Source organism: Nonomuraea fuscirosea (assembly GCF_003001935.1).
In the GTDB taxonomy this organism is placed as follows: domain Bacteria; phylum Actinomycetota; class Actinomycetes; order Streptosporangiales; family Streptosporangiaceae; genus Nonomuraea; species Nonomuraea fuscirosea.
The window spans coordinates 111,811-166,384 of sequence record NZ_PVNG01000015.1 but is presented as its reverse complement, the minus strand read 5'-3'; the positions used below and the strand labels follow the sequence as shown (position 1 = coordinate 166,384).

At 70.7% G+C, this 54,574-nt stretch carries 58 protein-coding genes (2 of these 58 running past the window's edge); 24 read left to right on the top strand and 34 right to left on the bottom strand.

The features are described from left to right. The 4 genes from resB to B0I32_RS32130 form a co-directional block, all read right to left on the bottom strand. Window positions 1-592, bottom strand: partial view of a cytochrome c biogenesis protein ResB gene (gene resB / locus B0I32_RS32145; RefSeq protein ID WP_106246173.1) — the 5' end (the start) only. Its footprint begins 983 nt before the window's first position; the window shows 592 of its 1,575 coding nt (coding positions 1-592); the start codon lies at window positions 590-592; the stop codon falls past the left edge of the window. Further along, window positions 592-1,314, bottom strand: coding sequence for a cytochrome c biogenesis CcdA family protein (locus B0I32_RS32140; RefSeq protein ID WP_106246171.1), 723 nt, complete (start codon window positions 1,312-1,314; stop codon window positions 592-594). The genes resB and B0I32_RS32140 overlap by 1 nt, the downstream gene beginning before the upstream one ends. Further along, entirely contained in the window at window positions 1,307-1,882 is a 576-nt protein-coding gene (locus B0I32_RS32135) for a TlpA family protein disulfide reductase (RefSeq protein WP_245956159.1), read from the bottom strand. The genes B0I32_RS32140 and B0I32_RS32135 overlap by 8 nt, the downstream gene beginning before the upstream one ends. A gap of 122 nt (window positions 1,883-2,004) precedes the next feature. Next, the gene (locus B0I32_RS32130; RefSeq protein ID WP_106246167.1) at window positions 2,005-2,643 is read right to left on the bottom strand and encodes a histidine phosphatase family protein; all 639 of its coding nucleotides are present in this window, start codon (window positions 2,641-2,643) and stop codon (window positions 2,005-2,007) included. A 91-nt stretch (window positions 2,644-2,734) separates the two neighbouring features. Here B0I32_RS32130 and B0I32_RS32125 point away from each other — a divergent pair, with 91 nt between their 5' ends. Beyond that, on the top strand, window positions 2,735-3,586 hold the full coding sequence (locus B0I32_RS32125; protein ID WP_181307994.1) for a DMT family transporter: 852 nt from the start codon (window positions 2,735-2,737) through the stop codon (window positions 3,584-3,586). Window positions 3,587-3,642: 56 nt separating this feature from the next. Here B0I32_RS32125 and B0I32_RS32120 read toward each other — a convergent pair whose 3' ends face one another. Continuing rightward, a complete protein-coding gene (locus B0I32_RS32120; protein ID WP_106246164.1) occupies window positions 3,643-4,563 on the bottom strand; it encodes a LysR family transcriptional regulator in 921 nt (306 codons plus the stop codon). A gap of 184 nt (window positions 4,564-4,747) precedes the next feature. On the opposite strand from B0I32_RS32120, the gene B0I32_RS32115 reads away from it, so the two are divergent. Next, window positions 4,748-5,623 carry an EamA family transporter gene (locus B0I32_RS32115; protein ID WP_106246163.1) on the top strand — a complete coding sequence of 292 codons (876 nt, stop codon included), beginning with the start codon at window positions 4,748-4,750 and terminating at the stop codon, window positions 5,621-5,623. Window positions 5,624-5,627: 4 nt separating this feature from the next. On the opposite strand, the gene hemL is transcribed toward B0I32_RS32115, so the two are convergent. The 7 genes from hemL to B0I32_RS32080 all read right to left on the bottom strand — a co-directional run bounded on the left by hemL (window position 5,628) and on the right by B0I32_RS32080 (window position 13,092). Then, on the bottom strand, window positions 5,628-6,917 hold the full coding sequence (hemL, locus tag B0I32_RS32110; RefSeq protein WP_106246161.1) for a glutamate-1-semialdehyde 2,1-aminomutase: 1,290 nt from the start codon (window positions 6,915-6,917) through the stop codon (window positions 5,628-5,630). A 22-nt stretch (window positions 6,918-6,939) separates the two neighbouring features. Continuing rightward, window positions 6,940-7,569, bottom strand: coding sequence for a bifunctional DNA primase/polymerase (locus B0I32_RS32105; RefSeq protein WP_106246160.1), 630 nt, complete (start codon window positions 7,567-7,569; stop codon window positions 6,940-6,942). Window positions 7,570-7,699: 130 nt separating this feature from the next. Next, the gene (gene hemB / locus B0I32_RS32100; protein ID WP_106246158.1) at window positions 7,700-8,683 is read right to left on the bottom strand and encodes a porphobilinogen synthase; all 984 of its coding nucleotides are present in this window, start codon (window positions 8,681-8,683) and stop codon (window positions 7,700-7,702) included. Window positions 8,684-8,703: 20 nt separating this feature from the next. Then, window positions 8,704-10,254, bottom strand: a complete 1,551-nt coding sequence (locus B0I32_RS32095; protein WP_106246157.1) for a bifunctional uroporphyrinogen-III C-methyltransferase/uroporphyrinogen-III synthase — start codon at window positions 10,252-10,254, stop codon at window positions 8,704-8,706. Beyond that, on the bottom strand, window positions 10,245-11,165 hold the full coding sequence (hemC, locus tag B0I32_RS32090) for a hydroxymethylbilane synthase (RefSeq protein WP_106246155.1): 921 nt from the start codon (window positions 11,163-11,165) through the stop codon (window positions 10,245-10,247). The genes B0I32_RS32095 and hemC overlap by 10 nt, the downstream gene beginning before the upstream one ends. Further along, the gene (locus B0I32_RS32085; protein WP_106246153.1) at window positions 11,162-12,418 is read right to left on the bottom strand and encodes a glutamyl-tRNA reductase; all 1,257 of its coding nucleotides are present in this window, start codon (window positions 12,416-12,418) and stop codon (window positions 11,162-11,164) included. Before B0I32_RS32085 ends, hemC begins: the two co-directional genes overlap by 4 nt. After that, window positions 12,415-13,092 (bottom strand): redox-sensing transcriptional repressor Rex, encoded by a 678-nt coding sequence (locus B0I32_RS32080; RefSeq protein ID WP_106246152.1) that lies wholly within the window; start codon window positions 13,090-13,092, stop codon window positions 12,415-12,417. Before B0I32_RS32080 ends, B0I32_RS32085 begins: the two co-directional genes overlap by 4 nt. A 116-nt stretch (window positions 13,093-13,208) precedes the next feature. Here B0I32_RS32080 and B0I32_RS32075 point away from each other — a divergent pair, with 116 nt between their 5' ends. Then, on the top strand, window positions 13,209-13,445 hold the full coding sequence (locus B0I32_RS32075; RefSeq protein WP_106246150.1) for a glutaredoxin family protein: 237 nt from the start codon (window positions 13,209-13,211) through the stop codon (window positions 13,443-13,445). A gap of 60 nt (window positions 13,446-13,505) precedes the next feature. Here the strand turns inward: B0I32_RS32075 and B0I32_RS32070 are convergent, their stop codons facing one another. Next, window positions 13,506-15,050 (bottom strand): putative quinol monooxygenase, encoded by a 1,545-nt coding sequence (locus B0I32_RS32070; protein ID WP_106246148.1) that lies wholly within the window; start codon window positions 15,048-15,050, stop codon window positions 13,506-13,508. Window positions 15,051-15,229: 179 nt separating this feature from the next. Here B0I32_RS32070 and B0I32_RS32065 point away from each other — a divergent pair, with 179 nt between their 5' ends. Genes B0I32_RS32065 through B0I32_RS32055 form a run of 3 tightly spaced genes read left to right on the top strand, consistent with a single transcriptional unit; the run spans window position 15,230 to window position 17,463 of the window. Next, window positions 15,230-15,868 carry a sigma-70 family RNA polymerase sigma factor gene (locus tag B0I32_RS32065; protein ID WP_106246146.1) on the top strand — a complete coding sequence of 213 codons (639 nt, stop codon included), beginning with the start codon at window positions 15,230-15,232 and terminating at the stop codon, window positions 15,866-15,868. A 59-nt stretch (window positions 15,869-15,927) separates the two neighbouring features. After that, complete coding sequence (locus B0I32_RS32060) at window positions 15,928-16,560, top strand: DUF5667 domain-containing protein (protein ID WP_146178380.1); 633 nt, start codon at window positions 15,928-15,930, stop codon at window positions 16,558-16,560. An 18-nt stretch (window positions 16,561-16,578) separates the two neighbouring features. Next, window positions 16,579-17,463, top strand: a complete 885-nt coding sequence (locus B0I32_RS32055; RefSeq protein WP_106246143.1) for an HAD family hydrolase — start codon at window positions 16,579-16,581, stop codon at window positions 17,461-17,463. A 40-nt stretch (window positions 17,464-17,503) separates the two neighbouring features. Here the strand turns inward: B0I32_RS32055 and B0I32_RS32050 are convergent, their stop codons facing one another. The 9 genes from B0I32_RS32050 to B0I32_RS32010 all read right to left on the bottom strand — a co-directional run bounded on the left by B0I32_RS32050 (window position 17,504) and on the right by B0I32_RS32010 (window position 24,680). Continuing rightward, a complete protein-coding gene (locus B0I32_RS32050; protein WP_106246141.1) occupies window positions 17,504-18,505 on the bottom strand; it encodes an LCP family protein in 1,002 nt (333 codons plus the stop codon). A gap of 2 nt (window positions 18,506-18,507) precedes the next feature. Beyond that, the gene (locus tag B0I32_RS32045) at window positions 18,508-19,086 is read right to left on the bottom strand and encodes an RNA polymerase sigma factor (RefSeq protein ID WP_106246139.1); all 579 of its coding nucleotides are present in this window, start codon (window positions 19,084-19,086) and stop codon (window positions 18,508-18,510) included. Between the two features lie 58 nt (window positions 19,087-19,144). Then, window positions 19,145-19,930, bottom strand: a complete 786-nt coding sequence (locus B0I32_RS32040; protein ID WP_106246138.1) for an SDR family NAD(P)-dependent oxidoreductase — start codon at window positions 19,928-19,930, stop codon at window positions 19,145-19,147. Window positions 19,931-20,017: 87 nt separating this feature from the next. Next, on the bottom strand, window positions 20,018-20,917 hold the full coding sequence (locus B0I32_RS32035) for a lysophospholipid acyltransferase family protein (RefSeq protein WP_393274426.1): 900 nt from the start codon (window positions 20,915-20,917) through the stop codon (window positions 20,018-20,020). After that, a complete protein-coding gene (locus B0I32_RS32030; RefSeq protein WP_106246136.1) occupies window positions 20,914-21,909 on the bottom strand; it encodes an NAD-dependent epimerase/dehydratase family protein in 996 nt (331 codons plus the stop codon). Before B0I32_RS32030 ends, B0I32_RS32035 begins: the two co-directional genes overlap by 4 nt. A gap of 22 nt (window positions 21,910-21,931) precedes the next feature. Beyond that, complete coding sequence (locus B0I32_RS32025) at window positions 21,932-22,030, bottom strand: 30S ribosomal protein bS22 (protein WP_018654693.1); 99 nt, start codon at window positions 22,028-22,030, stop codon at window positions 21,932-21,934. Between the two features lie 174 nt (window positions 22,031-22,204). After that, entirely contained in the window at window positions 22,205-22,408 is a 204-nt protein-coding gene (locus tag B0I32_RS32020; protein ID WP_043629748.1) for a helix-turn-helix domain-containing protein, read from the bottom strand. A gap of 306 nt (window positions 22,409-22,714) precedes the next feature. Continuing rightward, window positions 22,715-23,503, bottom strand: a complete 789-nt coding sequence (locus B0I32_RS32015; RefSeq protein ID WP_106246135.1) for a phosphatase — start codon at window positions 23,501-23,503, stop codon at window positions 22,715-22,717. Window positions 23,504-23,516: 13 nt separating this feature from the next. Then, on the bottom strand, window positions 23,517-24,680 hold the full coding sequence (locus tag B0I32_RS32010; protein ID WP_181307990.1) for an acetoin utilization protein AcuC: 1,164 nt from the start codon (window positions 24,678-24,680) through the stop codon (window positions 23,517-23,519). A 150-nt stretch (window positions 24,681-24,830) separates the two neighbouring features. On the opposite strand from B0I32_RS32010, the gene B0I32_RS32005 reads away from it, so the two are divergent. The 4 genes from B0I32_RS32005 (at window position 24,831) to B0I32_RS31990 (ending at window position 28,346) form a co-directional block, all read left to right on the top strand. Next, complete coding sequence (locus B0I32_RS32005; RefSeq protein ID WP_106246131.1) at window positions 24,831-25,970, top strand: sensor histidine kinase; 1,140 nt, start codon at window positions 24,831-24,833, stop codon at window positions 25,968-25,970. Then, entirely contained in the window at window positions 25,967-26,635 is a 669-nt protein-coding gene (locus tag B0I32_RS32000) for a response regulator (protein WP_106246130.1), read from the top strand. The genes B0I32_RS32005 and B0I32_RS32000 overlap by 4 nt, the downstream gene beginning before the upstream one ends. Window positions 26,636-26,715: 80 nt before the next feature. After that, window positions 26,716-27,606 (top strand): ABC transporter ATP-binding protein, encoded by an 891-nt coding sequence (locus B0I32_RS31995; RefSeq protein ID WP_106246128.1) that lies wholly within the window; start codon window positions 26,716-26,718, stop codon window positions 27,604-27,606. Continuing rightward, window positions 27,603-28,346 carry an ABC transporter permease gene (locus B0I32_RS31990; RefSeq protein ID WP_106246127.1) on the top strand — a complete coding sequence of 248 codons (744 nt, stop codon included), beginning with the start codon at window positions 27,603-27,605 and terminating at the stop codon, window positions 28,344-28,346. The genes B0I32_RS31995 and B0I32_RS31990 overlap by 4 nt, the downstream gene beginning before the upstream one ends. Before the next feature lie 84 nt (window positions 28,347-28,430). Here the strand turns inward: B0I32_RS31990 and B0I32_RS31985 are convergent, their stop codons facing one another. The 5 genes from B0I32_RS31985 to B0I32_RS31965 form a co-directional block, all read right to left on the bottom strand. Further along, window positions 28,431-29,615 (bottom strand): ABC transporter permease, encoded by a 1,185-nt coding sequence (locus tag B0I32_RS31985; protein ID WP_106246434.1) that lies wholly within the window; start codon window positions 29,613-29,615, stop codon window positions 28,431-28,433. Window positions 29,616-29,661: 46 nt separating this feature from the next. Next, window positions 29,662-30,378, bottom strand: a complete 717-nt coding sequence (locus B0I32_RS31980; protein WP_106246126.1) for an ABC transporter ATP-binding protein — start codon at window positions 30,376-30,378, stop codon at window positions 29,662-29,664. Then, window positions 30,375-31,721 carry an efflux RND transporter periplasmic adaptor subunit gene (locus B0I32_RS31975; RefSeq protein ID WP_106246124.1) on the bottom strand — a complete coding sequence of 449 codons (1,347 nt, stop codon included), beginning with the start codon at window positions 31,719-31,721 and terminating at the stop codon, window positions 30,375-30,377. The genes B0I32_RS31980 and B0I32_RS31975 overlap by 4 nt, the downstream gene beginning before the upstream one ends. A 114-nt stretch (window positions 31,722-31,835) precedes the next feature. Continuing rightward, a complete protein-coding gene (gene proC / locus B0I32_RS31970; protein WP_106246122.1) occupies window positions 31,836-32,630 on the bottom strand; it encodes a pyrroline-5-carboxylate reductase in 795 nt (264 codons plus the stop codon). 44 nt (window positions 32,631-32,674) lie between these two features. Next, entirely contained in the window at window positions 32,675-33,556 is an 882-nt protein-coding gene (locus tag B0I32_RS31965) for a proline dehydrogenase family protein (protein WP_106246120.1), read from the bottom strand. Between the two features lie 126 nt (window positions 33,557-33,682). On the opposite strand from B0I32_RS31965, the gene B0I32_RS31960 reads away from it, so the two are divergent. The 7 genes from B0I32_RS31960 (at window position 33,683) to B0I32_RS31930 (ending at window position 42,060) form a co-directional block, all read left to right on the top strand. Next, window positions 33,683-34,129, top strand: a complete 447-nt coding sequence (locus B0I32_RS31960; RefSeq protein ID WP_245956156.1) for a hypothetical protein — start codon at window positions 33,683-33,685, stop codon at window positions 34,127-34,129. A gap of 406 nt (window positions 34,130-34,535) precedes the next feature. Then, a complete protein-coding gene (gene dnaK / locus B0I32_RS31955; RefSeq protein WP_106246118.1) occupies window positions 34,536-36,410 on the top strand; it encodes a molecular chaperone DnaK in 1,875 nt (624 codons plus the stop codon). Next, the gene (gene grpE, locus B0I32_RS31950; RefSeq protein ID WP_106246116.1) at window positions 36,410-37,000 is read left to right on the top strand and encodes a nucleotide exchange factor GrpE; all 591 of its coding nucleotides are present in this window, start codon (window positions 36,410-36,412) and stop codon (window positions 36,998-37,000) included. Before dnaK ends, grpE begins: the two co-directional genes overlap by 1 nt. A 22-nt stretch (window positions 37,001-37,022) precedes the next feature. Then, window positions 37,023-38,201, top strand: coding sequence for a molecular chaperone DnaJ (dnaJ, locus tag B0I32_RS31945; protein ID WP_106246115.1), 1,179 nt, complete (start codon window positions 37,023-37,025; stop codon window positions 38,199-38,201). 4 nt (window positions 38,202-38,205) lie between these two features. Next, window positions 38,206-38,556: a heat shock protein transcriptional repressor HspR gene (locus B0I32_RS31940; RefSeq protein ID WP_106246113.1), complete on the top strand. Its 351-nt coding sequence runs from the start codon at window positions 38,206-38,208 to the stop codon at window positions 38,554-38,556. A 6-nt stretch (window positions 38,557-38,562) separates the two neighbouring features. Beyond that, complete coding sequence (gene clpB / locus B0I32_RS31935) at window positions 38,563-41,136, top strand: ATP-dependent chaperone ClpB (RefSeq protein ID WP_106246112.1); 2,574 nt, start codon at window positions 38,563-38,565, stop codon at window positions 41,134-41,136. A gap of 234 nt (window positions 41,137-41,370) precedes the next feature. Beyond that, window positions 41,371-42,060 (top strand): hypothetical protein, encoded by a 690-nt coding sequence (locus tag B0I32_RS31930; protein ID WP_106246110.1) that lies wholly within the window; start codon window positions 41,371-41,373, stop codon window positions 42,058-42,060. A gap of 291 nt (window positions 42,061-42,351) precedes the next feature. Here B0I32_RS31930 and B0I32_RS31925 read toward each other — a convergent pair whose 3' ends face one another. Then, window positions 42,352-42,882 (bottom strand): tetratricopeptide repeat protein, encoded by a 531-nt coding sequence (locus B0I32_RS31925; protein WP_245956155.1) that lies wholly within the window; start codon window positions 42,880-42,882, stop codon window positions 42,352-42,354. A 172-nt stretch (window positions 42,883-43,054) separates the two neighbouring features. Between B0I32_RS31925 and B0I32_RS31920 the strand changes: the two genes are divergently transcribed. Beyond that, window positions 43,055-43,366, top strand: coding sequence for a hypothetical protein (locus B0I32_RS31920; RefSeq protein ID WP_146178378.1), 312 nt, complete (start codon window positions 43,055-43,057; stop codon window positions 43,364-43,366). A gap of 20 nt (window positions 43,367-43,386) precedes the next feature. On the opposite strand, the gene B0I32_RS31915 is transcribed toward B0I32_RS31920, so the two are convergent. The 4 genes from B0I32_RS31915 to B0I32_RS31900 all read right to left on the bottom strand — a co-directional run bounded on the left by B0I32_RS31915 (window position 43,387) and on the right by B0I32_RS31900 (window position 47,858). After that, complete coding sequence (locus B0I32_RS31915) at window positions 43,387-44,040, bottom strand: TetR/AcrR family transcriptional regulator (RefSeq protein ID WP_181307988.1); 654 nt, start codon at window positions 44,038-44,040, stop codon at window positions 43,387-43,389. Window positions 44,041-44,059: 19 nt separating this feature from the next. After that, on the bottom strand, window positions 44,060-45,802 hold the full coding sequence (locus tag B0I32_RS31910) for an SDR family oxidoreductase (protein WP_106246103.1): 1,743 nt from the start codon (window positions 45,800-45,802) through the stop codon (window positions 44,060-44,062). Window positions 45,803-45,888: 86 nt separating this feature from the next. Continuing rightward, a complete protein-coding gene (locus tag B0I32_RS31905) occupies window positions 45,889-46,971 on the bottom strand; it encodes a CapA family protein (protein ID WP_181307987.1) in 1,083 nt (360 codons plus the stop codon). 59 nt (window positions 46,972-47,030) lie between these two features. Beyond that, window positions 47,031-47,858, bottom strand: a complete 828-nt coding sequence (locus B0I32_RS31900; protein WP_106246100.1) for a helix-turn-helix transcriptional regulator — start codon at window positions 47,856-47,858, stop codon at window positions 47,031-47,033. Between the two features lie 103 nt (window positions 47,859-47,961). On the opposite strand from B0I32_RS31900, the gene B0I32_RS31895 reads away from it, so the two are divergent. The 4 genes from B0I32_RS31895 to B0I32_RS31880 all read left to right on the top strand — a co-directional run bounded on the left by B0I32_RS31895 (window position 47,962) and on the right by B0I32_RS31880 (window position 51,845). After that, the gene (locus tag B0I32_RS31895; protein WP_106246098.1) at window positions 47,962-49,371 is read left to right on the top strand and encodes an MFS transporter; all 1,410 of its coding nucleotides are present in this window, start codon (window positions 47,962-47,964) and stop codon (window positions 49,369-49,371) included. Between the two features lie 148 nt (window positions 49,372-49,519). Further along, window positions 49,520-50,965 (top strand): catalase, encoded by a 1,446-nt coding sequence (locus tag B0I32_RS31890; RefSeq protein ID WP_106246096.1) that lies wholly within the window; start codon window positions 49,520-49,522, stop codon window positions 50,963-50,965. Between the two features lie 88 nt (window positions 50,966-51,053). Beyond that, window positions 51,054-51,497 carry a VOC family protein gene (locus B0I32_RS31885; RefSeq protein ID WP_106246094.1) on the top strand — a complete coding sequence of 148 codons (444 nt, stop codon included), beginning with the start codon at window positions 51,054-51,056 and terminating at the stop codon, window positions 51,495-51,497. A 9-nt stretch (window positions 51,498-51,506) separates the two neighbouring features. Next, window positions 51,507-51,845, top strand: a complete 339-nt coding sequence (locus B0I32_RS31880; RefSeq protein WP_106246093.1) for a hypothetical protein — start codon at window positions 51,507-51,509, stop codon at window positions 51,843-51,845. Between the two features lie 323 nt (window positions 51,846-52,168). Here B0I32_RS31880 and B0I32_RS31875 read toward each other — a convergent pair whose 3' ends face one another. Next, complete coding sequence (locus B0I32_RS31875; protein WP_106246091.1) at window positions 52,169-52,393, bottom strand: DUF397 domain-containing protein; 225 nt, start codon at window positions 52,391-52,393, stop codon at window positions 52,169-52,171. A gap of 52 nt (window positions 52,394-52,445) precedes the next feature. Then, a complete protein-coding gene (locus B0I32_RS31870; RefSeq protein ID WP_106246090.1) occupies window positions 52,446-53,309 on the bottom strand; it encodes a helix-turn-helix domain-containing protein in 864 nt (287 codons plus the stop codon). Between the two features lie 650 nt (window positions 53,310-53,959). Between B0I32_RS31870 and B0I32_RS56690 the strand changes: the two genes are divergently transcribed. Then, complete coding sequence (locus B0I32_RS56690) at window positions 53,960-54,175, top strand: hypothetical protein (protein WP_146178377.1); 216 nt, start codon at window positions 53,960-53,962, stop codon at window positions 54,173-54,175. After that, window positions 54,176-54,574, top strand: partial view of a hypothetical protein gene (locus B0I32_RS31865; RefSeq protein WP_106246088.1) — the 5' portion only. 252 nt of this gene lie beyond the right edge of the window; only the first 399 of its 651 coding nucleotides appear in the window; the start codon lies at window positions 54,176-54,178; its stop codon lies off the right edge, out of view.

The following is a 54,574-nucleotide window of genomic DNA, read 5'->3' as shown; positions in this document are numbered from 1 at the left end:
AGCCGCCCGCGATGGCGAGCAGGATGCCGAGCAGGGCGACGTGGAAGAACAGGTTGCCGGTCTCGCGCAGGTAGCCCTTCTCGGCCGACACCCAGCCGTCGCCCGTCACGACGCGGAAGCGCAGCCTGCGCAGCCGCCGCGCGGCCTGCTCGACCGCCGGCCCGTCGTCCAGGCCGGTCTCGAACGCGGCGGTGTGGGGCAGCCTGGACAGGTTCTTCGGCGCGGCGGGCGGCTTGCGGCGCAGCTCGCGCACGTAGGTCGCGGTACGCGGGATGACGCAGCCGATCAGCGAGGTGAACAGCAGCAGGTAGATGGCGGCGAACCAGACCGAGGTGAAGACCTCGAAGAGCTGGAACCGGTCGTACCAGGCGGCCAGCGCCGGGCTCTGCTCGTAGAGCCGGGCGACCTTGTCGGGCTCGACACCGCGCTGCGGCACCAGCGAGCCGGGCACCGAGCCGAGCGCGAGCAGGAACAGCAGGATGAGGGCCGTCTTCATCGAGGTGAGCGTGCGCCACACCCAGCGCGCCCAGGCCACGGGCCCGAACGAGGCCCGCTCGGGTGCCCGCTTGCGCTCCAGCTCTTCGACGCTCATCAGATCACCGGCTCGAACGCGCCGATCAGGCCCTGCATGGCCGCGATCATCTCTCCCCAGAGCCCGGTCACGAGCAGCACGCCGACGGCCACCATCATGCCGCCGCCGATCCTGGTGATCAGGCGCGAGTGCTTGCGGATGGCACGGAACGTGCGCAGGGCCCGGCTGTAGGCCAGCGCCGCGCCGATGAACGGCAGGCCGAGGCCCAGGGCGTACGCGACGGCCAGGAGCGCGCCGCGTCCTGCGCTGCCCTCGTTGAGCCCGAGCGTCAGCACGACGGCCAGCGTCGGCCCGATGCACGGCGTCCAGCCGAGCCCGAACACCACCCCGAGCAGCGGCGCGCCGGCCAGTCCCGCGGCGGGCAGGCGGTGGATGCGCACGTCGCGCATCAGGCCGGGCAGCACGCCGAGGAAGGCGAGCCCGAGCCCGATGGTCAGCACGCCGAGCACGCGCGTGATGATCTCCGCGTTGCCCAGCATCATGGACCCGAGCCCGCCGAACAGCGCCCCGCTGAGCACGAACACCAGCCCGAACCCGGCCACGAACAGCGCCGTCCCCAGCACCAGCCGCCCCCGCCTGGGGTCGGCGCTCATGCCGGTCACGTACGACAGGTAGCCGGGGACCAGCGGCAGCACGCACGGCGACAGGAACGAGACCACGCCGGCCAGCACCGCGATGGGCACGGCCAGCAGCAGCGAGCCCGAGGCGACGACATCACTCATCGCGCACCTTGGTCACCGCGTTCATCAGGTCGGTGTACTTGACCGCGCCCAGCGCCCTGGCCGCGATCCTGCCCTGCTTGTCGATGATCAGCGTGGACGGGATGGCCGCGGGCGGCACCGTGCCCTGGAAGGCCAGCGCGACCTTGCCCGGCTGGTCGAAGAGGTGGGGGTAGCCGGTCTGCTCGGTGCGCTCGAACGCCTTCGCGTCGGCCTGGCGGTCCTTGAAGTCGACGCCGAGGAACTCGACGCCGCCGGCCTTGGTCTTGGCCGCGACCTCCTTGAGCACCGGCGCCTCGGCCCGGCACGGGCCGCACCAGGACGCCCAGAAGTTGAGCACCACGACCTTGCCCTTGTGCGCGGCCAGCGAGGCGGTGCCGCCGTCGAGGGTCGGCCCCTCGATCGCGGGCGCGGTCTTGCGCTCGCTCGCCTCGAACACCTGCATCTTCCCGTCGCCCGCGACGAACCGGGTGTCACCGGCCGCGGGCTGACCGCCCTGGGCGCCCGCGCAGCCGGCGGCCAGAAGGGCCAGGGGGGCCAGGAGAAGGAGGGAGATGGACTTGGCGCGCACGGAGGAAGATCTCCTTGTACTACAACCGGTAGAGCTTGCAACTCTACCGGTGCGTCCTTCCGCCCCGGACATCAGGCCCCGGGGACGGCGGGCCCGTCTCGCCGGGCTCTTCGCCCGGGACATCAGGCGCCGGGGACGGTGGGTCCCGTCTCCAGGCCTCCGGCCGGCTCGCTGTAACCGATGCTGACCAGACGATCGCCGTCGAACGTGAGCGTCGTGAGGCTGGCCAGCGCGCACTGCCGGCGGCGGGGGTCGTGCCACAGCCTGCGGCCCTCCGCGGCCGACCTGATCGCCCAGATCGGCAGCTGGTGGCTGACCAGCACCGTCTCGTGGCCGCGCGCAGCCGCCCGCGCCTCGTCGATGATCGACTTCATCCGCTGGACGATGACCGGATAGGGCTCGCCCCAGGACGGACGCATCGGATTCCAGAAATAGCGATAGTTGCGCGGGTTGCGCAGCACGGCCAGTCCCTGGCCCAGCACCCGCCCCTCCAGCAGGTTGCCCGCCTCGATCAGCCGCTCGTCCTGGACGACCTCGATGCCGAGTTTCGCGGCGAGCGGAGCCGCCGTCTCCCGCGCGCGCTCCAGCGGTGAGCTGTAGAGGGCGACGATGTCACGGCCGCCGACCGCCTTGGCGACCGTCTCGGCCATGAGCCGGCCCGTCTCCGACAGGTGGTAGCCGGGCAGCCTGCCGTAGAGGACGCCCCCGGGATTGTGCACCTCACCGTGGCGCAGCAGGTGGACGACGGTGGTTTCAGCCATGGTGGGCCCAGCCTATCCGCTCGGCAGGACCGTGCCGCCAGGGCCTCGCGGGGCGCGCGCGGTAAAGTCGGGCCGGAAGGGAGCCTCCCGCGTGAGCCCATGGGCACTCGTCCTCGTCATGACCGCCGCCGTCTCCCACGCCACCTGGAATCTGCTGAGCAAACGGGCCGCCCAGGCCGACGGAGCGGTCTTCCTCTGGCTCGTCGCCGTCGCGGCGGCCGTCGTCTGGAGCCCGTTGTTCGCCGGGTTCCTCCTGGTCACGGGCACTCCCGTCACTCTGAAAGACCTCGCGGTGGCGGGCGGCAGCGCCACGCTGCACCTCGGCTACTTCGTGCTGCTCCAGCGCGGGTACGGCCGCGGCGACCTGTCACTCGTCTACCCGGTCGCCCGGGGCACGGGGCCGCTGCTGGCCTCCCTGGTCGCGGTGTTGTTTCTGGGCGAGCGCCCGTCGGTGGCCAACATCGCCGGGATCGTGCTGATCGGGGCCGGGGTGTTCCTGATGAGCGGCGGGCACGCGGAGCTCAAGGGGCTGGTGCCCGGGCTGGTCGTGGGGGTGTTCATCGCCGCGTACACGGTGTGGGACTCGCGGGTGGTGAGCGCGTTCGCGGTGGCGCCGATCATGCTCAACTACCTCGGCGAGGTGGGGCGGGCGCTGGCGCTCACGCCCTTCGTGCTCGGCGCCCGGCGGGCCCTGATCCGGCCGGTCTGGCGGGAGCACCGGTACCGGGTGCTGGGGGCGGCGGTGCTGATCTTCCTGTCGTACCTGCTGATCCTGTTCGCGTTCACGATGGCGCCGGTCAGCGTGGTGGCGCCGGCCCGTGAGGTCAGCGTGCTGATCGCGGTCCTGCTCGGGGGGCGGCTGCTGGCCGAGGGCGACGTACGGCGGCGGTTGATGGCCGCGGCCGTCATCCTCGGCGGCGTCGTGGCCATCGCCCTGAGCTGACTCCGCCCTGAGCTGACTCCGCCCTGAGCCGGCCCCCTCAGCCGGGCGCCCGCTTGTCAGGTGACGGCCCAGGCGTTCTCCTGTTGTTTGCTGGCCTCCACCAGCGCGTCGACCATGGCGCGGATCGCGGGGCGGCGGGCCGCGTCCTGGCGCCAGATCGCGTAGATGCGCCGGGACTGGCGCGGCAGCAGCGGGACGAGCCGGGCGCCGTCGGGCACGCAGTCACGGCCGAGCCGCGGCACGATCGCGCAGCCCAGGCCGGCCGCCACCAGCGCGAGCTGGGTCGGGTACTCGTCGGCCATGCACGAGATCTCCGGCTCAAGCGAGGCGCTGCGCAACGTGTAGACCAGCCAGTCGTGGCAGACCGTGCCGGGGGCGCCGCTGATCCACTGCTCGCCGCTCAGCGCGGCCAGCTCGATCTCGCGCCGGTCGGCCAGCGGGTGCGTGGCCGGGATGGCCACGTCGGCGATGTCGTCCAGCAGTGTGGCCTTGGACAGGCCCTCGGGGATGGCCATGGGCCGGTTGAGCCAGTCCTGGATCACGCCCAGGTCCAGCTCGCCCCTGGCCACCTCGCGCACCACCCGCTCGGGGTCGCGCTCGCTGAGCTGCACCTGCAGGTCGGGATGGCGTCCCCTGAGCGAGACGAGCGCGCCCGGCATGAGCCCGCGCGAGGCGGTGGGGAAGGCGGCGATGTTCAGCCGGCCGACGACCTCGCCGCGCAGCGCCTCGAAGTCGGCCTCGGCCGTCTCGACCAGGGCGAGGATGCGTTCGGCGTGCTCGGCGAGCAGCCCGGCCGCGTCGGTCAGGCGCACGCCGCGCCCGTTGCGCTCCATGAGCCTGGCGCCGGTCTCGCGCTCCAGCTTGGCGATCTGCTGCGACACCGCCGACGGCGTGACCATGAGGGCGTCCGCGGCGGCCCCGACGGAACCGTAGACGTGGACTGCGTGAAGTGCCTTCAACCGGTTCAAGTCCAACATGTAAGCCAGCCTAAACGGTTTAGCGTAGAAAGTCTCGCTTGTCGTTGAATGTGTAGCAGATGAAAATAGATGCATGAGAATCATCAAGTCGAAGAAGCAGCAGACCGGTTCCGTCTCCTACCTCAAGGTGCTCGCCGAGCAGGCTCGCGACCAGCGCATCCGGTACCAGAAGCCCGCTCGCTGAGTGAGCCCCCGCCACCTCGCCCTCGCCGTCGGCCTCGCGGCCGTCTGGGGCTTCAACTTCGTGGTCATGCAGGTCGGCCTGCAGCACTTCCCGCCCCTGCTGTACGCCGGCCTCCGCTTCGCCATGGCCGCGTTCCCCGCCCTGCTCTTCGTGGGCCGGCCGGGAGTCCCGTGGCGCTGGGTCGCCGGGGTGGCGGCCACCCTGGGAGTGGGCCAGTTCGGGCTGCTGCTCGTGGGAATGCGAGCGGGCATGCCGGCCGGCCTGACCTCCCTCGTCCTGCAGATGCAGGCACTGTTCACCGTGTTGTTCGCGGTGACGCTGCTCGGGGAGCGGCTCACCGCCCGCCGCGTGCTGGGGCTGGCCGTCGCCTTCTGCGGGCTGGCCCTGGTCGCGTTCGACTTCGGCGTCGCCGGCCCGCTGGGCGCCTTCGCCCTGTGCGTGGCCGCCGCCGCGGCGTGGGGGCTGGGCAACGTCGTCCAGCGCCGCGCCGCGCCGCCCGACTCCCTGCGCTTCATGGTCTGGGTGAGCGCCCTCTCCGCGCCCCCTCTCCTGCTCCTGTCGGTGCTGGTGGAAGGGGCGCCGGTGCTGAGCACCGCGACGGAGGGGTGGCTGTCGCTCGTGTACGTGGCCTTCGTCTCGACCCTGGGCGGCTTCGGCGTCTGGGGCTGGCTGCTGCGGCGTTACGACGCCTCGACCGTGGCGCCGTACACGCTGCTCGTGCCCGTCTTCGGCATGTCCTCCGCCGCCCTGGTGACCGGTGAGGCGCTGTCCTGGGTCAAGCTGCTGGCCGCCGCGCTCATCGTCTCCGGCGTCCTCTACGCCGGCACCAGGCCCCGCCGCCCCGCGCCGGCCGAACCGGCGGCCACGCCCTCGTAACGGGTCAGAGGACGGCGGCGGCCGCCTTGGCGGCGGCGGGCAGGGCCTCGGCCACGCGGCCGAGCGCCTCGTCGTCGTGGGAGGCCGACAGGAACCACGCCTCGTACGCCGACGGCGGCAGATAGACGCCCTGGTCGAGCATCGCGTGGAAGAAGGCCGTGAACGCCGCGGTGTTCTGCGTCTTGGCCTCGGCGAAGTTCGTCACCTCGGCGTCCGTGAAGAAGATCGAGAACAGGCTGCCCGCCCGCTGCAGCCGGTGCGGCACCCCGGCGGCCGCCAGCGCCTCCGAGGCGGCCTGCCCGACCTTGAGCGCCGCGTCGTCCACCCGCGCGTACGCCTCGGCGTCGAGAGCGCGCAGCGTCGCCAGGCCGGCCGCGCAGGCCAGCGGGTTGCCCGACAGCGTGCCCGCCTGGTAGACGGGGCCCTCGGGCGCGAGGTGCCCCATGACGTCGGCCCGGCCGCCGAACGCCGCCGCCGGCAGCCCGCCGCCCATGACCTTGCCGAACGTGATCAGGTCGGCGTCGACGGGGTCGAGGCCGTACCAGCCGGCCGCCGAGACGCGGAAGCCCGTCAGCACCTCGTCCACGATGAGCAGCGCGCCGCCCGCCGTGCACAGCTCGCGCAGGCGCGCGTTGAACCCGTCGCGCGGCGGGACGACGCCCATGTTGGCCGGGCACGCCTCCGTGATGACGCAGGCGATCTCGCCCGTCGCGAACGCCGCTTCGACGGCCTCGACGTCGTTGTACGGCAGCACGATCGTGTCGGCCGCCGAGGCCCCCGTCACGCCGGGGGTGTCGGGCAGCCCGAACGTGGCGACGCCGGAGCCGGCCGAGGCCAGCAGCGCGTCGACGTGGCCGTGGTAGCAGCCGGCGAACTTGATCACCTTGGACCGCCCGGTGAAGCCCCTGGCCAGGCGTACGGCGCTCATCGTCGCCTCGGTGCCGGAGCTGACCAGCCGCACCTTCTCGACCGGCGCGACCCGTTCGACGATCGCCTCGGCCAGCTCGACCTCGCCCCGCGTGGCGGTGCCGTAGGAGAACCCGCCCGCCACCGCGTCGGAGACGGCCTCGACGACGGCGGGATGGCGGTGGCCGAGGATCATCGGGCCCCACGAGCAGACCAGGTCGACGTAGCGGTTGCCGTCGACGTCGGTGATGTAGGGGCCCTGCCCCGAGGCCATGAAGCGGGGAGTGCCGCCCACCGCGCCGAACGCGCGCACCGGGGAGTTGACGCCGCCGGGGACGATCTGGCGGGCGCGGGCGAACAGGTCGTCGGAGTTCTGTGTACGGCTCACCGATCCAGGTTAGCCGCGCCGCTCAGTCGGCCAGCCACTCCAGGAGGAGCAGCGGGTCGGGCAGCGGCCGCCCGTCGGGTGCGCGCAGCCAGGTGACGTTCTGCCCGCCGGGCAGCGTCGAGGGCGGGGCCACGACGTAGCTGTCGCGGCAGTGCCAGCGCAGCCCCGGCGTGTCGTCGATGGTCGCCGGGTCGCAGTCGAGGTGACACGACCACCACTCGTCCTCGTCCTCCGGATTGCCCCTGGTCGCCACGTAGAACAAGACCCGGTCGCCGTTGGCGGCGACCGGGCCTGGGTGGGCGCCGGCGGCGTCGATCCTGGTGAGGGCCGACAGGCCGGCGGCGAGCGGTACGTCGAAGACGTCGAACACGCGCCCCGTGGGCAGAATCACACCCGCCTCGGGCTCGGCCTGCCACCAGCGGGTGAGCAGGGCCGGGTCGGTCGTGGCCTGCAGATGCCAGGCGGGCGACAGCGGATGGGCGCCGGGGTCGGGACAGCCGACCCGGTCACAGGAGCAGGCCCGCGGCCCCGTGCGGAGCGCGTAGGCGCCGGGCACCACGGGCCAGCCCAGGGCGGCGTATTCGAGCACGGCGTCGATGCGTGTCGGCCGCGCGCGTTTTTTGGTACGCCGAGCCAGTGGTACCCCCACCATGGTGTCTCCCGTCGCCTCACAGTGCCTGAGGAGGTCCCGGATCCCGGGCTGTACGCACACGCGGGACACACCAGCACTTGTCCTGCAACTCTAACCCACGGGCCCCAGGAGTTGACGGGAAACCCCTAGGTTAGAGCCCTCGTGCCACTTCCACGGCCCAGTAGGTGAGGATCAGATCGGCCCCCGCGCGCTTGATCGCGACCAGCGACTCGTGGATCATCCGGTCCCGGTCGATCCAGCCGTTGGCCGCGGCGGCCTCGATCATCGCGTACTCGCCGCTCACCTGGTAGGCGGCCACGGGCACGTCGACCTCGGCGCGGACGCGGGTGATGACGTCGAGGTAGGCCCCGGCGGGCTTGACCATGACGGCGTCGGCGCCTTCGGCCAGGTCGAGCCGCACCTCGCGCAGCGCCTCGTCCAGCGGGCCTGCCGGGTCCTGCTGGTGCGTGCTGCGGTCGCCGAACTGCGGGGCGCACTCGGCGGCGTCGCGGAACGGCCCGTAGAAGGCGGAGGCGTACTTGACGGAGTAGGCCAGGATCGGGACCCCGGCGTGACCGGCCGCGTCGAGCGCCGTGCGGATCGCGCCGACCTGGCCGTCCATCATCCCGCTCGGCGCCACCATCTGCGCCCCGGCCTCGGCCTGGGCGACCGCGACGGACGCGTACCGCTCCAGGGTGGCGTCGTTGTCGACGTCGCCCGACGGGGTGAGGATGCCGCAGTGGCCGTGGTCGGTGAACTCGTCGAGGCAGGTGTCGGCCAGCACCACGAGGGAGTCGCCGACCTCGGCGTTCACGTCGCGCAGCGCCTGCTGCAGGATACCGTCGGGGTCGTCGGCGGCCGAGCCGCGGGCGTCCTTCACGGCGGGGATGCCGAACAGGATCAGCCCGCCCACGCCGGCCTCGGCGGCCTCGTGGGCGGCCTTGCGCAGCGAGTCGCGGGTGTGCTGGAACACGCCCGGCATGGAGGCCACGGGCTGCGGCTCGGTGAGCCCTTCCTTGACGAACATGGGCAGGATCAGGTCGGCGGCGTGCAGCCGGTTGCCCTGGACCAGGCGGCGCACGGCAGGACCGCGGCGCAGCCTGCGGGGGCGGGCGACGGGATACTGCGCGCTCACGTGCGCACTCACTGGGGCACTCACTTGACTCTCCTCCTGGCGCCACGGCGGTTCTGCGAGGGCCGGCGCGGGGTGTCGCCCGCGGCCAGCGCCGCCTGGCGCTGCTTGGCCCCGAACTCGGCCACGGCGGCGGCCAGGGCGGTGGCGGACGGTGTGTCGGCCATGACGTCGACGCGGAGCCCGAACTCCTCGGCGGTCTTGGCCGTCTGCGGCCCGATGACCGCGATCACGGTGACGTTGTGCGGCTTGCCGGCGATGCCGACGAGGTTGCGCACCGTGGACGAGGACGTGAAGAGCACGGCGTCGAAGCCGCCGCCCTTGATGGCCTCGCGGATGGGCGCGGGCGGCGGCGCGGCCCGCACGGTGCGGTACGCGGTGACGTCGTCGCACTCCCAGCCCAGCTCGGTGAGCCCGGCCACGAGCGTGTCGGTGGAGATGTCGGCCCGCGGCAGCAGCACCCGGTTGATCGGGTCGAGCATCGAGTCGTAGGGCGGCCACTCGGCCACGAGCCCTTCCGACGACTGCTCGCCCGACGGCAGCAGGTCCGGCTTGACGCCGAACTCGACCAGGGCGCGCGCGGTCGCGTCGCCCACGGCCGCCACCTTGAGTCCGGCGAAGGCGCGGGCGTCGAGGCCGTATTCCTCGAACTTCTCGCGCACCGCCTTGACCGCGTTGGCGCTGGTGAAGGCCACCCACTCGTAGCGGCCCGTGACCAGGCCCTTGATCGCGCGGTCCATCTGCTGCGGCGTGCGCGGCGGCTCGACCGAGATGGTCGGCACCTCCTCGGGCACCGCGCCGTAGGCCACGAGCTGCTCGGACAGGCTGCGCGACTGCTCCTTGGTCCGCGGGACCAGCACCCGCCAGCCGAACAGCGGCTTGGTCTCGAACCACGAGAGCTTGTCGCGCAGCCCGACAGCCTCGCCGACCACGATCAGCGCGGGCTCGGTGAAGCCGGCGTGCTTGAGGTCGGCCTGGAGCCGGCCGAGCGTGGACACGACGGTGTACTGCTCGGTGGTGGTGCCGCCGCTGCTGACCGCGACGGGCGTGGTGTCGGGCTTGCCGCCCGCGATCAGCGCCTTGCCGATGGGCACGGCGTCGCCGATGCCGTTGTAGACGACCAGCGTGCCGCGGCAGGCGGCGTGGGCGGCCCAGTCCTGCTCCTGGGCGGCGTCGACGACCCGGAACTCGGGCACGGCGCTGGCCGGCGGGATGCCGGCGTAGGTGAGCACGGCGGTCGCGGGCGGCACGCCGGGCACGATCTCGAAGTCGACCTCCGCCGCGGCGCAGGCCGCGACCTCCTCGGTGATCGAGGAGAACAGCATCGGGTCGCCCGCGCACAGGCGCACCACGAGCTGCCCGCGGGCGGCACGCTTGACGAAGTCGCGCTCGGCGACCTCGACGCCTTCACGGCAGTGGCGCAGCAGCGGGGTCTGGGTCTCGTCGTCGAGCACCACCGCGTCGGCCTTGCCGAGCAGTTCGGCGGCGCGGAGCGTGAGCAGGTTGGGATCACCGGGACCCGCGCCCACGAACGCGACGAAACCGGAGGTCGGACTATCGGAGCTCAATGGGATTGCTCCCCCATCAATCTGTCGGCCCCTTCGGCGATCATCTCGGCCGCTAGGAGGCGGCCCAGTTTCGCAGCCTCCGAAGGAGAGCCGGCGGCGGACTTGCGGACCGCTTCGCGGCCGTCGATGGAGACGACCACAGCGGTCAGGTTCAGAGTGTGCCCGTCATCGGCCGCGAAAGCACCCACCGGGGCGGAACACCCGGCTTCCAGCGCGTTCAGCACGGCACGCTCGGCGATCACCGCCGAGCGGGTGGACGGGTCGTCGAGCACCCGCAGGAACTCGATCAGGTCGGCGCGGTCGGCGCGGCACTCGACGGCCAGCGCCCCCTGGCCGGGGGCGGGCAGCAGTTCCTCGGTCTCGAAGATCTGCGCGATCTCGTGGCTGCGGCCGATCCGCTCCAGGCCGGCCGAGGCGAGCACGACGGCGTCGAGCTCGCCCGAGGTGACCTTGCCGATCCGGGTGTCGGCGTTGCCGCGGATCGGGACGTATTCCAGGTCGGGGCGGAGCGCGCTGAGCATGGCCACCCGGCGCGGCGAGCCGGTGCCGACCCTGGCGCCCGGCGCGAGGTCGGCGAACTTGTGCGTGCCGACCAGCGCGTCGCGGTGGTCGTGGCGGGCGGGGATGGCGGCCAGGACGAAGCGCGGGTCCTGCGTGGTCGGCAGGTCCTTCAGCGAGTGGACGGCGAAGTCGACCTCGTCCTCGATCAGCTTGTCGCGCAGCGCGTTGACGAACACGCCCGTGCCGCCGAGCTGGGCCAGGTGGGCCTTGGTCACGTCGCCGAACGTCGTGACGCCGACCAGCTCGATCGCGCGCCCGGTGCGCTGGATATAGGCGTCGGCCACCATGCCGGACTGCGTGGTCGCCATGAGGCTGCGTCGGGTGCCGAGCCGCAGCGCGCCCGTACGGGTCGTCACAGCTCCACCTCCCTCACGGCCTCGGGCATCTTCGGATCCAGGTCGAACAACTCGCGCAGGGCTTCGGCATAATGATCGCCTCCCGGGCAGGTGGCGAGCTGCTTGACACGCACAGTCGGCTCGTGGAGCAGCTTGTCCACCACCCGCTGCACGGTCATGGCGACCTCGTCTCGCGCCCGCTCGTCGAGCTCGGGCACGCGCATGAGGAGCCGGCCGAGCTCGGACTCGACCACGCCCGCGGCCTTGCTGCGCAGCGCCACCACGGTCGGGGTGACCTTGGCCGCCCGCTCGGCGTCGAGGTAGGCGCGCAGTTCGCCGGCCACGAGGTCGCGCACGGTGCGTACGGCGTCGCCCTCGGCGGAGCCGATGCCGGACTCCTGGATCGTCTCCAGGTCCACCAGCGTGACGCCGGGCACCTCGCGTACGGCGGGGTCGATGTCGTGCGGCAGCGCCAGGTCGAGCAGGAACGCGGGGCCGCTCAGCATGCCGGGGGTGATGACGTGGCGCCCGGCGCCGGTGCAGGTGATGACGATGTCGGCGCCGGCCAGTTCGCCCGCCACGGCGCCGAACCCGACCGCCCGCCCGCCGACGGACTCGGCCAGCCTGGCGCCGCGCTCGAAGGTGCGGTTGGCCACGGTGATGTCGCTCACGCCCGCGCGGGCGAGCGTGACGGCGGCCAGGGAGCTCATGGAGCCGGCCCCCACCACCAGGGCGCGCCGCCCGGTCAGGTCGCCGGCCAGGGCGAGCCCGGCGGAGACGAGCGAGGCGCCGTGCTTGTCGATGCCGGTCTCGTGGTGGGCCCGCTTGCCGACCCGCAGTGCCTGCTGGACCAGCTCGTTGAGGGTGGCGCCGACGGTGCCCTGCCGCTGCCCCAGCTTGAGCGCCTGGCGGACCTGGCCGAGGATCTGGCCCTCGCCGACGACCATGGAGTCGAGCCCGCACACGAGGGAGAACAGGTGCTCGACGGCCCGCTCCTCGTAGTGCACGAAGAAGTGCGGCCGCAGCTCCTCGACGGGAACGCCGGAGTGGACGCCCAGCAGGTCGGTGATCGCGGTGACGGCGGCGTGGAAGCGGTCGGCCGTGACCAGGACCTCGACCCGGTTGCAGGTCGAGATCACCATGGCCTCGGCGACGCAGGAGTCCTGCCGTACGTCGTGCAGGAGCTTGACCAGCGCCTCGCCCGTCATCGAGACGCGCTCCAGCAGGGCCACCGGCGCGGTCCGGTGACTGAGTCCTACAGCCAGAACACTCATTGACCGTCCATCGCCATGAGTGGCCCCCCAGCCTTGCGTTGCTCGTGGAACGCGAGAATCTGCAGTTCGATTGATAGGTCGACTTTACGGACATCGACGCTGTCCGGCACGGAAAGTACAACAGGGGCGAAGTTCAGGATGCTGGTGACGCCCGCGGCGATCACGCGGTCGCAGACCGCCTGCGCCGCCGCCGCCGGTGTCGCCAGAACCACGATCGAGACTCCGCGCTGCCCGATCACGGTTTCCAGTTCGTCGATGTGCTCCACATTCAACCCCGCGATGGTGTCGCCCACCACTTCGGGGTCGGCGTCCACGAGCGCCGCGACGCGGAAGCCCCTGGAGACGAAACCGCCGTAATTGGCCAGCGCGCGGCCGAGGTTACCGACTCCGACGATCGCCACCGCCCAGTCCTGGGTCAGTCCGAGCTCGCGGGAGATCTGGTAGACGAGGTATTCGACGTCATAGCCTACGCCTCGCGTGCCGTAGGAGCCCAGGTGAGACAGATCCTTGCGCAACTTGGCCGAGTTGACCCCGGCGGCGACGGCCAGGTCTTCCGAGCTGACGGTCGCGATCCCCCGCTCGGCCATCCCGTGCAGCGCCCGAAGGTACAACGGGAGCCTGGCGACCGTGGCTTCGGGGATGCCGCGGTCGCGGGGCTGGGACGGGCTCTTCACGTGCCGGTGCTCCAGGGAACGGGCGGCTTGGGGACCGCGTGATAGGAATCGAACCGTCTTTCAGGTTAATCCCTTTGTGAACCGATGCACAAAGTCGGCGGGGTACGGTTGCTCACATGCATCGCATCACCTTGCTCGGCAAACCCGGATGTCACTTGTGTGACGACGCGCGCGAGGTCGTCGCCAGGGTCGCGGGCGAGCTGGGCGTGCCGTGGGAGGAGGTCAGCATCGAGTCGTCGGCGGAGCTGACCGAGAAATACTGGGAGATGATCCCGGTCACGCTGATCGACGGGGTCCAGCACGACTTCTGGCGGGTCGACGAGGCCAGGCTGCGGGCCGCGCTCGAAGCGTGACGGCTCGGGGAGGCGCAGGCCGCGCTCGAAACGTGGCGGCCCGGGCGGCGGAGGCCGCGGTCAGTACGCGACGGTGGGCAGCGGCACCACCTTCGCGGCGTTGACGTCGAGCTCGATGACGTTGGTGGCCAGCACCATCGTCTGCCGCTCGTTGACGAACCGCTCCACGTGCGGCTGGCGCTGGTGGTCGCGGTAGGCGACCTCGTCACGGTAGAGCTCGTAGACGATGCGCTGCAGCGGGGCCGACTTCACCGCGTGGCAGGCGTACACGAGCGTGTCGGGCTCGCCCCTGCGCACGGCCTCGACGGTCGCCTCGGCCAGCCGGTCGAACGCGTCGCCCGCGCCGTCCATGATGGTGAAGACGGTGAGCAGGCCGTAGATGGTGGGCGAGAGCCGGCCCGAGCCGGGCTGCTGCTGCGCGGGGGTGAACACGTCGGCGCCGGGGAAGACCGCGCCGGTGCCGGGCGCCGACGGTGACAGGTTGTAGTCGGGCCGCTGGGGCGGCGCGCCGTTCATGATGTAGCCGGTCGAGGGCCCGGAGTCGGGCGGCGGCGCCATCCGCGCCGCGTAGTCGACCTCCTGGTCGCCCGCGCGATATTCGGCCACCAGATCCCCCAGGCCCGACGACCTGCGCGGCGGCGCGGGCGACAGGTCGGCCGCCTGCATCGGCTCCGGCATGCCCCTGCGCCCGCCGCCCGGCACCTCGTCGCGGAACATCGGACGGTCGCCGGGCGGCTCGTCGCGGAACATCGGGCGGTCGCCCGGCGTCATCTGGCGCTCGTCCAGCGGCATGGGGCGCTCGTCGCGCGGGACGCGGTCGCCCCGCGGCGTCCGCTCGTCCCGCGGCACCCGTTCCTCGCGGCGCTGAGAGCGCTCCTCGCGGCGCGAGAGGCGCTCGTCGCCGTCGGGACCGAAGTCGTCCTCGTCGTCGTCCTCGTACGGCGCCAGCGGCCGCAGCACGGTGTACCAGACCGCCGCTCCCGCCACCGCCAGCAACGCGGTGGTGAACAGCGGCGGCACCGCGAACCGCATCGCCCCCACGAGCGCGAGCCCCGACGGCACGATGACCACGGTCGCGTGCAGGTTGTCGGTGTCGTACTCGTCGCCGTTGCGCCACTTGATCCCGGCCACCACCAGCATCGCCAGCATGAGCAGCACGGCGACGGCGTGCACGGCGATCAGCAGGTAGCCGGGGAAGAGGTTCCAGTGGTTGGACGCGGCCGGCAGCGACCTGCCCATCTCCTGGCTCTTCAGCGGGTCCCACACCATGATGACCACGCTCACGAAGCTCAGCGCGATGCCGGCCAGCCACGCCAGGAACCTCGGCGGCGCCTTCTCCGACAGCAGCTGCACCAGCCCGACCGCCAGCCACAGCGGCGCCAGCAGTGATCCCGTCACCTGGTAGACACGGAAAGTGACACCGCCGAAGCCGATGAGGTAGCCGAGGCCGATCACGCCCAAGGCGAGACAGAGCGCCACGACTGCAACGGTCCAGGCGACAAGCCATCCCTCAGGGTCGTCGCGCAGCCGTTGGATCAGGGCACCGGCCGCGACGGCGGCCAGGAGCGCGCCGGCGAAAGCTATGACAGCAACGAGGATCTCCATGGTGACTCCAATGCTGCCGGACGATGCCTCCCAGCCGGTAGCCGAAGAGGGAACGGGTCGGTCCAACACGGTATCTGCCGATTACGCCTAGTCATGCCATCACGCTGTGGATTGTGGAATTTCCGGTTGATTTCTAGAGTGTTCGAGCACGCCGCACCCCTTACCCCTAGGGATACCGGATGCCTGACTCGTCGCCGTTCGCCGGGCTGCTCGCTCCAGCCGTCGCTGGACCTGCCCGGACGGGCGAGCTCGTCGTGCACGAAGACGTGCCCGACGACCTCCGCATGCTGGTGATGCACGCCAAGAACGGATGCACGCAATCCTTTGGCACGCTCTACGACCGCTACGTCGACCTCGTCTACCGCTACATCTACTTCCGGGTGGGCTCCCACCCGCTGGCGGAGGACCTCACCAGCGAGACCTTCCTGCGCGCGCTGCGCCGGATCGGCGACTTCACCTGGCAGGGCCGCGACTTCGGCGCCTGGCTCGTGACCATCGCGAGAAACCTGGTGACCGACCACTTCAAGTCGGGACGCTACCGGCTGGAGGTCACCACGGGTGAGGTGATCGACGTCCCGCTCGACGGCTCCCACATCCCCGAGAACGCCGTGGTCACGGCCATCATCAACGACCGGGTGCTGCGTGCCGTACGCGATCTCAATCCCGAACAACAGGAGTGCGTCGTCCTGCGCTTCCTGCACGGCCTCTCGCTCGCGGAAACCGCGCTGATCATGGGGAAGAAGAGTGGAGCGATCAAAGCGCTGCAGTTCCGGGCCGTACGGTCGCTGGCCAGAGCTCTCAAGCACGACCTGGCGTAACCTACGCCGACCGCGCGTCGTTAGGCCATTGTCACGAGAGGAAAGGCCCAGGGGTTCGCATGAGTAGTGCGCGCAGGCGGCGGGAGCGCGTGCTCGATCACCTCACCGAACTCCAGGAGCTGCCGATCGGCGCTCCCCAGCCGGCCTTCAAGGAACGCCTGCGGGCGGAGCTGATGTCGCTCGCCCACGAGCAGGACGAGCCCGTCACCGAGCGCGCGCACCGCCGCCGTCCCGCGCGGCGCCGGCCGCTGCTGTCCCAGCTCGCCGCCGTGGGGCTGGTGGCGGCGATGATGGTCTCCTCCTTCGCCACCTACCAGGCGGTGCCCGGCGACTCGCTCTACCCCCTCAAGCGCGCCGCCGAGACCACGCTCGTCCGGCTCAGCTCGGGCGCGGAACGCGGCGAGCGCGAGCTCGACTCGGCCAAGACCCGCGCCAAGGAGGTGGCCACCCTGCTCGGCTCCACCACCACCGAAGCCCCGCTGATCAACAAGACGCTGAAGGACATGGAGGAGTCGACGCGCGTGGGCGTCGAACGCCTCGAAAGGACCGAGCCGCGTTCACCGAAGATCAAGAAGTTCGCGCAGGATCAGCAGGAGGTCGTCGAACCCATGTTGGACCAGCTCGGAGAGGCCGACCTGGCCCGCGCGGAGGACTACCTCGACTACATCGAAGGTCTGGTCGCGCCCGAGTAGGTAAGTAAGCTGAAGCCCATGTGGCGGCTTATGCGACGACGACAGGAAGTGCACCCCGAGGTCGCAGGCGAGGCCGCGGCGCAGGCGGCGGTCACGGTCGCGCCGATCACGCCGGTCGAGCCCGACCTGGAGGCCGCGGCCTTCTTCGACGTGGACAACACGATGATGCGCGGCGCGTCGATCTACCACTTCGCCAGAGGGCTGGCCACGCGCGGGCTGTTCACCACGTCCGACCTGTTCAAGTTCGCCGTGGGGCAGGCGGTGTTCCGGCTGCGCGGCAACGAGAACCCCGAGCACATCGCGGTGGCCAGGGAGACCGCGCTGGCGTTCGTGGCCGGGGCCAAGGTCGACGACGTCGTACGCCTCGGCGAGGAGATCTACGACGAGGTGATGGCCGACCGCATCTGGGGCGGCACCCGGCTGCTCGCCCAGAGCCACCTCGACGCCGGCCAGCGGGTCTGGCTGGTCACCGCCACCCCGGTCGAGCTGGCCAGGGTCATCGCGCAGCGGCTCGGCCTGACGGGCGCGCTCGGCACCGTCGCCGAGACCAGCAACGGCGTCTACACCGGGCGGCTGGTCGGCGACCTGCTGCACGGCCCCGCCAAGGCGGAGGCGGTGCGCGCACTGGCCCGCAGGGAGGGGCTCGACCTGTCGCGCTGCACCGCCTACAGCGACTCGGCCAACGACCTGCCGATGTTGTCCCTGGTCGGCGAGGCCGTGGCGATCAATCCGGACAACGAGCTGCGTGAGCACGCCAGGAAGCACGACTGGCCGATCAGGGACTTCCGCACCGGGCGCAAGGCCACGATGACGGCGCTGCCCATCGCGGCCGGCGTGGGCGCGCTCGCGGGCGGCGTGGCGGCGGGCATCGCCCTGCGCCGCCACTACCGCGGCCGCGTCTGACCCCTGGGTGCGCCTGACGAGGAGCCCCCGCGAGGCTCCCCTACTGCAGCGACCCGAACAACTTGCCCGCCTCCGGCTGCTTCCACTGAAGCCGGACGCGGTCGTCCGGATGCGGGCCCGTGGGCACCACCTTGAGGCTCACCTTGGTCTCCGCGAGCTGGGTGCCGAGCTGGTACATCTCCTCGACGGTGAGATCCGTCTTCACCGATCTGCGCACCACGTCGAGGAAGCCCTGGAGCTCGGCCGGGTCCGCGACGGCCCTCTGCGCCTTCTTCAGCAGCGCCATGACGACCGTGCGCTGCCGCTTGATCCGCGACAGGTCGGAGCCGTCCCCGTAGTAGCGCAGCCGCACGTACCCGAGGGCCTTCTCGCCGTCGAGCACCTGCTCGCCGGCGCGCAGCCGCAGCTTGGCCTTCGGCTCGTTCACCGGCGCCGGCACCTTGACGGTGACGCCGCCGAGCGCGTCCACCATGTCCTCGAACCCGGCGAAGTCGACCGCCATCGTGTGGTGCAGCCGCAGGCCGGTCAGTTTCTCCAGCGTCGTCCTGAGGCACGCGGCGCCGCCCTCGTCGTACACGGCGTTGATCATGACGGTCCTGGCCGGGCCTGACGTGCACGGGGCGGCCCGCACCAGCGAGTCGCGCGGGACGCTGACCGCGGTCGCTCTGCCCCGGTCGGCCGGCACGTGGACGATCATGATCGTGTCGGCGCGCTGGCCCGTGTTCCGGCTCGACGGGCCGTACTTGGCGTTGCCCTCGCCGTCGCGGGTGTCCGAGCCGATCAGCAGCACGTTGACGGCGCCGCTCACGTCCACCGCCTCGCCCCCGGCCGCCGGTCCCGCCGGTCCGCGGTGCGAGAGGAGCACCGTGGGCACCGCGACGGCGCAGACCGTCGCGACCGCGACCAGGCCGGCCGTCCACCAGCCGGTCCACCGGCGGCGGGGCCGGCTGTGCAGGTATCGCGTGCGCTGGCGGACGAGCGTGGGCGGCGGCCCGTGCTCCAGCTCGGCCCCCAGGTCGCGGAGCAGCTTCAGGTCGTCCATCGTCACTCCTCCTCCATGGGGTTGGTGTCGCCGAGCGCGGCGCGTACCTTCCGCCTGCCCCTGTTGAGGCGGGAGCGCACGGTCCCGACGGGGATGCCGAGCGCCCGCGCGACCTCCTCGTACGTGAGATCGCCCCAGGCGATCAGCAGCAGCACGTCGCGGTCCTTGGCGGGCAGCGCGGCCAGGGCGCCGGCCAGCTCACCGCGGACGGCCTGGGCGCTCACCCCGGCCGCCACCCGGTCGGCCGGCGACTCCACCTCCGCCTCCACGGGGGCGCGCAGCAGAGCCCGGTAGCGCGTCGCCTCGGAGCGGTGGTGCCGGGCGACGAGCTTGGTCAGGATGCCGAACAGCCACGGCCGGGCGTCCGGGTAGGACAGGTCGTAGCTTCTCCGCTTGGAGAAGGCGATCAAGAACGTCTCACCGACGAGGTCCTCGGCGGGCCCGGGGCCGAGGCGTTTGGAGACGTACCGGTAGAGCATGGCGGAGTAGCGGTCGAAGAGCTCGGCGAACGCCTCGGGGTCGGACCACGAGGCGCTCACCAGCTCCGAGTCCACACCCCTGACGGCGGGTTGCGTGATCATCTCCGCCCTTCTGTGGGGGATCGGTCACGGATGTCTCTCCACAACCCGCCCAGCGGGTTCAGATCTCCTTGAGCTGGCCCCCGTCGATGACGACCTCGGCGCCGGTGGTGCCGCCCGAGCGGGGCGAGACCAGCAGGGCGACCGCGTCGGCGATCTCCTGCGGGTGCACCAGCCGGCCGGTGGTCAGGTTCATCATCGCAGGCGCCACCTCCTTGATCACGCTGTCCCTGTCGGAGCCGACGAATCCGGCGAACACCTCGGCGGCGCCGCCGTCCTTGGTCCACCAGTCCGTCAGCACGGGTCCGGGCGAGACGGTGTTGACCCGGATCCCCTGCGGCCCGAACTCCTCCGACAGGGACTTGCCGATCGCCAGCACGGCCGCCTTGGCGGCGCCGTAGTCCACGTTCATGGCGCTCGGCTGCCTGGCCATGGTGGAGGACACGTTGACGATCGAGCCGCCGCCCCGCTCCAGCATCACCGGGACGGCGGCGCGGATCATCCGGACGACCGCGAACAGGTTGAACTCGAACATCGCCCGCCAACCGGCGTCGTCGGGCGTCAGGAACCCGGCCCGCGGCAGCGTCACCCCGGGCGGCGGGCCGCCGGCGTTGTTGACCAGGATGTCCACCCCGCCGAACTCCCGCACCGCGTGCGCGACGACCTGGGCGGGCGCCTCCGGGTCCATGAGGTCCACCGCGACGTGGCTCACCTTGGCGTCGGGCACGGTACGGGAGGCGGCGACCACGTGGGCTCCCTCCTCGGCCAGGGTGCGGGCGACGGCCAGGCCGATGCCCTTGGACGCGCCGGTGACGACGGCGACGCGGCCGGAAAGCTGCAGATCCATGAGGGTTGTCCCTTTCGGTGTTCAGTCGATCGATCCGCAGAACACCGCCGGGGGCCGTCCGGTTGCACCCGGTCTTCGGCCGGCCGGTCAGAGGAAGGGCGGGAAGGCGTGACCCCTGCGCAGCCGCAGCTCGTTGAGCAGCTGCTGGATGACCTCGCGCACGTGGTCGGTGATGTTGAAGACCAGCATGGGGTCGTCGGCGGCCGACGGGTCGTACTCGTCGGTCCTGATCGGCTCGCCGAACTCGATCATCCACTTCGACGGCAGCGGCACCAGGCCGAGCGGCCCGAGCAGCGGGAAGAACGGGGTGATCGGCAGGTAGGGCAGGCCCAGCAGCCGGGCCACCGTCTTCAGGTCGCCGATCTTGGGATAGATCTCCTCCGCCCCCACGATCGCGGTGGGCACGATGGGCACCCCGGCCCTGATGGCGGAGGCCACGAAGCCGCCGCGGCCGAAGCGCTGGAGCTTGTAACGCTCGGAGAAGGGCTTGCCGACGCCCTTGAAGCCCTCGGGGAACACCCCGACCAGCTCGCCCTTGCGCAGCAGCCGGTCGGCGTCCTCGGGGCAGGCCAGCGTGTGGCCGGTCTTGCGGGCCAGGTGGCTGAGGAAGGGAAGCTGGTAGACCAGGTCGGCGCCGAGCAGCCGCAGCGCCCGGCCGGCCTCGTCGTGCAGTGCGACCTGGAGCATCAGCGCGTCCATCGGCAGCGTCCCGGAGTGGTTGGCCACGATCAGGGCGCCGCTGTCGTCGGGGATGTTCTTCAGCTCGACGGGCTCGACCCGGAACCAGTGGTTGTAGAGCGGCCTGATGAGCTCCAGGACGACCTTGTCGGTCAGCTCGGGGTCGTAGCCGAACTCGTCGACCTCGTAGTCGCCGGTGACCCGCCTGCGCACGAAGGCCAGCAGCCTGGCCATGGGCTCGGGCTCCGCGAACGAGGGCGCCGCGCTGATCGGGATCACCCGGCCCTCCTCCTCGTGCGGAACGCTCACGGCCGGGCACCTCCCAGCGGACGCAGGTCGTGGGAGCGCAGGAAGTCGTCGAAGGCCGCGGCGGTGCTGAACTTGGGCTTCCAGCCCAGCTCGGCCTCCAGCCTGGCGGTGTCGACCGCGCGGCCGTGGCACAGCAGCCTGACCTGCTCGGGCGAGTATTCGACCAGGCCGACCCTGCGCACTGCTCCGCCCAGCACGCGGAAGGCGGACGAGGGCAGCGGCAGTGACGGCCGCCCCGCCCTGCGCGCGCACTGCGACAGCAGCAGCACGCCGGCCCCGGCCACGTTGAACGTGCCGGGGTGATGCTCGGTGGCCATCCGGCGGAGCACCTCGACCGCGTCGTCCTCATGGATGAACTGCAGCCGCGGGTCGAAGCCGAACACGCTCGGCAGCACCGGCTGGGTGAAGTAACGCGTCAGCGGCGAGTCGACGCCTGGACCCATGAAGTTGGCGAAGCGCAGCAACGACACCGTCACGTCGGGACGGCGCCGCGCGAAACCCCGCACGTAGCCCTCGACCTCGGCCGCGTCCTTGGCGTAACCGTGGACGGGGCCGTCGTGCGGCTCCAGATCCTCGGTGAACACCGCTGGATCGCGGGGCGACGAGCCGTAGACGGCGGTGGTGGAACGCACCACCACACGTCGCACGGTCGCCGACCGCTGGCACGCACCGAGCAACTGCATGGTGCCGATGACGTTGTGCTCCTTCATGGCGGCCCTGCCACCACTCCGCGAGGGAGCGCTGACGAGGCTCATGTGCACAACGGTGTCGATGTCCGCGGCCGCGATCACCTGAGCGATGTCGGGGCTGCGCAGATCCACCCGGACGAACTCCGTCCGGCCGAGGGAGCTGTCACCGTCCCGCGTCAGCGAGGGGGGCGGTACGGTGTCCACTCCGATGACACGGCTGATGTCCGGGTCTGCCGCCAGGGCACTCGCCACCCGGGCGCCGATGTGGCGCGAGACCCCGGTGACAAGCACAGTGTGGGTCATCAGCGCCTCGCAGCTGCGTCGGTTACTTCTTGTTGCGCCGCTGGATGCGCGTCTTCTTGAGCAGCTTGCGGTGCTTCTTCTTAGCCATCCGCTTGCGGCGCTTTTTGATCACAGAGCCCACGGGACCCCCAGGTACTGATAGCAAGTCTGAATCGATGTGCGAGCGCACACCGGCTCACAGACTACCGGCGATCCACGGTAGATCGCCCATCGGGGGGCGAGAGCCCGGTCGCATCAGCGGCAACCGGGCCTCTCCCGCGACAGCATTCACGACACGACCGGGCGTGTCGCTACATCAACCTGCCTCGATGTAGGCCTCCCGCAGATAGTCGTGTACCGCCTGCTCAGGCACCCTGAACGAGCGGCCGACTCTGATGGCCGGCAGCTCGCCGGAGTGGACGAGCCGGTACACCGTCATCTTGGACACCCTCATGACCGTCGCCACTTCTGCGACGGTCAGGAACTTCACCTCGCTGAGAGGTCTTTCGCCTGCAGCCATCGGACGCCTCTTCCGCACGTGTTTCCGGGTTATCCCCACTGGTGCCATTGCTCACGCACGTGTACTGCCGTCAGCGTAAGTCGGGACTCCGAGTGCGCAAACCCCCTATTTTCTCAGTTGCCGGAGCCGCCTGTCAGCCGAACCAGCAAAATCGCTGGCCAGCAGCCCGGCCGAGCACCTCACCTGGACGTTGGAACTGTCCAAGTTGCCACACATAAGAGTCGCCGGAGCCCTGTCAAAAGTTGGCAAAGGGACAGCGAGCCTCTTGGAATGCAGGCGCGAAAAGACGGTATGGGGAGGACCGAATTAGACAGGAAGGGCTTGTGAGACTCTTGTGACCAATCGGTCGGTCAACGGAGCGTAGTAGCGGGGTAGCACGTTGTCGTCGAGTGGCACGACGACGTCAATCTTGCCTTCCGCCTCCCCGACGAAGAGCCCGGGGTCGTTGCAGTCGGCGAAGGCCACAGTCGGCACACCCGCCTCTCCCGCCGCTCCCGCCCAGCCGTGGTCGGCGATCACGAGGTCGGGAAGGTCGCCGTCGAGCTCGCCGAGCATGTGCCGCATCGGGTCGGCGTCGTGCGTGTGCACCAGCGCGCCCTTGTCGTCGAGCATGGCGACGTCCTGGAGGTATCTGATCCGCCGCGGCCGGCCGAAACCCGACCCCGCGTAGGTCCATCCCTCGCCCGGCGTCAGCAGCCGCGCGCCCTTCGCCACGCACAGGGCCGCCAGCGGCAGGTGCACGGCCAGCAGGCCCGTGGGGTGGCCGGTGGCGATCAGGACACGCGCGCCCGGCCGGGCCAGCACCCCGGCGATGCGCTCGGCCATCGCGTCGATCGCGTCGATGGTCAGCTCGGGGTCGATGGTGTCCTGGCCCCAGCGGTGGCTCGGGTCGGCGACCACGCCGGCGGACTTGGCCATCAGCGCCAGGATGTCGCGGTAGGACCACGGCTGGTCGAACGTCAGGCCCAGCGCGTAGTAGGCGTCGCCGTTCGCGAGACTGCTGTAGTGGTCGAGGTTGTTCTCGCGGGAGGTCGCGACATCGCCCGCGATGCGGGTCTGGACAAGCTGTTCACGGAGTTCGTCGCGACTGAGCACTGCATCTTCCTCGTCAGGGCATCGGATCGAGGCCGTGCAGGGGGAACACCGCGTGCCGGGTCGCCATGACCGCACGGTCAATGGGGTCCGCAGGATCATAACCATCAGAGAAGTGATGAAATTCCGGTTTGCGCCCATCCGTCATGGTGAGCGGTGGCGTCTCCCCCGTGCGCTCGCGTACGAACCGGCGCCATTCCTCGCTCGTCGGCGTGGCCGGATCGATGGGGTGCCCGGCCGCCTCGGCGATGAGGTGGGTCCACACCCTCGGCACCACCTGGACCAGCTCGTAGCCGCCTCCGCCGGTCGCGAGCCACCGGCCGCCGGCCGTCTCGTGGGCCAGGCGGTGCAGGGCGGCGTACGCGGTGCGCTGGCCGTCCACGCTGAGCATCAGGTTGGCCAGGGGGTCGAGCGCGTGGCTGTCGCAGCCGTGCTGGGTCACCAGGATCTCCGGCCCGAACTCGTGCAGCAGCGGCGGCACCACCGCGTCGAAGGCGCGCAGCCAGCCGGAGTCGCCGCAGCCCGCGGGCAGCGCGACGTTGACGGCCGTGCCCTCCGCGCCGGTCTCCTGGGGGAATCCGGTGCCGGGGAACAGCGTGCGCGGGCTCTCGTGCAGGCTGATCGTCAGCACCCTGGGGTCGTCGTAGAACGCCGCCTGCACGCCGTCGCCGTGGTGGACGTCGACGTCCACGTACGCGATGCGGCTCACGCCCTGCTCCAGCAGCCAGGCGATGGCCAGCGCCGGATCGTTGTAGACGCAGAACCCGCTGGCCGTGGCGGCCATCGCGTGGTGCAGCCCGCCCGCGATGTTGAGCGCGTGCTCGGCCGAGCCCTCGTGGACGGCGCGGGCGGCGGCCAGCGTGGCGCCGGCGATCAGCGCGGAGGCCTCGTGCACGCCCTTGAACGCGGGGTTGTCGGTGGTGCCCAGGCCCACGCCGAGATCGGCCCGGCCGGAGACGGACACGCGCTTGACGGCCTCGATGTAGGGGCGATCGTGGACCAGGGCCAGCTCGTCGTCGCTCGCGGGCTCGCACCCGGCCAGCTCGACCTTGTCGAGCACGCCGAGCTCGCGGGCCAGGGCCATGGTCAGCTCGACGCGCACGGGGGCGAGCGGATGGCTCGGGCCGAAGTCGTAGGAGGTGAGAGCGTCGTCCCAGATCACCCGTGCCGACCGGCTCATGCCAACCCCTCCACGTGCTGCCTCGCCTTGCGCCGACGTTACCGCAGCCACGGACCTCCCGCTGTGGCGCGGGTTCCGCGGCGGCACAGCCCGGTTCGGCGGCCGGAGACGTTCAAGCTCCACCCGGAAGTCGTGACTTATGGTGTCATCGTGCGCATCGCGCGGATCTTACGGAAGATCGGCCGGATCCCCGGGTTCTTCAGACGTCCGATCGTCTTCGACCGGACGCTGGTGATCGTGCTGGCCTTCCCAGCGATCCTCGGGCCCCTGCTGATGATCGGCCGGGGCGAGGTGCAGGTCCCCCCGAACGCCTCCCTGCACTACCTGCTCGGAACGGCGCTGCTGCTCACCCGCCGCCGCCACCCGGTGCCGACCGTCGCGCTGGTCCTCGCCGTGGACGCGGTGTTCATCCTGAGCGGGATCGTGACCAACACCAATTTCCCCACGCTCATCGCCCTCTACAGCGTGGGCCGCTACACCAGCGGCCGGACCACCGCGATCACCTCGGCGGCGGCGTACGTCGCCGCCGCCGCCATCATGACGTTCGGCATGGAGGGCCAGGGGCTCTGGCTGGTGTCCCTGTTCACCGTCGGCGCCGCCGTGGGCCTCGGCCAGCTGGTCCGCCTGCGGGCCGAGCTGAAGGACCGTGGCCTGCGCGAGGCCGCCGACGCCGCGGTCAGGGCCGAGCGGCGGCGCATCGCCAGGGAGCTGCACGACGTGGTGGCGCACCACATCACGGTGATCAACGCCCTGGTCGGCGGCGCGCGGGCGACGCTGCCGCCGGAGCAGGAGGTCAGCAGGAACGCCCTGGAGAGCGCCGAGCAGACCGCCAGGCAGGCCATGTCGGAGATGCGCCGCCTGCTCGACGTGCTGCGGGCCGACGGCCAGGAGGGCCCCGACGCGGCCACCGGGGTCGGCGCGGAACGGCTGCCCGCGCTGATCAAGGAGGCGAGGTCGGCCGGGCTGCCGGCCAGCCTGACCGTGACCGGCGAGCCGGTCGAACTGCCCGCCACCGTGGACCACGCGGTCTACCGGATCGTGCAGGAGGCGCTGACGAACACGCGCAAGCACGCCGTCAGCGCCAGGGCCAGCGTGCTGCTCGCCTACGAACCGGCCGCCGTGGAGGTCGAGGTGCTCGACGACGGCCTGAAGAAGGACCAGGGCACGCCGGGGTTCGGGCTCGGCGGCATGGCCGAGCGGGTGGCCCTGTGCGGGGGCCAGCTGTCCACCGGCCCCCGCCTGGAGGGAGGATTCCGCGTGCACGCCCGCCTCCCCCTGGAGCGGACATGACCGCCGCCGGCCCCATCGAGGTGCTCCTCGTCGACGATCACGAACTGGTGCGCAAGGGCTTCCGGCTCATGCTCGACGCCCAGCCCGACCTGAGCGTGGTCGGCGAGGCGGGCGACGGCGAGCGGGCGGTGGACCTGAGCCGGCGGCTGCGGCCCGACGTGGTGCTGATGGACCTGCACATGCCGGGCATGGACGGCGTGCGCGCGACCGAGCTGATCACCGCGGAGCTGCCCGGCGTGCGGGTGCTCGCGCTGAGCACGTTCGACCTGGACGAGAACGTGGTCGCGGCGCTGCGCGCGGGCGCGGACGGCTTCCTGCCCAAGGACGTCTCCCCCGAGGAGCTGATCGAGGGCGTACGGGTGGTGCACCGGGGCGAGTCGGCCGTCGCGCCGCGCCTGCTGACCCGGCTCATCGGCACGTACGTCCGCACCTCACCTCCGCGCCAGGCCCCCGCGGTGCTGTCCGGGCTCACGGACCGCGAGCGGGAGATCCTCGTCCTGATCGCCCGCGGCCGGTCGAACGCGGAGATCGCGACCGGCCTGTCCGTCTCCCCCTCGACCGTGAAGAACCACGTGACGAGCCTGTTCGCCAAGATCGGCGTGCGGGACCGGGCCCAGGCCGTGATCGTCGCGTACGAGGCAGGCCTGATCCACCCAGGAGAGTAGGACCAGGGTCCTAGATCACGCCGGTGCGAACGGTCCCGGGGCAGGAGGTGATCGGAGCCGCGCGACGGCAGGCTGTGACCATGACCGCTATCCGGGCAACGAACCTGAGCAAGCGCTACGGCGGGACCCTCGCCGTGGCGGATCTGTCGTTCGACGTCGAGCCGGGTCAGGTGACCGGCTTCCTCGGACCCAACGGCGCGGGCAAATCGACCACGATGCGCATGATCCTCGGCCTCGACCGGCCCTCAGGCGGTTCCGTGCTCGTGGGCGGGCGGCCGTACGCGGAGCTGCGGCATCCCCTGCGCAAGGTCGGCGCGCTGCTGGACGCCAAGGCCGTGCACGGCGGGCGCAGCGCCCGCAACCACCTGCTCGCCATCGCGCAGAGCAACGGCATCCCCTCCTCCCGGGTCGGCGAGGTGCTGGAGACCGTGGGCCTGCGCGAGGTCGCCGGGCGGCGGGTCGGCGGGTTCTCGCTGGGCATGTCGCAGCGGCTCGGCATCGCCGCCGCGCTGCTCGGCGATCCGGAGATCCTGCTGTTCGACGAGCCCGTCAACGGGCTCGACCCCGACGGGATCCTGTGGATCCGCACGTTCATGCGCCAGCTGGCCGCCGAGGGGCGGACGGTGTTCGTCTCCAGCCACCTCATGAGCGAGATGGCGCAGACCGCCGACCACCTGATCGTGATCGGCAAGGGGCGGCTGATCGCCGACACGAGCGTGGCCGAGTTCATCGGGCGCAGCTCGCAGGGCTACGTACGGATCCGCTCGCCCCGGCTGGCCGAGGTCGCCGACCTGGTCAAGGTGGGCGAGCTGCACCCCGACCACCTGCGGGTCACCGCGATGAGCACGCTGGAGATCGGCACGCTCACCGCGCGGGCCGGCATTCCGCTGGAGGAGCTGACGTTCGTGCGTCCCTCGCTCGAAGCGGCGTACATGGAGCTGACCAAGGACAGCCTGGAGTTCTCCTCATGACCGACATCCTCAGGTCCGAATGGACCAAGATCCGCTCTGTGCGCTCGACCGTCTGGACGCTGGCGGCCGCCGCGATCCTGCTGATCGGCATCGGCGCGCTCATCAACGCCGCGCAGAAGGGCAGCGTCGACGAGCCGGTCACCGCCGCGACCGCGATCCAGCTCAGCCTGGTGGGAAACATGTTCGCCTCGCTCGCCATGGCCACGCTGGGCGCCCTGGTGATCTCCAGCGAGTACCGGACGGGCGGCATCCGCACCTCGCTCATGGCCGTGCCGAAGCGGCTGCGGCTGCTCACCGGCAAGATCGTGGTCTTCACCGCGACGGCGCTGGTCGTCTCGGCGGTCGCCTCGGCCGTCTCGATCCTGCTGGGCCTGCTCATCGCCCAGCCGCCGTCGGTCGATCCGGGCGCGGTCGCGGGGGCGGCGCTCGGGTCCGCGCTCTACCTGACCGCCTGCGGCCTGTTCGGGCTGGGCCTCGGCGTCCTGATCCGGCACACGCCCGGGGCCATCGTGTCGGCCATCGCGCTGATGCTGGTGCTGCCGCAGCTGATGTACCAGCTGCCGGGACAGTGGGGCAGGACGGTGGCCGACTACTTCACCACCAACGCCGGCATGATGATCGTGCTGCCGGTCCGGGGCGACAGCGCGCTGGGGCCGTGGAGCGGGTTCGGCGTCTACCTGGTGTGGATCGCCGTCACCGTCGCCGCGGGCGCCGTCCTGCTCCAGCGCCGCGACGCCTGAGCCGTTCCCCTGCCTCGGACCGCCGCGGCGCCTGAGCCGTTCTTCCGCCTCGGGTCGCCGCGGCGCCTGCGGCCCGCTCCCGACTCACTCGGCGCGCAGGGCGATCACCGGATCCAACCGGCCCGCCCTGCGCGCCGGCGCCACGCCGAAGAACACCCCGACCGCCGCCGACACCCCGAAGGCCAGCGCGATCGACCACCAGGTGATCGAGGCCGGCACCTCGGTGAACGCCTCGATGGCGAGCGCGCCGCCCACCCCGAGCAGGATCCCGACGAGCCCGCCGATCGTGGTCAGCAGCACCGCCTCGATGAGGAACTGGGCCAGGATGTCGCGCTGCCTGGCCCCCAGCGCCTTGCGCAGCCCGATCTCCCGGGTGCGTTCGCGCACGCTGACCAGCATGATGTTCGACACCCCGACGCCTCCGACCAGCAGCGAGATGCCCGCGATGGCCGCCAGCACGCCCGTGAGCATGCCCAGCACGCTGCCGATCGTGCCGAGCAGCGCGGTCTGCGTGACGGCGGAGAACTGCTCACCCGGATACCGGTCGCGCAGCGCCGCCGTCACCCGGTCCGAGAGCGGGTCGATCTCGTCGGGGCCCGAGGCGCCGACCGCGAGCCCGTTGATCCGCTCGATCCCGAGCAGCCGCTGCGCCGTCGTCACCGGGATGTGGATCTCCTGGTCGCGGGAGAGCCCGAACGTCTGCCCCACCGTCGCGTACACGCCGACCACCCTGAACCTGGCCCCCGCGACCGTCACCTGCCGCCCGATCGGGTCCAGGTCGCCGAACAGCCGGTCGGCCACCTCGGAGCCCAGCACGGCGACCCGGCGGCGGGTGTCCACGTCCGTCTCGCTCAGCGGGCGGCCCTTGCCGACCGGCCGCTCGAAGATGTTGACCAGGTTCTGGTCGGTGCCGATCACCGTGACGAACACCTCGGTCCTGCCCACGCGCACGGTCTCGCCCGACTGCAGTGAGACCGTCACCTTCGACGGGTCGCCCACCACCCGCCGCACGTAGGCCACGTCGGCCAGGCCGAGCTTGCTCTGCGTCGGCGCCGCGCCCAGGCTGATCCGGCCGGGGACGACAAGGATGATGTTCGTGCCGAGGCCGGAGATCTGCCGCTCGATCTCGTCCTTGGCGCCCGTGCCGATCGCCACCAGGATCACCACGGCCAGCACGCCGATGATGACGCCGAGCATGGTCAGCACGCTGCGCAGCCGGTTCACCCGCAGCGCCTCCATCGCCATGACCAGCGCCTCGGTCGCGTTCACGGCCTCCACCCCGCCCTGGCGGGCCCGGGGAGCCTGCGTGCCGCCGTCACGAGGCACCGTCCTCTGCCAGGCCGTCCCGCAGGTGGATCCGTTCGATCAGGCCGTCCCGTACGTGGACCTGCCGCCTGGCGTGGGCCGCGACCTCGGCCTCGTGCGTGACGAGCACCACGGCCACGCCACCGCCCGCGTTGAGCCGGTCGAGTATGGCCATCACCTCAGCCCCGTTGGCGGTGTCGAGGTTGCCGGTGGGCTCGTCGGCCAGCAGCACCTTCGGCTCGCCGACCAGCGCCCTGGCGATGGCCACCCGCTGCTGCTCCCCGCCGGACATCTGCGAGGGCCGGTGGTCCATCCGGTGCCCCAGCCCCACCGACTCCAGCGCCGCGCGGGCCCTGGCGCGCCGCTCGGCCCGCCCCAGCCCCCGGTAGACCAGCGGCAGCGCCACGTTGTCCAGCGCCGTGGTCCTGGCCAGCAGGTGGAAGGACTGGAAGACGAAGCCGATCGTCCGGTTACGCAGCTCCGCCAGCGCGGCGTCGGACAGCCGGGCGATGTCCACCCCGTTGATCCGCAGCACGCCGGAGGAGGGCCGGTCGAGACAGCCCAGCAGGTGCATGAGCGTGGACTTGCCCGACCCGGACGGGCCCACGATCGCGGTGAACTCGCCCTGGTCGATCCGGAGCGAGACGCCTCTCAGCGCCTCGACGGCCACGCCGTCGAGCTGGTAGCGGCGGGTGAGGTCCACCGCCTCGATGGCGGGTGCGGTCATGGCAGCCGCTGCCCCTCCCGTACGGAGTCCGCGCCCTTGACCACGACCCGCTCGCCCACGGACACCCCGTTCAGCACCTCCACCACGGCGTCGCCCTGGGCGCCGAGCTTGACCACGCGCCGCCGCGCGACGCCGTCCGCCACCGCCCAGACCACGCTCTCGCGCCCGCTGGAGACGATGGCCGAAGCCGGCACCGAGACGGCCGACGGCGACTCGCGCACGGTCAGCCTGGTGACCGCGCTCATGCCCGGCTTGGGGGCGGGGGCCTTGGCGCCGTCGTCGAAGGCGCCGGGGCCGAGCTTGAGGCGTACGGGGTAGCTGACGCCGCCCGTCGTGCCCTCCATGGGGTTGACGCCGATGCCGGTGACCACGGCCGTGTACGTGGCTCCTGGGACCGCGTCCAGCTCGACCGCGGCCTCGACGCCCTCGCGTACCAGCAGGACGTCCGTCTCGTCCACGTCGGCGTCCAGGGTGAGCCGCGACACGTCGGTCACGGTGACGATGCTGTCGCCGGGCGAGACCGGGACGCCGATCGCGACGGGAGCGCCGGAGCCGGATCCGCCCGAGGGCACGGACGGGAGCTGCTGCCCGCCGCCGGGCAGCCGGCCGAGCAGGCTCTCCACGCCGCCCGGCGCGCCGCCGCCCGACACGCGGCCCAGGCTGACGACGCCGGAGAACGGCGCCTTGATCGTCAGTGACTTCACCGTGCTCTCGGCCGCCTTCACCGCGGCCTTCGCCTGCGTGCGCGAGGCGGCCTGGAGCGAGGCCATGGAGCTGGACAGGCCGCTCGTCACCCCGGTCAACACGCCGCTGATCGAGCGGTTGAGCTGGGCGGTGATCGAGGCCAGCGCCTTCGTCTGCGCCCTGTGCTGGGTCTGGGCCAGCCCGATCGCGGTGAGCAGTTGCCTGCGGGCCTGCCGGTCCTTCACCTTCCTGGCCTCCTGGCGGGCCTTGGCGAAGTGGGCGGCCACCTTGCGGTCGAACGCGCCGGTGTCGAGGGACGGGAGGCGGACGTCGCCGCCGAAGCTCGCGGGGGCCGGCATCCTGGACGCGCGGCGGGCCTGGCTGAGCTGGTCCTGGGCCTGTGGCGAGCGGATCCTGGCCAGGATCTGGCCCTTGCGGACGCGGTCGCCCTCGCTGACGTGCAGCTTGGCGATCGTGCCCTGGGCGGGAGAGCGCAGTGTCGCGGAGGCGCGCGCGCCGATGGTGGCGGGCGCCTCGACGACCTCGGTGACCGGTGCCCGCCGGACCTCGGCGACCTGGACGGTCGCGGGTTCCTCGGCGGTGCAGCCGGTCAGTGCTAACAGGACGAGCAGCGGGGCCACCCCGCGTCGGACCGTCACGGCCCCATCGTAGGAGCCGGGCCCGCCGCCCTCACAAGCGCCCGCTCGGTCGCTGGGGCACGGCCGGCCGGGCGCGGTGGTCAGCCGGGCGCGGTGGTCAGCCGGGCGCGGTGGTCAGCCGGAGGCGAGTTGGCGCCCGCGGTCGCGGGCGGCCTCGATGGCGGCCAGGAAGGCGGCGCGCACGCTGTGCCGTTCGAGCTCGGCGATGGCCGCGATCGTCGTGCCGCCCGGCGACGTGACGGCCTCGCGCAGGATCACCGGATGCTCGCCCGAGTCGCGCAGCATCACCGCGGCCCCCACGATGGACTGGGTGACCATGTCGAGGGCGGCGGCGCGCGGCATGCCGAGCAGGATGCCGGCGTCGACCATGGCCTCGACCAGGTAGAAGAAGTAGGCGGGACCGCTGCCGGACAGCGCCGTCGCGGCGTCCTGCTGCGACTCGGGGATGCGCAGCACCTTGCCGACCGGCTCCAGCAGCCCCTCGGTCAGCTTGAGGTGCTCCTCGGTGGCGTGCGCCCCCGCCGAGATCACGCTCATCGCCTCGTCGAACTTGATCGGCGTGTTGGACATCACCCGCACCACCGGCACCTGCACGCCGAGCCGCTGCTCGACGAAGGAGGTGGTGATGCCGGCCGCGGCGCTGATCACCAGCCGCTCAGGAGCCACGTAGGGGGCGATCTCGGCCAGCAGCGTCGCCATGTCCTGCGGTTTGACCGCGAGGACGAGGGTGTCGGCGGACTTGGCCGCCTCGGCGTTGGAGACGGTGCGCACGCCGTAGGCGTCACGCAGGGCCTGCGCGCGCTCGGCCCTGCGGGTCGTCGCCATGATGTCGCCCGGCTTGAGCCCGGCGCGCAGCAACCCGGACAGCAGGGCCTCGCCCATCTTGCCCGTGCCCAGAATCGCGATCATTTCGGCCCCTCGATGAGTGGAACGCTGGTCTGGCAGCCTATCCGCTACCGCCGCGAGACCAGGGAGCGCAGGAAGAAGGCCAGGTTGCGGGGGCGCTCCGCGAGACGGCGCATCAGGTAGGCGTACCAGTCGGCGCCGTAGGGGACGTAGACGCGCACCCGGGAGCCGAGCCCGGCCAGGCGGGTCTGCTCCTCGGGGCGCACGCCGTACAACATCTGGTACTCGAAGCCCGTCGTGTCGCGGCCGTCGAGCACGGCCAGCGTGGAGGCGATGCGCAGCAGCCTCGGGTCGTGCGTGGCGACCATGGGGTAGCCGGTGCCGGCCATGAGGACCTTCAGGCACCGGACGAACGAGCGGTCGATGTCGGCGGTCCTGCGGTAGCCGCCGGGGGCGGTGTAGGCGCCCTTGCAGAGCCGTACGCGGGCGGCCCCGATCTTCTCGCAGCGGTCGAGCGAATCGGGCAGGTAGGCCTGCACCACCACGCCCACCTCGGGATGCTCCCTGCGCAGCACCGCGTGCACGGCGTGCAGCCCGGCGATCGTGTCGTGCTCCTCGGCGTCGAGCGTGACCGTGACGCCCTTCGCCTCGGCCGCCGCGCAGATGGCGGCGGCGTTGGCGGTGGCCAGCCGCTGGGAGAGCCGCAGCCCGAGCGCGGTGAGCTTGACCGACACGTCGGCGCCGGCGGGCAGCAGGTCGAGCAGCGACACGTAGGTGTCCACCGCGGCCCCGGTCTGGGCCTCGTCCGTCACCTCCTCGCCGAGGTGGTCGACGCTGACGAGCAACCCCTGGCGGGTCAGCGCGCCGACGACGGCGCCGACGTCGCTCGCGACGTAGCGCCTGACCACGTCGGCGGTCAGCGGTGAGGTGGTGACGAGCCGCTCGGCGCGCGGGCTCTTGGAGAGGGCGAGCATGGCCTGACGGAGCACACGATCCACACTAATCAGTCGGCCTGCCGATCGTGCGCCGCCACCTCGCAACTCTCGCTCTGACCAGGATCCGGCCGGGGAGTTGAACCGGCGGCGGGCGCGGTCCGTCGTAGGGGTATGCGGACAATGACAGCGACTCTCCTGACCGGATGCCTGGTGCTCGCCGCGGGCTGCGGCACGACCCCGCCGGTCGAGCGGGCCTCCTCCTCGACCCCGGAGAAGCCTCCCGTCGTGTCGGAGCCGGTCACCACCTCTCCCACGAAGCCGCCCGAGGCGGTCAAGCCGACGGGTGACGCCCTCAACGTCCACAAGGTCCGCTGGACCAAGGCCAAGCCGGTCTCGAAGGGCCGCAAGGTCCAGCTCACCTGGTGGTCGGGGGTGGAGCCGTGCACGGTGCTCGACCGGGTCAAGGTGAAGGAGACGAGCAAGCGGGTCACCGTCACCCTGTACGAGGGCACCGGCCGCAAGGCGAAGAACGTGTCCTGCATCATGATCGCGGTCGAGAAGACCACGACGGTCACCCTGAAGAAGGCCCTCGGCAAGCGGAAGCTCGTGGACGGCGCGAAGTCCTGACATGTCCACTTACGGACAACCGTAGTGACAAATGATCGATTTGTTGCGATACATCGATCAGAACACCCCGCCGCCGGGCCCGCCGCCGGCGAGGTCGCACTCCCTTGGAGGGCATGAACGCCCGGGTCACGTGAGCCATCTTATACGCGGACCCCGGTGCGCGCCCACCGCGCCGGGGTCCGCCCACGTCGATCAGCCGCTCACCGGCTTACCCGCCCCGTGGAACCCCTGACCGCGCGGCCCCGTTACGTGAGGTGTGCACTGTCACGCCCGCTCTTGCCCGGAATTCGGGAATGCTTTCACGCTCACGAGGGTTGAGTCGGGTAGGCTCAAGTCGTTTGACAAAGACGACACGCATCCATAGGTTGAGTCCAACCGACTCAACTTTGACTACAAGGACGTACTCATGGCACGTGCGGTAGGTATCGACCTTGGGACGACCAACTCCGTCGTCTCGATCCTCGAGGGCGGTGAGCCCACCGTCATCGCCAACGCGCAGGGCTCGCGGACCACGCCGTCCGTGGTCGCCTTCGCGAAGAACGGCGAAGTCCTGGTCGGTGAGGTCGCCAAGCGGCAGGCCGTCACCAACGTGGACCGGACGATCCGCTCCGTCAAGCGGGAGATGGGCACCAACTGGTCCCAGGAGATCGACGGCAAGAAGTTCTCCCCGCAGCAGATCAGCGCGTTCGTGCTGCAGAAGCTGAAGCAGGACGCGGAGGCCTACCTCGGCGAGAAGATCACCGACGCGGTGGTCACCGTCCCCGCCTACTTCAACGACGCCCAGCGCCAGGCCACCAAGGAGGCCGGCACGGTCGCGGGCCTCAACGTGCTGCGCATCATCAACGAGCCGACCGCGGCGGCGCTCGCCTACGGGCTCGACAAGGAGCAGGACCAGACGATCCTGGTCTTCGACCTCGGTGGCGGCACCTTCGACGTGTCGCTGCTCGACGTCGGCCAGGAGGACGGCCACGGCTTCGTCGAGGTCAAGGCCACCTCCGGTGACAACCACCTGGGCGGCGACGACTGGGACCAGCGCGTCGTCGACGAGCTCGTCAAGCGCTTCCAGAACGCGCACGGCGTCGACCTGGCCAAGGACAAGATGGCGCTCCAGCGCCTGCGCGAGGCGGCCGAGAAGGCCAAGATCGAGCTGTCCAGCCAGTCCGAGACCAACATCAACCTGCCCTACATCACGGCCTCCTCCGAGGGCCCGCTGCACCTCGACGAGAAGCTGACCCGCTCCGAGTTCCAGCGGCTGACCGCCGACCTGCTCGAGCGGACCAAGGGCCCGTTCCACCAGGTCATCAAGGACGCCGGCATCAAGGTCGCCGACATCGCGCACGTGGTGCTCGTCGGCGGCTCGACCCGCATGCCCGCCGTCTCCGAGCTGGTCAAGGAGCTGACCGGCGGCAAGGAGCCCAACAAGGGCGTCAACCCGGACGAGGTCGTCGCCATCGGCGCCGCCCTGCAGGCCGGCGTGCTCAAGGGCGAGGTCAAGGACGTCCTGCTGCTCGACGTGACCCCGCTGTCGCTGGGCATCGAGACCAAGGGCGGCATCTTCACCAAGATCATCGAGCGCAACACGACGATCCCGACCAAGCGCTCCGAGGTCTTCACCACGGCCGAGGACAACCAGCCGTCGGTGCAGATCCAGGTCTACCAGGGCGAGCGCGAGATCGCCTCGTACAACAAGAAGCTGGCCACGTTCGAGCTGACCGGCATCGCGCCGGCGCCGCGCGGCATCCCGCAGATCGAGGTCACCTTCGACATCGACGCCAACGGCATCGTCAACGTCTCCGCCAAGGACCTGGGCACGGGCAAGGAGCAGACGATGACGATCACCGGCGGCTCCGCGCTGCCGAAGGACGACATCGAGCGGATGATGCGCGAGGCCGAGTCGTACGCCGAGGAGGACAAGAAGCGCCGCGAGGAGGCCGAGGTCCGCAACAACGCGGACGGTCTGGCCTACCAGACGGAGAAATTCCTCCGCGAGAACGACGACAAGGTCCCCGGCGAGATCAAGACCGAGGTCAACGACGCCCTGGCCGAGCTGAAGAAGGCTCTGGAGGGCACCGACACCGACGTCATCCGCACCTCGGCCGAGAAGCTCGCCACCGTCAGCCAGAAGATGGGTTCGGCGATCTACGCTCAGAGCCAGGGTCAGCAGGCCGGCCCCGAGGGCGCCCCGCAGGACGCCACCACCGGCCAGGGTGACCAGAAGGCCGACGACGACGTGGTCGAGGCCGAGATCGTCGACGACGACCAGCCGAAGAAGGACCAGTGATGCCACCGCGTGAAAACGGGCACGAGGAGCCGGTGATCCGCGACAACCGCAAGATCGACCCGGAGACGGGCGAGGTTCGACAGGCGCCGGCGGCGCCACAGGAGGTGCCGGGCGACGTGCTCGAGCCGCAGGATGGCGAGCTGGCGGCCCAGCTCGCCGAGCGGACCGCAGACCTGCAGCGACTCCAGGCGGAGTACACCAACTACCGCCGCAGGGTCGAGCGCGACCGCGTCGCGGTGCGCGAACAGGCCGTCGCGGGGGCCCTGTCGGAGCTCCTTCCCGTGCTCGACGACATCGGCCGGGCCCGCGACCACGGCGAGCTGACCGGCGGCTTCGCGAAGGTGGCGGAGTCGCTGGAGTCGGCGCTCACCAAGCTGGGCCTCAGCTCCTTCGGGCAGAAGGGCGACCCGTTCGACCCGACGGTCCACGAGGCGCTGATGCACAGCTACTCGACCGAGGTGAGCGAGCCGACCGCCGTCGAGGTGCTGCAGCTCGGATACCGCATCGGTGACAGGGTGCTGCGCCCGGCGCGGGTGGCCGTCGCCGAACCCGAGGACGCCCCAGCCGCGTCCAATGACGACGACAACTGATCACAAGGACGAAGGGCCGTAGATGAGCACCAAGGACTACCTGGAAAAGGACTACTACGCCGTCCTTGGTGTGCCCAAGACCGCCACCGCCGACGAGATCAAGAAGGCGTACCGCAAGCTGGCCAGGCAGTACCACCCCGACACCAACCAGGGTGACGCGACCAAGGAGACCAAGTTCAAAGAGGTCTCCGAGGCGTACGACGTCCTGTCGGACACCAAGCGCCGCAAGGAGTACGACGAGGCGCGCACGCTGTTCGGGTCCGGGGTGGGCGGCCAGCGGCCGGGCGGTGGCGGTTTCCCGTTCGACTTCGGTGACCTGTTCGGCGGCACCGCCCAGCAGGGCGGCCAGACCGGGGGTGCGGGCGAGCGGCTCGGCGACCTGTTCGGCGGGCTGTTCAACCGGGGCGGATCGACCCGCACCACGACCACGTCGAGGCCGCGGCGTGGCCAGGACATCGAGTCCGAGGTCACGCTGACCTTCACCGAAGCGGTCGAGGGCACCACCGTGTCCCTCCGGCTGACCAGCTCCGCCGCCTGTGCGGCGTGCACCGGCACCGGCGCCAAGGCGGGCACGACCCCCAGGGTCTGTCCCACCTGTGAGGGCACCGGCGCGGCCAGCCGCAACCTGGGCAACTTCGCCTTCTCCGAGCCCTGCCGCGACTGCAAGGGGCGCGGGCTGATCGTGGACGTCCCCTGCCCCGTGTGCGAGGGCAGCGGCCGGGCCAAGAGCACCCGCACCATCCAGGCGCGCATTCCCGCGGGGGTGGCCGACGGCCAGCGGGTCAAGCTCAAGGCGAAGGGAGCGCCGGGCGAGAACGGCGGCCCGGCGGGCGACCTCTACATCCAGACGCACGTCAAGCCGCACGCCGTGTTCGGCAGGTCGGGCGACAACCTGACGATCACCGTGCCGGTGACGTTCTCGGAGGCCGCTCTGGGCGCCGAGATCAAGGTGCCGACCCTCAAGGGCATGCCGGTCACGCTGCGCATTCCCGCGGGCACTCCCAACGGGCGCACGTTCCGCGTGCGCGGCAGGGGCGTCACCCGCAAGGACGGAACGAAGGGCGACCTGCTCGCCAGCGTCGAGGTCGTCGTGCCGAAGACGCTCGACGACAAGTCGCGCGAGCTGCTCAACGAGTTCAGCACCGCGGTCGCGAGTGAGGACCCGCGGGCCGAGCTCATACAGCGAGCCAGAAGCGAGTAAGCCGATGGACGCCAACTATTTCGACCTCTCCGATGACACCCCTGTCTATGTGATCTCGGTGGCCGCGCAGCTCTCCGGGCTGCATCCGCAGACCCTGCGGCAGTACGACCGGCTCGGGCTGGTCAGTCCGGGGCGCACCGCGGGGCGCGGCCGCCTCTACTCGACCCGCGACATCATCCAGCTCCGCGAGGTGCAGCGGCTCTCCCAGGAGGAGGGCATCAACCTCGCGGGCATCAAGCGGATCCTCGAGCTCGAGAACGAAGCTCTGCGGCTGCGTGAGGAGGTCGTCCGCCTGCGCGCCGAGATGCGCATGGTCAGAGCTCTGATCCGCTACGAGTTGCCACCGGGGGCCTAGAAAGACATGGACTACAAGCTCACCCAGAAGAGCCAGGAAGCTCTCTCGGGTGCCATGCGGCGCGCCGCCGCGGAGGGCAACCCGGAGATCTCCCCCGCTCACCTGCTGACCACGCTGCTCTCCCAGACGGGCGGCACCGCCGTGCCGCTGCTCGAAGCCGTGGGCGCCGACTGGCGCACGCTGCGGGCCCGCACGGAGGAGCAGCTCGCGGCGCTGCCGAAGGCGCAGGGCTCGACGGTGGGGGCGCCGTCCAGCTCGCGTCACCTGCTGACGGTGCTCAACACCGCGGCCCAGCACGCCAACCGCCTCGAAGACCTCTACGTCTCGACCGAGCACCTGCTGGTCGGCCTGGCCGCCGACGGCGGCCAGTCGGCCGAGCTGCTCAAGTCGCAGGGCGCGACGCCGCAGGCGCTGCTCGACGCGTTCGAGAAGGTACGCGGCAACGCCCGCGTCACCAGCGAGACCCCCGAGGACACCTACCAGGCGCTGGAGAAGTACGGCGTCGACCTCACCGAGCGGGCCCGCGGCGGCAAGCTCGACCCGGTCATCGGCCGCGACTCCGAGATCCGCCGCGTGGTGCAGGTCCTCAGCCGCCGCACCAAGAACAACCCGGTGCTCATCGGCGAGCCCGGCGTCGGCAAGACCGCCGTCGTCGAGGGCCTGGCCCAGCGCATCGTGGCCGGCGACGTGCCGGAGTCGCTGCGGGACAAGCGGCTGATCTCGCTCGACCTGAGCGCGATGGTCGCGGGCGCGAAATACCGCGGCGAGTTCGAGGAGCGGCTCAAGGCCGTGCTGTCGGAGATCAAGGACAGCGACGGGCAGGTCGTCACGTTCATCGACGAGCTGCACACCGTGGTCGGGGCCGGGGCCGCCGAGGGCGCGATGGACGCCGGCAACATGCTCAAGCCCATGCTGGCCCGCGGCGAGCTGCGCATGATCGGCGCGACCACGCTCGACGAATACCGCGAGCGCATCGAGAAGGACCCCGCGCTGGAGCGCCGCTTCCAGCAGGTCTACGTCGGCGAACCCACGGTCGAGGACACGATCGCGATCCTGCGCGGGCTCAAGGGCCGCTACGAGGCCCACCACCAGGTGCAGATCGCCGACAGCGCGCTCGTCGCCGCGGCGGCGCTGTCCGACCGCTACATCACCAGCAGGTTCCTTCCCGACAAGGCCATCGACCTGGTCGACGAGGCCGCCTCGCGGCTGCGCATGGAGATCGACTCCCGTCCGGTGGAGATCGACCAGCTCCAGCGCAACGTCGACCGGATGAAGATGGAGGAGCTGGCCCTGTCGAAGGAGACCGACGAGGCCTCCGTCCAGCGGCTTGAGCGGCTGCGCCAGGAGCTGGCCGACCGGCAGGAGGAGCTCAACGCCCTCGTCGGCCGCTGGGAGCACGAGAAGGCCGGGCTCAACAAGGTCGGCGAGCTGAAGAAGCAGCTCGACGAGGCGCGCGGAGCGGCCGAGCGGGCGCAGCGCGACGGCGACTTCGAGGCGGCGTCCCGGCTGATGTACGCCGAGGTGCCCCGGCTCGAACAGGCGCTCAAGGCGGCCTCCGACGCCGCTCCGCCGGACAACGCCATGGTCAAGGAGGAGGTCGGGGCCGACGACATCGCCGAGGTGATCTCGTCGTGGACCGGCATCCCCGCCGGGCGGCTCCTTGAGGCTGAGACGAGCAAACTGCTGCGGATGGAGGAGGAGCTGGGCCGGCGCCTGATCGGGCAGCAGCGGGCCGTACAGGCCGTCTCCGACGCCGTACGCCGCAGCCGGGCCGGCATCGCCGACCCCGACCGGCCGACCGGGTCGTTCCTGTTCCTCGGGCCGACCGGCGTGGGCAAGACCGAGCTGGCCAAGGCGCTGGCGGAGTTCCTGTTCGACGACGAGCGGGCGATGACCCGCATCGACATGAGCGAATACTCCGAGAAGCACAGCGTGGCCAGGCTCGTCGGCGCTCCTCCCGGCTACGTCGGCTACGAGGAGGGCGGCCAGCTCACCGAGGCGGTCAGGCGGCGCCCGTACACCGTGGTGCTGCTCGACGAGGTCGAGAAGGCCCATCCCGAGGTGTTCGACATCCTGCTGCAGGTGCTCGACGACGGGCGGCTGACCGACGGCCAGGGGCGCACGGTCGACTTCCGCAACACGATCCTGATCCTGACCTCCAACATCGGCTCGCAGTTCCTCGTCGATCCCCAGCTGGAGAACGGCGCGAAGCGCGAGGCGGTCATGGGGGCGGTGCGCGGCTCGTTCAAGCCGGAGTTCCTCAACCGGCTCGACGACGTGATCCTCTTCGACGCGCTCGGCACCGAGGAGCTGGCGCAGATCGTCGACCTCCAGGTCGAGCGGCTGGCGCAGCGCCTGGCCGACCGCAGGCTGACGCTGGAGGTCACGCCGGCGGCCCGCGAGTGGCTGGCGCTGACGGGCTACGACCCGATGTACGGCGCCCGCCCGCTGCGCCGCCTCGTCCAGTCCGCCATCGGCGACAAGCTGGCCAAGGCCGTGCTGTCGGGCGAGATAACCGACGGCGACCACGTCCAGGTCGAGCTGGGCGACGACGAGCTGCTCATCCAGCGCGCGTCCTGAACGAGCGCCCGCACGACGACTGCTCGTCCAGCGCCTGAGAGCCCGGAGATCCCGCAGATCTCCGGGCTCCGGCGTGTCATGGCGAGGTCATCGGGCCGTGCCTTCGGTAAGGTTCGCCCCACTCTTCGGACAAGCCGCCGTTCCCCGTCCGGACAGGTGACTACGTTCAGCGTTCGTCAGATCACCGAAGTCGATCGGGGAGACGTGCAGGTGTCATTCCAGAGGATGCGGAGCATGATCGCGGTGGCCGCTCTGACCGCGGGCGTCAGCTGGCTGGTCGCCGGTCCCGCCACGGCCGCGAACTGCCAGAACGCCGAGCCGGGGCTGCTGTCGCCGCGCTCGGTCGCCACGTACTGCGACGAGCACACGAAGCTGCGCGTGAACGACGGCGGCTCGGGCAGCAGCCGGATGGTCGCGTCGGAGAGCAACAAGCTGGCCATGGCGGCCGGCGAGCTGGCCAGGCGGCTCGGCCTGACCGGCCTGGCGACCGGCCGGGCGGTGCTCGGCTCGGCCGACTTGGGCGGGATGGCCGCCACCTGGGGCATGCCGTCGCTCACCTCGGCCTCGCCGGCGATCCCCGTGGTGCCGGGGCCGGCCGCGATGAAGGACCTGTCGACGGTCGCGGGCATACCCGCCCTGCCGGCGCTGCCCTCGCTCCCGTCGGTGCCCGAGCTGCCCCCGCTGGCGCGTACCCCGCTGGAGGGCGACGCGCGGCGCGCCCAGGCTCCGCACCACAACTCGATCGGGGGCACCGGGATCCAGTCACCGACGGACCTGCAGCGGCCGGTGCGCGAGGTCGGCGAGGACGTCATCGGCGTGCTGCTGCCCAAGGCCGTGGAGAGCATCGAGGGCACCTCGATGCTGCCCGGCGGCGAGACCGCGGTATCCGGCTTCACCGGCCTCAAGCAGGCCCTCGGCCTGTGACCGTGCCTGTGACCGTGCGTGTGCCGTGCCTGTCACCGTGCATGTGATCGCGCCTGGGACCGTGAGCCCCGCGAAATGAGCCATCCGTCCGGGCGCGAGTCGTGCCTGTCGCACCCGGACCTCCCCACAGCGGAGGGGCCGCGGTCAGCCGCCGCGGCCCCTCCGACCGGCCTCACGCGCGGGCGGCAGGGCGCGGGTCAAGGCTCACGTTCGAACCGGCGGCACGCGCGTACGCGGGCACGGCGAAGCGAGCCGTGCCGGAGACACGTGCTCCGGCGGGAGGTCGAGCCGTCAGGAGACGAGCTCGTCCAGCTCGTCCTCGGGCAGCCCCAGATCGACCCTGATCCGGTAGCGGGTACGCAGCAGCGCCACCTGCTCAGGATCGTTCTCCTCGCACCGCAGGGCGGCCTGGGTGGCCCATTCGAGCCCCCCTTTCAGGTCACCGTAGGCGACGAGGGTCTCGGCGATCGTATGGGCGGTCGCCGTGGAGACGTCGCCCTCCTTGCGGATCGTCTCGATGACCTCCCTGGCCTCGTCCGGCCGGTCCAGCTCGAAGAGCGTGTCGGCGATGCCGGCACGCGGATCGAACCCGGCCTCGCCGCCGTCCTCGACCGCGCGCTGGAAACACTCCATCGCGCGGGCGGGCTGGCCCGCCGCTCGCCACTCCTCGGCCGCGAGGACCAGGATGGATGCCCTCGAAACGTCTCCGGAGGAGTAGTCGAGCGCCACGTCGTAGAGCCGACTGGCCAAGGAACTGTGGTCGTCGGCCAGCAGGGCCTGCTCAAGCAGACGATCAAGGTGCTCACGGGTCACATGCGCCACAACGCCGAGACTACCGAGCCTGCCTGCCCTTTGCCCGGTCAATCCGCATCGCCGGTGAGGTGCAAATTCGGTAACGACTTGTCCATTCCTGGTCACGGAATGCCTATCTGCGCAGGTCATCGGGCATATAGAAGTCCTCAGCCGCCATGCGAGCGGAGGGACTGTGATGGGCATGTCCAAGCAGATGACCTTCACGCTGGCCTGTGCCGTCGTCCTGTCGGCCCTCGGCCCCGGCGTCGCCGGCTATCTGTCGGCCCGCTTGGAGGCCATCGAGGCCGCGGAGAGCAACCTGCGGGCGCTGGAGGCCAGGCTGAACGTGCGCGAGGCCAGGGACGCGAGACCGGCCTCCTATCGAGCCCCGTGCGTGCGCACACCGGGCGACGAACAGACGCCCACGACCGAACAGGGCGAACGCTGGCTCCATGACGTGCCGGGCTGGCTGGCCGGCCCGTCACGGGACCTCGGCGACAACGGCCACAACTGAAAGTGGCCCGCGCGCCTTCTTCAGCGCGTCTTCTCAAGCGGCGACCAGGACCTGAGCCGGCGGGCCAGGAAGCTCCTGATGAGCTCCTTGGCCGCCTCGACCAGCTCGGGCTCGCCCTCGGGATCGTGGCGGAAGGCCAGCTTGAGCACGGCGTCCCCCGCCTCGACCGCCACCATCACGGCCAGGTCGAGCTCAGCGCCGTCGGCCAGCCCGAACTCCTTCAGGCACAATCCGCGCAGCCGTCCTGCGATCACCATGTTGTTGTCGGAGTCGGAGTCGAGCAGGTTGAGGTCGACCGCGTCACCGAAGCGCAGGCTGCGGAATCCGGCGACCGTCCTGTGCATGTCGACGTAGATGTCGATGATCGCGTCGACGGCCTCCCACCAGCCGCGGTAGTCCTCCTCCAGGAAGGTGCGATCGACTCTGCGGACGAACTCCTCGACGTTGCGCCGGGTGAGCTCCTGGGTGATGGCCCGCTTGTCGGGGAAGAACTGGTAGACGGAACCGATCGCCACGCCCGCCCGTTCGGCGATGCGCGTGGTGGACAGGGCCTCGTAGCCCATCTCGTCGAGCAGTTCGGCGCAGGCGTCGAGCATCCGCTCGACGCGGCGTGCGCTGCGGCGCTGTGCGGGCTGCCGCCTGAGGGCTTGGGGTTGGACGCACTCATCATCCATTTGCGGCGAAGACACGGATTCATCTTCTCCTGTATGAGCGATCGTTACCCGCGATTTCCCGATTCTCCGCGACCACGCTCAATCGGGCCAGGCCGCGCATCGCACGAGGGGAAACCCGTGACAGGACATATCCGATTTTTCCCTCCAGATTCACTGGCACCACAGCCTCATTTCTGTGCACCGCCCGGAGAATGTGCGCCGCCACCCGCTCGGGCGGATACCCGCGCCGCGCCAGCCCTCTGACGGCCTCCTCACGCATGCTCTCCGTCGGGTACGCGGCGTTGCGCGCGATGGCCGTCGACACGAAACCGGGACAGACGGCGCTCACCCCGATGCCCTGGTCGGCCAGCTCGGCCCTGAGACAGTCGCTGAGCATCTTCACGGCGGCTTTCGAGGCCGAGTACGCGGGCAGCACCCTCGACGGCGCGAAGGCGGCCAGGGAGGCGACGTTGACGATGTGCCCGCCCTCGCCGCGCTCGGCCATGGCGGCGCCGAAGAGCCGGCAGCCGTGGACGACGCCCCAGAGATTGACGTCGAGGGTCCTGCGCCAGTCGTCCAGACTGTGATCGAAGAACCGCTTGGCGACCGCGATCCCGGCATTGTTCACCACAATGTCCGGCACTCCATAATCAGCGATGATATTTCGCGAGAAGTTCTCCATCTGATCGGCATTCGCCACATCGACCCGTACCGCGTATGCCGTTCCCCCGAGATCCCGGCCAATGGCCTCAACGGCCTGTTTCGCCGCGTCAAGGTCGATATCAGCGCACACCACCTCGGCCCCGTGGGCCGCGAACGCCCGCGCGGTCGCCAGCCCGATCCCGGACCCGGCGCCGGTCACGACCACCAGCCGCCCGCCGAACGCCCCGCCGGCCCGCGCCCGGCGCAGCCCCCGCCCGGCCGGCGCGCCCTCGACGTGCTCGACGAACTCGCCGATCATCGCGGCGACGGTCCCGGGGCGGCTGCGCTGCACCCAGTGCCCGGCCGCGACCTTGCGCCGCCACAGCTCGGGAGCCCATCGCCCGACCGCCTCCGCCAGCGCCGGGGTGACGTACGGGTCGCGGGTGGGCTCGATGAGCTGCACCGGAACGCCGGGCACGCGCGGATCGAGCCCGGGGTCGCCGAGCGTGGCCGGCATGTTCCGCCGGTAGAGCCAGAGCCCGTTGCGCCCGTCCGCCGCCATGGTGGCCGCGGGATGCCCGGGCCGGAGCGCGACGCCCTCGCCCCGCCGCAGCGTACGGGAGACGAGCCGGGGCATGACCGAGCGCCAGGCCAGTTCGGGCAGCACCGGGAGCAGGAACGCGCCGATGTACCAGGACCGCAGCCGCTGCGCGGCGACGTCGCGCCGCCGCCCGTGCCGGAAGAAGTCCCCCACCTGCCGCAGCCCTGGCCCGCCGAGGCTGGTGAACGAGGCCAGCCGGTCGCCGGTCCCGTCCCTGCCGAGCGCCTCCCACCCCTGCAGCGAGCCCCAGTCGTGTCCGACGAGGTGGACCTTGGGGACGTCCAGGGAGTCGATCACCGCGCCGAGGTCGGCGACCAGGTGGTCGAAGCCGTAGTCGCGGCGGTCGCGGGGCGGTGACGACGCGCCCGCGCCGCGGACGTCGTACCGCACCACCCGGAAGCGGTCGCGCAGGAGCGCGGCCACCTCGTCCCAGACGCGGTGCGTGTCCGGGTAACCGTGCAGGAGCAGCACGACCGGATGGCCGGGATCGCCCTCCTCGTGCACCGCCAGCCGTACGTCACCGGACTCGACCCACCGCATCGCGACCTCCTATTGGACGCCCTGTCCAGCAGGGCTGTCCGCAGGATAGATCGATCGGGCGCGCGCGGCCACCCGCGGCCGCGAGGTCAGGGGCGGGCGGCCAGGCCCGCGCAGCCGCGCAGTTCCTTCCAGTCCGCCACGGCCCGGGTCTTGGCCGAGCCCGCCATCGGGACCGGGACGCCGCCCTGGATGGTGGCCGGCGTCCACGTGTCCTTGAGGATCTTCCGCCCGTTGATCGTCAGCGTCAGCACCCCGGTCCTGCCGGTGGTGGCCGGGTTGGAGTTGTAGAAGACGAAGTTGCCCATGCCGTAGCTGACGTAGGCGTCGTCGAGGTAGCCGGAGCCGAGCAGGATGTGCGCGTGCCCGCCGACCACCACGTCGGCCCCCGCCTTGACCAGCTTGGGAGCCAGCGACAGCTGCGCCTCGTTGGGGCATTTCTGCAGCTCGGTGCCCCAGTGCAGGTGGACGATCACGGTGTCGGAGTTCTTGCGCGCCTGGCGTACCGCCTTCAGCAGGGCCGGCTCGTCCTTGGCCGAGGCCAGCCCGCCCTTGTCCGCCGTGGCCGTCCACGCCTGGATGAACTCGGCGTCCATCACCTGGGTGGCGCCGATGATCGCGACGCGGTTGCCGTTCACGGTCGTCCGCCACGGCCGGTACGCCTGTGCCGCGTCCTTACCGATCCCCACCACCGGGAACTTGCTGCGCTTGATCGCCGCCAGCGAGTCGGCCAGGCCGGTCTCCATGTAGTCCATGCCGTGGTTGTTCGCCATGGAGGCGACGTCCACCCCGGCGGCCTTGAGCGCGGTGAACGCGCTGGCCGGCGCCCTGAACGTGAACTGCTTGCCCGGCGCCGGCGTCCCCCCGGTGGTGACGGCCGTCTCCAGGTTGATCATCGATAAGTCGGCCTTGCGCAGCACGCCGGCGATCGGCCCGAGCGCGGTGCGCGGGTTGCTCAGCCGTCCGCGCAGCATCCCCTCGAAGTGCACGTCCCCGCCGAACGCGATCGTGTACGGCCGGCGCTGCGGCGTCGGCTTCTTCGACTTGGACGGCGTGGCGGTCACCGGCTGCTCGACCTGCTTGCGCAGCGGCTCCCGTTCCGGCACGGCCGAGCACGCGGCCAGCGGCACGAGGACGGCGGCGACCACCGGGAGGGCAAGGGGGAGTCTCATCTGCGGCACTTCCGCTCGAATACTGACTTTCAGGGATCGAGCATGCCATGCAGGACGGATTACCGCGCAGCCCCCCTGAGCTTCGCCAGCACCTCCCAGGTGTCGTCGTCCATGGGCGTGTAGACCACCAGCCGGATCTCGGGCGCGGCCGTGAGGTTGGTCGTGCTGAAGCGCAGGATCCCGTGCGCCGCGTGCTTGAACGCCTTCACCCTCGGCCCCGGCTCGGCCACCTCCTGCCGGGCCCAGAGCCGGGCGAACTCGGCGCTCTCCGAGCTGAGCCGGCGTAGGAAGTCCTGCCAGCACGGGTCGTCGGCGTGCCGGCTGTAGGCGCTTCTGAAGACGGCCACGGCGCGGCCCAGATCCTGGTCCCGGTCGAGCAGCGTCGTGGTGGGCGAGGGGTTGAGGCAGGTCTGCCAGAGCGAGTTCCGCTCCCCTTCCGGGGCGTTCACGATCTCGGGGAACAGCTCCGCGTAGACGTCGTTCCAGGCCAGGGCGTCGCACCTGCTGTTGGTCACGCACGCGGGCAGGCCGCCGAGCCGGTCGAGGATCACCCGCATCTCGGGCGTCACCTGGGCCGAGTCGGCGGGGAACGGCTCGGCGGGCTGACCGGCCAGCCGGTAGAGGTGGTGGCGCTCGGCGCTGTCCAGCCTGAGCGTGCGCGCGATCGCGTCCAGCACCTGGCTGCTGGCGTTGATCGGCCGCCCCTGCTCCAGCCACGTGTACCAGGTCACGCCGACGCCGGCCAGCTGGGCCACCTCTTCGCGGCGCAACCCTGGGGTGCGCCGGCGCGGCCCCGGCGCGAGGTCGACCATCTCCGGTGTGATCCGTTCCCGGCGGGAGCGCAGGAACGCGGACAGGTCGGCACGTCTCTTCTCTGCCACCGTCATTCCTCCACTATGGGGTGACAGGGCGATGCTTAGCCAGTTATCCCCAGTACCAGTATAAAGGGGCACTCGTTACTGGTACTGGATCACCGGCAGACTGGCCATCATGTCGCAAATTGCCGCTTCCTCCCCTCCTGCGCACACCAAGCCGCAGGAGACCCCCAAGGCCGGCGGCCTGCTGCTGACGATCATCCTCGTCGGGCAGTTCCTGGCCGTCCTGAACGTCAACATCGTCAACGTGGCCACCCCGACCATCGAGTCGGACCTGCACTCGTCCGGTGCCGGGCTGCAGATGATCATCGCCGGTTACACCATCGTCTATGCCGTCCTGTTGATCACCGGCGCCAGAGTGGGCGACCTGTTCGGCTACCGCCGGGCGTTCCTGGGCGGCCTGGCGCTCTTCACGTTCACCACGCTCCTCGCGGGCCTGGCGCCCTCGACCGCGTGGCTGGTGGGCAGCCGGCTGCTGCAGGGCGCCGGGGCCGCGATGATGGTGCCGCAGGTGCTGACGCTGCTCCAGCGCAACTATCACGGTGCGGCCAGAGGCCGGGCGATGGGTCTGTGGTCCTTGATGATCAGTGGCGGCATCGTGGCGGGTCAGGCAGTGGGTGGGATCCTGCTCGGCGTCGGCCTGGGCTGGCGGCTCGTGTTCCTGGTGCTGGTGCCGGTCTCCGCGCTGCTGCTGGTGGCCGGGTTCCGGGTGCTGCCCGCCGACACGGGCGGCGCCAGAAGCGGGCTCGACCCGTGGGGCCTGGTGACGCTGTCGGCGGCCGTGCTGCTGTTCGTGGTGCCGCTCGTGCTCGGGCGCGATCTCGGCTGGCCCGTCTGGGGCTGGATCTCGATGGCGCTGAGCGCGGCCGCCTTCTACGCGTTCGTCCGGGTCGAGCGGTGGGTCACCGCGAGCGGCCGCCGTCCGCTGGTGGACGCCGGCGTCCTGCGCGCGCCCGGCATGCGGCCGGGGCTGGCGGTGCTGCTGTTCGGCCCGGCCACGTGGGGGGCGTTCCTGTTCACCTCGGCGCTGCACCTGCAGGGCGACCTGCACATGACGCCGCTGGCCTCCGGCATGATGCTGGTGCCGTGCGCGCTGGCGTTCGGCCTGGTCGGGCTGGTCTGGCCGCGCCTGCCGCAGCGGCTGCAGCGCTCGCTCGTGCCCGTCGGCTACCTGGTGGCCGCGCCGGCCTATCTCGGGCTCGGGCTTGCCGCGGGGGGCGGGGTTCCGTACGCGGTCATGAGCGCGCTCATCGGAGCCGGGCTCGGCGTGCAGATCGCGGTGACCACCATGGTGACCGAGCGGGTGGACCGGGCGTACGCGGCCGACGCCAGCGGCGCGCTGCTCACCGTGATGCAGCTCGGCCAGGTCATCGGCGTCTCCACGGTGGGCACGCTGTTCATCACGCTGGAGTCCGCGTCCGTGGCCGCCTCGCTGCCGACCGCCGTCGCGATGGCGGTGCTGGCCGCGCTGGCCGGCCTGTGCGCGATCTTCCTGGTACGGCGGCGCACCCCCGCCCTGGCCTGATTTGGACAACTCGTTTATTTGAATGATTCAAGTTAAGGGGGTAGCTTGACGTGACGGCGACCTTCCCCCGCGCCGCAGGTCGTACGCGCCGGGCCGCGGGAGACAGGTCGCACCAGCGGCGACGTCGAACCCCCGGAGGATCGTGATCATGAAGAACAGGCCCATCAGCACCGACGACGCGGGCATCCCCGCGCCGAGCGACGAGCACTCGCTCTCCGTCGGCCCGAACGGGCCCCTGCTCATGCAGGATCACTACCTCATCCAGAAGATGGCCCACTTCAACCGCGAGCGCGTCCCCGAGCGGGTCGTGCACGCCAAGGGCGGCGGCGCCCACGGCATCCTGCAGATCACCGAGGACGTCAGCCAGTTCACCAAGGCCAAGCTCTTCCAGAAGGGCGTCCAGACCCCGCTCTTCCTGCGCTTCTCCACCGTCGCCGGTGAGCTGGGCAGCCCGGACACGGCGCGTGACCCGCGCGGCTTCGCGATCAAGTTCTACACCGAGGACGGCAACTACGACCTCGTCGGCAACAACACGCCGATCTTCTTCATCCGCGACCCCTCGAAGTTCTCCGACTTCATCCACAGCCAGAAGCGCCGCGCCGACAACCACCTGCGTGACAACAACATGCAGTGGGACTTCTGGACGCTGTCGCCGGAGTCGGCGCACCAGGTCTCGTTCCTCATGACCGACCGCGGCATCCCGGCCTCCTGGCGGCACATGCACGGCTTCGGCTCGCACACGTTCCTCTGGTACAACGCGGCCGGCGAGCGGTTCTGGATCAAGTACCACTTCAAGACCGAGCAGGGCATCAGGAACTACACCGCCGACGAGGCCGCCGCGCTGCTCGCCGACCCCGACCACCACATCCGCGACCTGCACACGGCCATCGCCAACGGCGACCACCCGTCGTGGACGGTCAACGTGCAGATCATGCCGTTCGAGGCCGCGGCCGACTACCGGTTCAACCCGTTCGACCTGACCAAGGTGTGGCCGCACAGCGACTACCCCGAGATCACCATCGGCCGGCTCACGCTGACCAAGAACCCGGTGAACTACTTCGCCGAGGTCGAGCAGGCGGGCTTCGAGCCGTCGAACCTGGTGCCCGGCATCGGTGCCTCCCCCGACAAGATGCTCCAGGGCCGGCTCTTCTCCTACCCGGACGCCCACCGCTACCGGATCGGGCCCAACTACCTGCAGCTGCCGATCAACCAGCCGCGCAGTCCCGTCAACTCCTACAACTTCGACGGGCCGATGACCTTCACGAACCCGCAGGACCCGGTGTACGCCCCCAACTCCGCGGGCGGCCCCACCGCCGACCCGTCGCTGTTCGAGGGTGAGCGCTACCACGTCACGGGCGAGATCGTGCGCTCGGCGTACCGCAGGCACGCGGAGGACGACGACTACGCGCAGCCGCGCGCGTTCTGGGAGAACGTCCTGTCCGAAGGCGACCGGACCAGCATGGTCGGCAACATCGTCGGCCACGCCTCGGCCCCCGAGGTGACGTCCGCGATGAAGCTGCGCGTCGCGGACTACTGGACCAACATCCACAAGGACCTCGGCGACCGCGTCCGCAAGGGCCTGGGCCTGACCTGACGCCGGCGAACTTTGGGTTCCCTTAGGGAACTTCGACGTGCTACCTTTCTCAGGGTTCCCCCGAAGAACCCACCTGGAAAGGGAGTCGATGACCTTCATCAGGCATTTCGACCACGTCGGCATCACCGTCGCCGACCTCGACGCCGTGACGGCGTTCTTCGTCGGCCTCGGCCTGGAGGCCGACCAGAAGATGGCCGTCGAAGGCGAGTTCCTGGACACCGTGATCGGCATGACCGGCGCCCGCACCGAGATCGTCATGCTGCGTCCGCCCGGCGGGGGCACGACGCTGGAGCTGTCCAGCTTCACCCGCCCGGACCACCTCCCGGGTTCGCCCGCCGCACCGGCCAACGAACTGGGGCTGCGCAACGTCGCCTTCGAGGTGCACGACCTGCGGGCCGCGGTCGAGCACGCCGCGGCCGGCGGCTACGGCCTGGTGGGAGACATCGGCGAGTACGAGGGCATGTGGCGGATGGCGTACGTCCGCGGGCCGGAAGGCATCATCGTCTCGCTGGCCGAGCGCGTCGAGAACTGAGGAGACGGCATGAGCACCACTGTGACCGACGAACAGATCCAGGCCCTGGCCGCGACCGCGAAGCCGTACAGTGTGGCGATCCTGCGGTGGGCGCCCGGACGGACGATGGACGGCGCGGACGCGATCGAACTCGAACACCAGCGGCGCATGGTCTCACTGCGCGCCGACGGGGTGATCGCCGTGCTGTGCCCGGTCGCCTCGGACACCGTGGCCGGCATCGCGATCATGACCGTCCCGGCCCCGGAAGCCACCGGCATCATGACCGCGGACCCCTGCGTGCGAGCCGGAATGATGCAGGTCGACGTCCACCCCTGCCACGGCTTCCCCGGGGACACCCTCCCCGCGTGACCCGCCGCATTCCCCATAAAGAATGTCCGCGGCCGGGAAACGCCTTTTCCGCCTTTCCGATGAATCGCCGGCGAAAAAGCTCCCGTCCGCTGCCTCTCCATTGTCCGGAACAAAAGGCATGGGGGCACCTGGGCGTGGCGACATGAACCCGTGGCGTTTCTCAGGAAAGATCAACTGAGTTGCGCGCACAGGTCATTCGGTGCCACGATGTGCGGGTTTTCCGCGGCACGCCGGACGGCGTGTCACCTACGACAGAGGCGCACCCCAGGCCTCTTACAGGACGGCTCTGGACGGTTGTGCCAGCAACATGCCAGAGCCGTTCGTCATGCGCGCGCGACCAGTGTGGCCAGGTCGAACTCGTTGTCCATGACGCCGGCTACGAAGGCAGTCCACTCGGCGGGCGTGAAGACGAGGACGGGCCCGTCCTCCTGCTTGCTGTCACGCAGTGCGACGTTGCCGTCCGCCAGCGGAGCGACCTCCACGCACGCCGTGGCGCCGTTGCAGTAGCTGGCCTTGCGCCAGGCCGCCTTCGTGATGTCGTTGTGCATTGTCTCCCCAAAGGGTGCAGAGGCTTCGTTGCCTCTTTGTTGAGGTAGCTTGTCAACGCCGCCAGAGCATGGCTTTGCGCTGGATGAGGACACGTGACTCGTCCACGTCGAGGGCCTCCGACCTGATGTGGTCGAAAGCCGACTCGTAGCCGGCCACCCGTTCCAGGTCGTCGACAAAGTGAGCAGTGTACAGCTGTTCCAAATACACGACATCGTCGAATGCCGTGAACTTCAGATGAATGAACGCACCGGTGTTGACCGGATGTAGTGCGTCCAGTGGCAGGACGTGCACGCTGACATGCGGCAGCAGGGAGATCTCCAGGAGATGCTCCATCTGCTCACGCATGACCGCGGGCTCGCCGAACCGGCGCATCAGCGCCGCCTCGTCGAGCACCACGCTCATCCGGCAGGGATCGCTCCTGTGCAGGACGCGTTTCTGCCGGTCGAGTCGGGCCTCCACCCGGCTGCGGACACCGCTGTGCGTGATGCGCGCGATGCCGCGGGTGGCCAGGATGACCTCTCGCGCATAGTCCTCGGTCTGCAGGAGGCCGGGCACAGCCTGGGGTTCCCAGTTGCGCTGGTAGGTGGCCTCCGCCTCCAGCCCGAGAAATCTTGTGTACTCCTCGGGCAGGGAGTCTTCGTAATCTTCCCACCACCCCCGCTGCTCCGCATCACGCAACAGGCCAACGAGCTCGTCAAGTTTGTCACCGTCAACGCGATAGAGCTTCGCCATGGCCTTGATGTCGTCGGCGCTGGGCATCGTCTTGGCCGCTTCGATACGGCTCACCTTGCTGGCTGACCAGCCGAGATCTCTGGCCGCCCTGGCCCCGGTGAGCTTGCGCCGCTCGCGGAGGAAGCGAAGCTCCTGCCCTAGACGAAGTCGCCGAACCGTTGGACTGCCCTGCTGCGTTGGCACCGTCCACGCTCCTTCTCGGGAATGGAGGTGTAGCCGGAAGGGACCGTTTGGAGCCCGGCTTTCTGGGCCGTCCAGCAAATCTTACCCTGCAAGTTGCACGTCCACTGCCGCACAGCCTTGCCAGAAGGCTTTCATGGGTAGAGCGTAGGAGCAAGACAAGCTCCGCTGAGTGGTCTGTAACGGGCAAAGATCTCCCGGCGACCCTTTATGGCCGACACTTCTCCTGCAAGTTGCACGGCAAGCCGCAAGATTCTTAAATCTTCCCTTGCTCAAGCTATTGCAGCATCGACGACCTCGGGGGACGATCAGATCCAGGAGGGATCTCGATGGTGGTGAGGAGGCCTGACATGACGACAAGGCCGCACACACCGAGCCTTCCGCTTCCGCTGGCGAGCCCCCGCAGGGGCCGCCTCTCCGGCAACGTCGCCGTCCCGGATACGCAACTCCACCCCAGGGAGGCCACTTGCCGGAAGGATCGCGCATTCACCTAGAAAAAGCCGCGCGAGTCTGCTCGATCGAGCACCAAAAAAGCCGGGCCGAGGCTGACCACCGGTTCACCGCATATGGGCTGCCACCCTGCGGAGAAACCGGTCATCAGCCGTCGGACCGGCCAAGAAGCCACCTCTAAAATGCCGCGAAAGGGGTCTTCTATGTACTCACAAGGTACCAAGGGACTCAGCCGAATCAAGTCCTGGATCCAGGAACTCATGGCGCCGGCCGACTACCGAATCTGCGTCGAGCCCGACGAATTCGCCTTCCGGATGGGCTGGACCGTGACGAAAACCGGTTTCGGTTCCCGCCGCTACCGCGACCCGCGCTTCGACCAGCTCCACCTGCCACGCAAGGTGACCGAGGAGGTGTCCTAGATGCCGAGGAACCCGCGTAACCAGATCTTCCCCGCCAACGAGGACCTCCCGGCCGCCGGGGGCGGCGGGCCGCTGGTCAAGCTCTGGCGGGCCCGCGCCGAGCTGCTGCTGCTCGCCGGGCTGGCGCTGTTCACGCTGACCCTCCTGGGCGCCGCCCAGGAGGGCCGCTGGATGCCGTTCATCCTGCTGACCAGCGCCATCTCGGTGCCGGCCGCCACCAGGGCGGGCCGCAACTGGATCGCGGCCCACGTCTGGTGCGTCATCTCCCGGCACCGCCTGCGGCGGGTCTGCCTGGAGACCACTATGCACACCAGGGCCGGACGCATCCCGCTGGTGCTGTGGATCACGCCCACGGCCACCGGCGAGAAGGCGCTGATACTGGTCAGGGCGGGCATCAGC

What these genes read in the sequence shown, in the direction of transcription:
- B0I32_RS32045 (WP_106246139.1), bottom strand. Translation starts at nt 19,086, where the DNA reads ATGATCACGCAACCCGCCGTCAGGGGTGTGGACTCGGAGCTGGTGAGC.
- B0I32_RS31960 (WP_245956156.1), top strand. Translation starts at nt 33,683, where the DNA reads ATGACAGCGACTCTCCTGACCGGATGCCTGGTGCTCGCCGCGGGCTGC.
- grpE (WP_106246116.1), top strand. Translation starts at nt 36,410, where the DNA reads ATGCCACCGCGTGAAAACGGGCACGAGGAGCCGGTGATCCGCGACAAC.
- B0I32_RS32140 (WP_106246171.1), bottom strand. Translation starts at nt 1,314, where the DNA reads ATGAGTGATGTCGTCGCCTCGGGCTCGCTGCTGCTGGCCGTGCCCATC.
- B0I32_RS31940 (WP_106246113.1), top strand. Translation starts at nt 38,206, where the DNA reads ATGGACGCCAACTATTTCGACCTCTCCGATGACACCCCTGTCTATGTG.
- B0I32_RS31885 (WP_106246094.1), top strand. Translation starts at nt 51,054, where the DNA reads ATGACCTTCATCAGGCATTTCGACCACGTCGGCATCACCGTCGCCGAC.
- B0I32_RS32020 (WP_043629748.1), bottom strand. Translation starts at nt 22,408, where the DNA reads ATGGCTGCAGGCGAAAGACCTCTCAGCGAGGTGAAGTTCCTGACCGTC.
- B0I32_RS31920 (WP_146178378.1), top strand. Translation starts at nt 43,055, where the DNA reads ATGTCCAAGCAGATGACCTTCACGCTGGCCTGTGCCGTCGTCCTGTCG.
- B0I32_RS31890 (WP_106246096.1), top strand. Translation starts at nt 49,520, where the DNA reads ATGAAGAACAGGCCCATCAGCACCGACGACGCGGGCATCCCCGCGCCG.
- B0I32_RS31915 (WP_181307988.1), bottom strand. Translation starts at nt 44,040, where the DNA reads ATGGATGATGAGTGCGTCCAACCCCAAGCCCTCAGGCGGCAGCCCGCA.
- B0I32_RS56690 (WP_146178377.1), top strand. Translation starts at nt 53,960, where the DNA reads ATGTACTCACAAGGTACCAAGGGACTCAGCCGAATCAAGTCCTGGATC.
- B0I32_RS31895 (WP_106246098.1), top strand. Translation starts at nt 47,962, where the DNA reads ATGTCGCAAATTGCCGCTTCCTCCCCTCCTGCGCACACCAAGCCGCAG.
- B0I32_RS32010 (WP_181307990.1), bottom strand. Translation starts at nt 24,680, where the DNA reads ATGAGCCGGTCGGCACGGGTGATCTGGGACGACGCTCTCACCTCCTAC.
- B0I32_RS31980 (WP_106246126.1), bottom strand. Translation starts at nt 30,378, where the DNA reads ATGACCGCACCCGCCATCGAGGCGGTGGACCTCACCCGCCGCTACCAG.
- B0I32_RS32085 (WP_106246153.1), bottom strand. Translation starts at nt 12,418, where the DNA reads ATGAGTGTTCTGGCTGTAGGACTCAGTCACCGGACCGCGCCGGTGGCC.
- B0I32_RS31900 (WP_106246100.1), bottom strand. Translation starts at nt 47,858, where the DNA reads ATGACGGTGGCAGAGAAGAGACGTGCCGACCTGTCCGCGTTCCTGCGC.
- B0I32_RS32070 (WP_106246148.1), bottom strand. Translation starts at nt 15,050, where the DNA reads ATGGAGATCCTCGTTGCTGTCATAGCTTTCGCCGGCGCGCTCCTGGCC.
- B0I32_RS32120 (WP_106246164.1), bottom strand. Translation starts at nt 4,563, where the DNA reads ATGTTGGACTTGAACCGGTTGAAGGCACTTCACGCAGTCCACGTCTAC.
- B0I32_RS32040 (WP_106246138.1), bottom strand. Translation starts at nt 19,930, where the DNA reads ATGGATCTGCAGCTTTCCGGCCGCGTCGCCGTCGTCACCGGCGCGTCC.
- B0I32_RS31990 (WP_106246127.1), top strand. Translation starts at nt 27,603, where the DNA reads ATGACCGACATCCTCAGGTCCGAATGGACCAAGATCCGCTCTGTGCGC.
- clpB (WP_106246112.1), top strand. Translation starts at nt 38,563, where the DNA reads ATGGACTACAAGCTCACCCAGAAGAGCCAGGAAGCTCTCTCGGGTGCC.
- proC (WP_106246122.1), bottom strand. Translation starts at nt 32,630, where the DNA reads ATGATCGCGATTCTGGGCACGGGCAAGATGGGCGAGGCCCTGCTGTCC.
- B0I32_RS31880 (WP_106246093.1), top strand. Translation starts at nt 51,507, where the DNA reads ATGAGCACCACTGTGACCGACGAACAGATCCAGGCCCTGGCCGCGACC.
- B0I32_RS32000 (WP_106246130.1), top strand. Translation starts at nt 25,967, where the DNA reads ATGACCGCCGCCGGCCCCATCGAGGTGCTCCTCGTCGACGATCACGAA.
- dnaJ (WP_106246115.1), top strand. Translation starts at nt 37,023, where the DNA reads ATGAGCACCAAGGACTACCTGGAAAAGGACTACTACGCCGTCCTTGGT.
- B0I32_RS32030 (WP_106246136.1), bottom strand. Translation starts at nt 21,909, where the DNA reads ATGACCCACACTGTGCTTGTCACCGGGGTCTCGCGCCACATCGGCGCC.
- B0I32_RS31995 (WP_106246128.1), top strand. Translation starts at nt 26,716, where the DNA reads ATGACCGCTATCCGGGCAACGAACCTGAGCAAGCGCTACGGCGGGACC.
- B0I32_RS32130 (WP_106246167.1), bottom strand. Translation starts at nt 2,643, where the DNA reads ATGGCTGAAACCACCGTCGTCCACCTGCTGCGCCACGGTGAGGTGCAC.
- B0I32_RS31875 (WP_106246091.1), bottom strand. Translation starts at nt 52,393, where the DNA reads ATGCACAACGACATCACGAAGGCGGCCTGGCGCAAGGCCAGCTACTGC.
- B0I32_RS32065 (WP_106246146.1), top strand. Translation starts at nt 15,230, where the DNA reads ATGCCTGACTCGTCGCCGTTCGCCGGGCTGCTCGCTCCAGCCGTCGCT.
- B0I32_RS32055 (WP_106246143.1), top strand. Translation starts at nt 16,579, where the DNA reads ATGTGGCGGCTTATGCGACGACGACAGGAAGTGCACCCCGAGGTCGCA.
- dnaK (WP_106246118.1), top strand. Translation starts at nt 34,536, where the DNA reads ATGGCACGTGCGGTAGGTATCGACCTTGGGACGACCAACTCCGTCGTC.
- B0I32_RS32105 (WP_106246160.1), bottom strand. Translation starts at nt 7,569, where the DNA reads ATGGTGGGGGTACCACTGGCTCGGCGTACCAAAAAACGCGCGCGGCCG.
- B0I32_RS32050 (WP_106246141.1), bottom strand. Translation starts at nt 18,505, where the DNA reads ATGGACGACCTGAAGCTGCTCCGCGACCTGGGGGCCGAGCTGGAGCAC.
- B0I32_RS32060 (WP_146178380.1), top strand. Translation starts at nt 15,928, where the DNA reads ATGAGTAGTGCGCGCAGGCGGCGGGAGCGCGTGCTCGATCACCTCACC.
- B0I32_RS31910 (WP_106246103.1), bottom strand. Translation starts at nt 45,802, where the DNA reads ATGCGGTGGGTCGAGTCCGGTGACGTACGGCTGGCGGTGCACGAGGAG.
- B0I32_RS31930 (WP_106246110.1), top strand. Translation starts at nt 41,371, where the DNA reads ATGATCGCGGTGGCCGCTCTGACCGCGGGCGTCAGCTGGCTGGTCGCC.
- B0I32_RS32075 (WP_106246150.1), top strand. Translation starts at nt 13,209, where the DNA reads ATGCATCGCATCACCTTGCTCGGCAAACCCGGATGTCACTTGTGTGAC.
- B0I32_RS31905 (WP_181307987.1), bottom strand. Translation starts at nt 46,971, where the DNA reads ATGAGACTCCCCCTTGCCCTCCCGGTGGTCGCCGCCGTCCTCGTGCCG.